51 protein-coding genes (1 of these 51 running past the window's edge) are annotated in these 56,822 nt (G+C 66.6%); 18 read left to right on the top strand and 33 right to left on the bottom strand.

What is annotated here, in order from left to right:
• On the bottom strand, nucleotides 1-271 hold the 5' portion of the coding sequence (locus RLN94_RS11805) for a PaaI family thioesterase (protein WP_350131827.1). It extends 152 nt beyond the left edge of the window; only the first 271 of its 423 coding nucleotides appear in the window; its start codon is at nucleotides 269-271; its stop codon lies off the left edge, out of view.
• Nucleotides 268-1,272: an NADPH:quinone oxidoreductase family protein gene (locus tag RLN94_RS11800; protein WP_350131830.1), complete on the bottom strand. Its 1,005-nt coding sequence runs from the start codon at nucleotides 1,270-1,272 to the stop codon at nucleotides 268-270. Before RLN94_RS11800 ends, RLN94_RS11805 begins: the two co-directional genes overlap by 4 nt.
• A gap of 192 nt (nucleotides 1,273-1,464) precedes the next feature.
• On the opposite strand from RLN94_RS11800, the gene RLN94_RS11795 reads away from it, so the two are divergent.
• Together RLN94_RS11795 and RLN94_RS11790 are read left to right on the top strand one after the other, a co-directional pair.
• A complete protein-coding gene (locus tag RLN94_RS11795) occupies nucleotides 1,465-5,076 on the top strand; it encodes a hydantoinase B/oxoprolinase family protein (protein WP_350131833.1) in 3,612 nt (1,203 codons plus the stop codon).
• Between the two features lie 97 nt (nucleotides 5,077-5,173).
• Nucleotides 5,174-6,355 (top strand): ABC transporter substrate-binding protein, encoded by a 1,182-nt coding sequence (locus tag RLN94_RS11790; RefSeq protein WP_350131836.1) that lies wholly within the window; start codon nucleotides 5,174-5,176, stop codon nucleotides 6,353-6,355.
• A 98-nt stretch (nucleotides 6,356-6,453) separates the two neighbouring features.
• Here RLN94_RS11790 and RLN94_RS11785 read toward each other — a convergent pair whose 3' ends face one another.
• The 5 genes from RLN94_RS11785 to bhcA all read right to left on the bottom strand — a co-directional run bounded on the left by RLN94_RS11785 (nucleotide 6,454) and on the right by bhcA (nucleotide 11,254).
• On the bottom strand, nucleotides 6,454-6,777 hold the full coding sequence (locus tag RLN94_RS11785; protein ID WP_350131839.1) for a hypothetical protein: 324 nt from the start codon (nucleotides 6,775-6,777) through the stop codon (nucleotides 6,454-6,456).
• 80 nt (nucleotides 6,778-6,857) lie between these two features.
• A complete protein-coding gene (bhcD, locus tag RLN94_RS11780) occupies nucleotides 6,858-7,823 on the bottom strand; it encodes an iminosuccinate reductase BhcD (RefSeq protein WP_350131842.1) in 966 nt (321 codons plus the stop codon).
• A gap of 13 nt (nucleotides 7,824-7,836) precedes the next feature.
• Entirely contained in the window at nucleotides 7,837-9,000 is a 1,164-nt protein-coding gene (bhcC, locus tag RLN94_RS11775) for a 3-hydroxy-D-aspartate aldolase BhcC (RefSeq protein ID WP_350131845.1), read from the bottom strand.
• 74 nt (nucleotides 9,001-9,074) lie between these two features.
• A complete protein-coding gene (gene bhcB, locus RLN94_RS11770) occupies nucleotides 9,075-10,064 on the bottom strand; it encodes a beta-hydroxyaspartate dehydratase BhcB (protein WP_350131848.1) in 990 nt (329 codons plus the stop codon).
• Nucleotides 10,064-11,254, bottom strand: coding sequence for an L-aspartate--glyoxylate aminotransferase BhcA (bhcA, locus tag RLN94_RS11765; RefSeq protein WP_350131851.1), 1,191 nt, complete (start codon nucleotides 11,252-11,254; stop codon nucleotides 10,064-10,066). Before bhcA ends, bhcB begins: the two co-directional genes overlap by 1 nt.
• A 151-nt stretch (nucleotides 11,255-11,405) precedes the next feature.
• On the opposite strand from bhcA, the gene bhcR reads away from it, so the two are divergent.
• Nucleotides 11,406-12,233: an HTH-type transcriptional regulator BhcR gene (bhcR, locus tag RLN94_RS11760; protein ID WP_350131853.1), complete on the top strand. Its 828-nt coding sequence runs from the start codon at nucleotides 11,406-11,408 to the stop codon at nucleotides 12,231-12,233.
• A gap of 18 nt (nucleotides 12,234-12,251) precedes the next feature.
• On the opposite strand, the gene RLN94_RS11755 is transcribed toward bhcR, so the two are convergent.
• The gene (locus RLN94_RS11755) at nucleotides 12,252-12,770 is read right to left on the bottom strand and encodes a winged helix DNA-binding protein (protein ID WP_350131856.1); all 519 of its coding nucleotides are present in this window, start codon (nucleotides 12,768-12,770) and stop codon (nucleotides 12,252-12,254) included.
• A 227-nt stretch (nucleotides 12,771-12,997) separates the two neighbouring features.
• On the opposite strand from RLN94_RS11755, the gene RLN94_RS11750 reads away from it, so the two are divergent.
• Genes RLN94_RS11750 through RLN94_RS11720 form a run of 7 tightly spaced genes read left to right on the top strand, consistent with a single transcriptional unit; the run spans nucleotide 12,998 to nucleotide 18,788 of the window.
• Nucleotides 12,998-13,966: a TRAP transporter substrate-binding protein gene (locus RLN94_RS11750; protein WP_350131859.1), complete on the top strand. Its 969-nt coding sequence runs from the start codon at nucleotides 12,998-13,000 to the stop codon at nucleotides 13,964-13,966.
• A gap of 60 nt (nucleotides 13,967-14,026) precedes the next feature.
• The gene (locus tag RLN94_RS11745) at nucleotides 14,027-14,575 is read left to right on the top strand and encodes a TRAP transporter small permease (protein ID WP_350131861.1); all 549 of its coding nucleotides are present in this window, start codon (nucleotides 14,027-14,029) and stop codon (nucleotides 14,573-14,575) included.
• Nucleotides 14,576-14,587: 12 nt separating this feature from the next.
• Nucleotides 14,588-15,883: a TRAP transporter large permease gene (locus tag RLN94_RS11740; RefSeq protein ID WP_350131864.1), complete on the top strand. Its 1,296-nt coding sequence runs from the start codon at nucleotides 14,588-14,590 to the stop codon at nucleotides 15,881-15,883.
• Nucleotides 15,880-16,635, top strand: a complete 756-nt coding sequence (locus RLN94_RS11735) for a 5-oxoprolinase subunit B family protein (protein ID WP_350131867.1) — start codon at nucleotides 15,880-15,882, stop codon at nucleotides 16,633-16,635. Before RLN94_RS11740 ends, RLN94_RS11735 begins: the two co-directional genes overlap by 4 nt.
• A complete protein-coding gene (locus tag RLN94_RS11730; protein WP_350131870.1) occupies nucleotides 16,632-17,657 on the top strand; it encodes a 5-oxoprolinase subunit C family protein in 1,026 nt (341 codons plus the stop codon). The genes RLN94_RS11735 and RLN94_RS11730 overlap by 4 nt, the downstream gene beginning before the upstream one ends.
• 2 nt (nucleotides 17,658-17,659) lie before the next feature.
• The gene (locus RLN94_RS11725) at nucleotides 17,660-18,436 is read left to right on the top strand and encodes a LamB/YcsF family protein (protein WP_350131873.1); all 777 of its coding nucleotides are present in this window, start codon (nucleotides 17,660-17,662) and stop codon (nucleotides 18,434-18,436) included.
• 58 nt (nucleotides 18,437-18,494) lie between these two features.
• Nucleotides 18,495-18,788, top strand: coding sequence for a hypothetical protein (locus RLN94_RS11720; protein WP_350131876.1), 294 nt, complete (start codon nucleotides 18,495-18,497; stop codon nucleotides 18,786-18,788).
• 11 nt (nucleotides 18,789-18,799) lie between these two features.
• Here RLN94_RS11720 and RLN94_RS11715 read toward each other — a convergent pair whose 3' ends face one another.
• The 8 genes from RLN94_RS11715 to RLN94_RS11680 form a co-directional block, all read right to left on the bottom strand.
• Entirely contained in the window at nucleotides 18,800-19,522 is a 723-nt protein-coding gene (locus RLN94_RS11715) for a ZIP family metal transporter (RefSeq protein ID WP_350131879.1), read from the bottom strand.
• A 108-nt stretch (nucleotides 19,523-19,630) separates the two neighbouring features.
• The gene (locus tag RLN94_RS11710; RefSeq protein WP_350158918.1) at nucleotides 19,631-20,233 is read right to left on the bottom strand and encodes a tetratricopeptide repeat-containing protein; all 603 of its coding nucleotides are present in this window, start codon (nucleotides 20,231-20,233) and stop codon (nucleotides 19,631-19,633) included.
• The gene (locus RLN94_RS11705) at nucleotides 20,205-20,915 is read right to left on the bottom strand and encodes an ABC transporter ATP-binding protein (RefSeq protein ID WP_350131885.1); all 711 of its coding nucleotides are present in this window, start codon (nucleotides 20,913-20,915) and stop codon (nucleotides 20,205-20,207) included. Before RLN94_RS11705 ends, RLN94_RS11710 begins: the two co-directional genes overlap by 29 nt.
• Nucleotides 20,905-21,672, bottom strand: coding sequence for an ABC transporter ATP-binding protein (locus RLN94_RS11700; RefSeq protein WP_350131888.1), 768 nt, complete (start codon nucleotides 21,670-21,672; stop codon nucleotides 20,905-20,907). Before RLN94_RS11700 ends, RLN94_RS11705 begins: the two co-directional genes overlap by 11 nt.
• The gene (locus tag RLN94_RS11695) at nucleotides 21,669-22,622 is read right to left on the bottom strand and encodes a branched-chain amino acid ABC transporter permease (protein ID WP_350131891.1); all 954 of its coding nucleotides are present in this window, start codon (nucleotides 22,620-22,622) and stop codon (nucleotides 21,669-21,671) included. The genes RLN94_RS11700 and RLN94_RS11695 overlap by 4 nt, the downstream gene beginning before the upstream one ends.
• On the bottom strand, nucleotides 22,615-23,484 hold the full coding sequence (locus tag RLN94_RS11690) for a branched-chain amino acid ABC transporter permease (RefSeq protein WP_350131895.1): 870 nt from the start codon (nucleotides 23,482-23,484) through the stop codon (nucleotides 22,615-22,617). Before RLN94_RS11690 ends, RLN94_RS11695 begins: the two co-directional genes overlap by 8 nt.
• Before the next feature lie 78 nt (nucleotides 23,485-23,562).
• Nucleotides 23,563-24,855 (bottom strand): ABC transporter substrate-binding protein, encoded by a 1,293-nt coding sequence (locus RLN94_RS11685; protein WP_350131897.1) that lies wholly within the window; start codon nucleotides 24,853-24,855, stop codon nucleotides 23,563-23,565.
• Between the two features lie 313 nt (nucleotides 24,856-25,168).
• Nucleotides 25,169-25,543 (bottom strand): cupin domain-containing protein, encoded by a 375-nt coding sequence (locus RLN94_RS11680; RefSeq protein ID WP_350131900.1) that lies wholly within the window; start codon nucleotides 25,541-25,543, stop codon nucleotides 25,169-25,171.
• Nucleotides 25,544-25,716: 173 nt separating this feature from the next.
• Between RLN94_RS11680 and RLN94_RS11675 the strand changes: the two genes are divergently transcribed.
• Together RLN94_RS11675 and betA are read left to right on the top strand one after the other, a co-directional pair.
• Entirely contained in the window at nucleotides 25,717-26,088 is a 372-nt protein-coding gene (locus RLN94_RS11675; RefSeq protein ID WP_350131903.1) for a cupin domain-containing protein, read from the top strand.
• On the top strand, nucleotides 26,085-27,788 hold the full coding sequence (gene betA, locus RLN94_RS11670) for a choline dehydrogenase (protein ID WP_350131906.1): 1,704 nt from the start codon (nucleotides 26,085-26,087) through the stop codon (nucleotides 27,786-27,788). Before RLN94_RS11675 ends, betA begins: the two co-directional genes overlap by 4 nt.
• On the opposite strand, the gene RLN94_RS11665 is transcribed toward betA, so the two are convergent.
• From RLN94_RS11665 to RLN94_RS11645, 5 genes are all read right to left on the bottom strand, one after another.
• Nucleotides 27,785-28,972 (bottom strand): iron-containing alcohol dehydrogenase, encoded by a 1,188-nt coding sequence (locus RLN94_RS11665; RefSeq protein ID WP_350079595.1) that lies wholly within the window; start codon nucleotides 28,970-28,972, stop codon nucleotides 27,785-27,787. The two genes, betA and RLN94_RS11665, sit on opposite strands and share 4 nt — an antisense overlap.
• Nucleotides 28,973-28,994: 22 nt before the next feature.
• On the bottom strand, nucleotides 28,995-30,425 hold the full coding sequence (locus RLN94_RS11660) for an amidase (RefSeq protein ID WP_350079593.1): 1,431 nt from the start codon (nucleotides 30,423-30,425) through the stop codon (nucleotides 28,995-28,997).
• 12 nt (nucleotides 30,426-30,437) lie between these two features.
• Nucleotides 30,438-32,510 (bottom strand): ABC transporter permease, encoded by a 2,073-nt coding sequence (locus RLN94_RS11655; RefSeq protein ID WP_350079591.1) that lies wholly within the window; start codon nucleotides 32,508-32,510, stop codon nucleotides 30,438-30,440.
• Complete coding sequence (locus tag RLN94_RS11650) at nucleotides 32,507-33,574, bottom strand: quaternary amine ABC transporter ATP-binding protein (RefSeq protein ID WP_350079589.1); 1,068 nt, start codon at nucleotides 33,572-33,574, stop codon at nucleotides 32,507-32,509. The genes RLN94_RS11655 and RLN94_RS11650 overlap by 4 nt, the downstream gene beginning before the upstream one ends.
• 134 nt (nucleotides 33,575-33,708) lie before the next feature.
• The gene (locus tag RLN94_RS11645) at nucleotides 33,709-34,653 is read right to left on the bottom strand and encodes an ABC transporter substrate-binding protein (protein ID WP_350079587.1); all 945 of its coding nucleotides are present in this window, start codon (nucleotides 34,651-34,653) and stop codon (nucleotides 33,709-33,711) included.
• 390 nt (nucleotides 34,654-35,043) lie between these two features.
• Between RLN94_RS11645 and RLN94_RS11640 the strand changes: the two genes are divergently transcribed.
• Together RLN94_RS11640 and RLN94_RS11635 are read left to right on the top strand one after the other, a co-directional pair.
• Nucleotides 35,044-35,838, top strand: coding sequence for an MBL fold metallo-hydrolase (locus RLN94_RS11640; protein ID WP_350079585.1), 795 nt, complete (start codon nucleotides 35,044-35,046; stop codon nucleotides 35,836-35,838).
• Nucleotides 35,831-36,607: an SDR family NAD(P)-dependent oxidoreductase gene (locus tag RLN94_RS11635; RefSeq protein WP_350079583.1), complete on the top strand. Its 777-nt coding sequence runs from the start codon at nucleotides 35,831-35,833 to the stop codon at nucleotides 36,605-36,607. Before RLN94_RS11640 ends, RLN94_RS11635 begins: the two co-directional genes overlap by 8 nt.
• 17 nt (nucleotides 36,608-36,624) lie before the next feature.
• On the opposite strand, the gene RLN94_RS11630 is transcribed toward RLN94_RS11635, so the two are convergent.
• Genes RLN94_RS11630 through RLN94_RS11615 form a run of 4 tightly spaced genes read right to left on the bottom strand, consistent with a single transcriptional unit; the run spans nucleotide 36,625 to nucleotide 40,803 of the window.
• The gene (locus tag RLN94_RS11630) at nucleotides 36,625-37,536 is read right to left on the bottom strand and encodes an alpha/beta hydrolase (protein ID WP_350079581.1); all 912 of its coding nucleotides are present in this window, start codon (nucleotides 37,534-37,536) and stop codon (nucleotides 36,625-36,627) included.
• Nucleotides 37,533-38,450: a DMT family transporter gene (locus RLN94_RS11625; RefSeq protein WP_350079579.1), complete on the bottom strand. Its 918-nt coding sequence runs from the start codon at nucleotides 38,448-38,450 to the stop codon at nucleotides 37,533-37,535. The genes RLN94_RS11630 and RLN94_RS11625 overlap by 4 nt, the downstream gene beginning before the upstream one ends.
• Before the next feature lie 13 nt (nucleotides 38,451-38,463).
• Entirely contained in the window at nucleotides 38,464-39,651 is a 1,188-nt protein-coding gene (locus tag RLN94_RS11620; RefSeq protein WP_350079577.1) for an aminomethyl transferase family protein, read from the bottom strand.
• A 3-nt stretch (nucleotides 39,652-39,654) separates the two neighbouring features.
• Nucleotides 39,655-40,803, bottom strand: a complete 1,149-nt coding sequence (locus RLN94_RS11615) for an aromatic ring-hydroxylating oxygenase subunit alpha (RefSeq protein WP_350079575.1) — start codon at nucleotides 40,801-40,803, stop codon at nucleotides 39,655-39,657.
• Nucleotides 40,804-40,898: 95 nt separating this feature from the next.
• On the opposite strand from RLN94_RS11615, the gene RLN94_RS11610 reads away from it, so the two are divergent.
• Together RLN94_RS11610 and RLN94_RS11605 are read left to right on the top strand one after the other, a co-directional pair.
• A complete protein-coding gene (locus tag RLN94_RS11610) occupies nucleotides 40,899-41,795 on the top strand; it encodes a LysR substrate-binding domain-containing protein (protein WP_350079573.1) in 897 nt (298 codons plus the stop codon).
• 76 nt (nucleotides 41,796-41,871) lie between these two features.
• A complete protein-coding gene (locus tag RLN94_RS11605) occupies nucleotides 41,872-43,077 on the top strand; it encodes an aromatic ring-hydroxylating oxygenase subunit alpha (protein WP_350079571.1) in 1,206 nt (401 codons plus the stop codon).
• A 369-nt stretch (nucleotides 43,078-43,446) separates the two neighbouring features.
• On the opposite strand, the gene RLN94_RS11600 is transcribed toward RLN94_RS11605, so the two are convergent.
• Both RLN94_RS11600 and RLN94_RS11595 read right to left on the bottom strand, forming a co-directional pair.
• The gene (locus RLN94_RS11600) at nucleotides 43,447-44,664 is read right to left on the bottom strand and encodes an aromatic ring-hydroxylating oxygenase subunit alpha (protein ID WP_350079569.1); all 1,218 of its coding nucleotides are present in this window, start codon (nucleotides 44,662-44,664) and stop codon (nucleotides 43,447-43,449) included.
• Nucleotides 44,665-44,722: 58 nt separating this feature from the next.
• Nucleotides 44,723-46,129, bottom strand: a complete 1,407-nt coding sequence (locus RLN94_RS11595) for an aminotransferase (protein ID WP_350079567.1) — start codon at nucleotides 46,127-46,129, stop codon at nucleotides 44,723-44,725.
• Nucleotides 46,130-46,292: 163 nt separating this feature from the next.
• Here RLN94_RS11595 and RLN94_RS11590 point away from each other — a divergent pair, with 163 nt between their 5' ends.
• Nucleotides 46,293-46,967 carry a TetR family transcriptional regulator C-terminal domain-containing protein gene (locus tag RLN94_RS11590; RefSeq protein ID WP_350079565.1) on the top strand — a complete coding sequence of 225 codons (675 nt, stop codon included), beginning with the start codon at nucleotides 46,293-46,295 and terminating at the stop codon, nucleotides 46,965-46,967.
• 97 nt (nucleotides 46,968-47,064) lie between these two features.
• On the opposite strand, the gene RLN94_RS11585 is transcribed toward RLN94_RS11590, so the two are convergent.
• The 6 genes from RLN94_RS11585 to RLN94_RS11560 form a co-directional block, all read right to left on the bottom strand.
• On the bottom strand, nucleotides 47,065-48,492 hold the full coding sequence (locus RLN94_RS11585; protein ID WP_350079563.1) for a C69 family dipeptidase: 1,428 nt from the start codon (nucleotides 48,490-48,492) through the stop codon (nucleotides 47,065-47,067).
• 25 nt (nucleotides 48,493-48,517) lie between these two features.
• Nucleotides 48,518-50,575 (bottom strand): dipeptide ABC transporter ATP-binding protein, encoded by a 2,058-nt coding sequence (locus RLN94_RS11580; RefSeq protein ID WP_350079561.1) that lies wholly within the window; start codon nucleotides 50,573-50,575, stop codon nucleotides 48,518-48,520.
• Nucleotides 50,576-50,577: 2 nt separating this feature from the next.
• Nucleotides 50,578-51,534, bottom strand: a complete 957-nt coding sequence (locus RLN94_RS11575; protein ID WP_350079559.1) for an ABC transporter permease — start codon at nucleotides 51,532-51,534, stop codon at nucleotides 50,578-50,580.
• The gene (locus RLN94_RS11570; RefSeq protein ID WP_350079557.1) at nucleotides 51,515-52,459 is read right to left on the bottom strand and encodes an ABC transporter permease; all 945 of its coding nucleotides are present in this window, start codon (nucleotides 52,457-52,459) and stop codon (nucleotides 51,515-51,517) included. Before RLN94_RS11570 ends, RLN94_RS11575 begins: the two co-directional genes overlap by 20 nt.
• A 60-nt stretch (nucleotides 52,460-52,519) precedes the next feature.
• Entirely contained in the window at nucleotides 52,520-54,070 is a 1,551-nt protein-coding gene (locus tag RLN94_RS11565; RefSeq protein WP_350079555.1) for an ABC transporter substrate-binding protein, read from the bottom strand.
• 115 nt (nucleotides 54,071-54,185) lie between these two features.
• The gene (locus RLN94_RS11560) at nucleotides 54,186-56,201 is read right to left on the bottom strand and encodes a CocE/NonD family hydrolase (RefSeq protein WP_350079553.1); all 2,016 of its coding nucleotides are present in this window, start codon (nucleotides 56,199-56,201) and stop codon (nucleotides 54,186-54,188) included.
• Nucleotides 56,202-56,343: 142 nt separating this feature from the next.
• Between RLN94_RS11560 and RLN94_RS11555 the strand changes: the two genes are divergently transcribed.
• Nucleotides 56,344-56,822 (top strand): helix-turn-helix domain-containing protein (locus tag RLN94_RS11555; RefSeq protein ID WP_350168997.1); only part of this gene is annotated, 479 nt, incomplete at its 3' end.

Genomic DNA, 56,822 nt, shown 5'->3' with positions numbered 1-56,822 from the left:
CCGACAGGAACTTCGTCTCCTGCGAGACCGTCACCGCCTCGCCGCCCACCTTGGCGACCTCGTACATCGCCACGTCGAACAGCGCGGCCAGCGCGCCGCCATGCAGGATGCCCAGCGGGTTCAGCGCGCCCTCTGTCAGCCGCACCTGGAAACACGCCGTGCCGTCATCATGCCGCACACCGATCTCGCCGATGAACGCCAACAGGCTGTCATCGTTGCGGAATGGCACGAAGCCATTCGCGGCAGCGTCGGAGGCGGCCGCCATGCTCATCCCGTGGTCACGTCCACGGCCAGCTTGCCCGCCACCTTGCGGTCAAGAATGTCCTGCAAACCCTGCATCAACTGGCCGAAGGGCAGCACCTCGCTGACATTCGCCTTCACCTTGCCCTCGGCCAGCAGGCCCAGCCACCATTCGGTGCCCGCCCGCATCTCCTGAAGCGCGTGGTCGAAATGAATGTCCAGCGGCGCGCCCATGACCGACAGATTGTTGTAGAGCAGGTAATTCGCCTTGGCCGACTCGATCGACCCGCTGGCAAAGCCCACGACAACCAAGCGCCCGGCAAAGCCAAGGCACCGCAGCCCGGCGATGAACATCGCCCCGCCCACGGTGTCGATCACCACGTCGGCGCCTTTGTCGTCGCCCCAATGTCTGCGCACCTTGTCCTTGAAGAGCTGCTTCAGCGGCTCTTCCTCGCGCTCCGTCACGACCAGCGCGTCGCCGCCCCCGTCACGCACCAGCTTCGCCTTCTCCTCGGAGGACACGACGCCCAGCACCTCGGCCCCCAGCGCATGGGCCAGTTGCACGGCGGCAAGGCCGACACCCCCCGCCGCGCCGGTCACGACCACCCGGTCGCCCTTTTTCACACCCGCCCGGATCGACACCGCCACGTAAGCGGTGTTGAACACCGTGATGGCGCCGGCCGCATCGATCGCCGACACCGCCTCGGGCCGGTGAAAGACGCGCGACAGCGGCGCGATCACCTGTTCCGAGAATGCGCCCGTGAATACCTGCGCCACGACCGGTTCGCCCGGCTTGAATTCGGTAACGCCCTCGCCCACCGCCTTGATCACGCCGGCGCAGTCGCGCCCCGGACCGAACGGTGGGTTAGGACGTTTCTGATACTTTCCCTGCACCATCAGAGCATCGGGGAAATTGAGTCCGATGGCGTGGTTCTCGATTAACACTTCGTTCACACCCGGGCTCGGCTCGGGCAGGTCGTGTATCCGGTGAGACGTCGGCGCACCGTACTCTTCGATAAGAAAGCCGCGCATCGCGCTCTCCTTTTTATACGTTTAGTATTTTATTAATCGTGCCATGCGCCCCGGCCTCCGTCAAGGAAAAATCCTACGGCCCTCCACCCCGCATTTTCACGGTTTACTAATTTTATACTGTATGTATATTTATATCCATCCACCGGCGCCCGCGCCGTGGGCATTCAGGAATAGAGACCGGAGAGTTCGAAGATGTGGCAGTTCTGGGTCGACCGTGGCGGCACCTTCACCGATATCGTTGCCAAACGCCCCGACGGCACGCTTGAGACGCGCAAGCTGCTGTCGGAGAACCCCGAGAACTACAAGGACGCCGCCGTTCAGGGCATCCGCGATTTCCTCGGCCTCGCCCCGGGCGAACCGATCCCCCAGGGCGTCGTCGATTCGGTCAAGATGGGCACCACCGTCGCCACCAACGCCCTTCTCGAACGCAAGGGCGACCGCACGCTGCTGCTGATCACCAAGGGCTTCGGCGACCTCCTGCGCATCGGCTACCAGAACCGCCCCCGCATCTTCGACCTCGATATCCAACTCCCCGAAATGCTCTTCGAGCGCAGCGTCGAAATCCCCGAACGGCTCGACGCCGCCGGCGAGGTGCTTGAACCCCTCGACGAGGCCGCCGTCCGCACCGCCCTCCAGCAAGCCCATGACGACGGCATCCGCGCCGTCGCCATCGCCTTCATGCACGGCTACAAGACCCCCGCGCACGAGAACCGCGCCGCCGAGATCGCGGCCGACGTGGGCTTCACCCAGATCTCCACCAGCAACGGCACCTCGCCGCTGATGAAGCTGGTCAGCCGCGGCGACACCACCGTCGTCGACGCCTATCTCAGCCCGATCCTGCGCCGCTATGTCGAACAGGTCCGCGAGGCGCTCGACGCCGGCGCCGACGGCAATGACCGCAAGCGCCTGCTCTTCATGCAATCGAGCGGCGGCCTCACCGACGCGGCGCTTTTCCAGGGGAAAGACGCCATCCTCTCCGGCCCCGCCGGCGGCGTCGTCGGCATGGTCAAGACCGCCGAACATGCAGGCCATGACAAGCTGATCGGCTTCGACATGGGCGGCACGTCGACGGATGTCTGCCACTACGCCGGCAGCTTCGAACGCAGCCTCGAAACGGAAGTCGCCGGCATCCGCATGCGCGCGCCGATGATGAACATCCACACCGTCGCGGCGGGCGGCGGCTCGATCCTCTCCTTCCGCGACGGCCGCTTTCAGGTCGGCCCCGAAAGCGCCGGCGCCAATCCCGGCCCGGCCTGCTATCGCCGCGGCGGCCCCCTCACGGTGACCGACTGCAACGTCCTCCTCGGCAAGCTCCAGCCCGGCCACTTCCCCCGCGTCTTCGGCCCCGAAGCCAACCAGCCGCTCGACACCGAAATCGTCCGCGAAAAGTTCGACGCGCTGGCCGACCAGATCGCGCAAGAGACGGGGAACCCGAAGATGCCGCTCGAAGACATCGCCGAGGGCTTCCTCCGTATCGCCGTGGAAAACATGGCCCGCGCCATCAAGAAAATCAGCGTCGAGCGCGGCTATGACGTGACCACCTACACCCTTAACTGCTTCGGCGGCGCGGGCGGGCAGCACGCCTGCCTCGTGGCCGACGCGCTGGGGATGTCCAAGGTCTTCCTGCACCCCTTTTCGGGCGTCCTCTCGGCCTATGGCATGGGCCTCGCCGAGATCCGCGCCATGCGGCAAAGCCAGTTCGACAAACCCCTCTCCGCCACCTCCTGCACCGAGGCGCAAGCCCTCGCCGACCGAATGGCAACCGAGGCCGAGGCCGAGCTCACCGAACAGGGCAGCGCGAAAGACGACATCACCCGCGTGACCCGCGCCCTCCTCCGCTACGCCGGCTCCCACCAGACGCTCGAGGTGGCCTTCGGCCCCGAGGCCGGGATGCGCGAGACCTTCGAGACCGCCCACCGCCAGCTCTACGGCTTCGCCGACCCCGAGCGCGAAGTCTATTTCGAGGCCCTCACCGTCGAAACCATCGGCGCCCAGCCCGACCTGCCCGACTGCGCCCCCCGCCCAGATCAGGGCACGCCAACCCCCATCGACACGGTCGACATGGTGGCCAACGGGCAGGCCGCGCAAACTCCGCTCTACGATCGCGAAACCCTCGACCGCGGCCAGTCCGTCGACGGCCCCGCCATCATCCGCGAACCCACCGGCACCGTCATCGTCGAGCCGGGCTGGCGCGCCCATGTGGACGCCTTCGAGAACCTCGTCCTCGACCGCGCCATCCCCCGCAAGGGCATGGAAGATATCGGGAAAGAGGCCGACCCGGTCATGCTCGAGGTCTTCAACAACCTCTTCATGTCCATCGCCGAACAGATGGGCGCGACGCTCGCCAAGACCGCCTATTCCGTCAACATCAAGGAACGGCTCGACTTCTCCTGCGCCCTCTTCGACCCCGATGGCGGGCTCGTCGCCAACGCGCCCCACGTACCGGTGCACCTGGGCTCGATGGGCGAATCCGTCCGCACCGTGATCCGCGAGAACGCCGGCAAGATGAAGGCGGGCGACGTCTTCGTCCTCAACGCCCCCTTCAACGGCGGCACCCACCTGCCCGACGTCACCGTCATCACCCCGGTCTTCGACGAGGCGGGCACCGAAATCCTCTTCTACGTCGGCTCCCGCGGCCACCACGCCGATATCGGCGGCCGCACCCCCGGCAGCGCGCCCCCCGACAGCACCCATATCGACGAGGAAGGCGTGCTGATCGACGACTTCAAGATGGTCGACCAGGGCCGCTTCCTCGAGGCCGAGACCCGCGCCCTCCTTGCCTCCGGCCCCTATCCCTGCCGCAATATCGACAACAACATCGCCGATCTCCTCGCCCAGATGGCCGCCAACGAAACCGGCGCCCGCGAAGTGCGCCGGATGCTCTCGCAATTCGGCACAGGCGTGGTGCAGGCCTACATGCGCCACGTGCAGGACAACGCCGAGGAAAGCGTGCGCCGCGTGATTGACCGCCTGCGCGACGGCCGCAACACCTACGAGATGGACAGCGGCGCCAAGATCGAGGTGCAGATCACCGTCGACCGCGACAACCGCACTGCCACGATCGACTTCACCGGCACCAGCGAGCAGGACAGCGGCAACTACAACGCCCCCCTCTCGATCTGCCGGGCGGTGGCGCTCTACGTCTTCCGCACGCTGGTGGGCAGCGACATCCCCCTCAACGAGGGCTGCCTCAAACCCCTCAACCTGATCATCCCCGAGGGCACCTTCATCAACCCGGTCTACCCCGCCGCCGTCATCGCGGGGAACACCGAGGTCAGCCAGTCCATCGCCGACGCGCTCTATGGCGCCCTTGGCGTCATCGCCGGCTCGCAGGGCACGATGAACAACTTCGTCTGGGGCAATGACGCCTACCAGAACTACGAAACCATCTGCGGCGGCACCGGCGCGGGGCCCGGTTTCGACGGGGCGGACGCGGTGCATTCCCACATGACCAACACCCGCATGACAGACCCCGAGGTGCTCGAATGGCGCTTCCCGGTCCGGATCGAGGAATTCTCGATCCGCCGCGGCTCCGGCGGCGAGGGCAAGAACCGCGGCGGTGACGGCATCCGGCGCGAGGTGCGCTTCCTCGAACCGATGACGACCACCGTGCTGACCTCGCACCGCAAGGTGCCGCCCCGCGGCGCCGAGGGCGGCGGGCCCGGCGCCTGCGGCCGCAACGCCATCCGCCGCGCCGACGGCACGGTCGAGGACCTCAAAGGCAACGACATGGCCGAAGTCGGCCCGGGCGACGTCTTCGTGATGGAGACACCGGGCGGCGGCGGCTTCGGCACGGCGGCCTGACCGGGCCGCCCGACCATGCCGCACCCGGGACCAACCCCACGCGGCAAAAGAGGACCGAAAGACCAAAGACGACCTCAACAACGGGAGTACGACCACCATGAAGACCAATCTCACGAAACTGCTGGCTGTCACGGCGCTCGCCGCCGCCAGCCTTGGCGCCCCCGCCCTTGCCGAGGAAGGCAAGGTCAAGGTGGGCCTCATCCTGTCGCTCTCCGGCCCCGGTTCGGTGCTGGGACAGGAGATGCAGAAGGGCGCCGACCTCGCCCTCGAAATGCTGGATGGCAAGCTTGGCGGCAAGGAGGCCGAGTTCATCTACGAGGACGACCAGCGCAAGCCCGATGTCGGCAAGGAAGCCGCCGAACGCCTGACCCGCTCGGAAGATGTCGACGTGGTCATCGGCTCGTCCTTCTCGAACGTGATGATGGCCATCCACCGCCCCATCACCCGCGCCGGCAAGATCGTCCTCAGCCCCAACCCGGCCCCCGCGCCGCTTGCGGGTGACAAGTGCGACCCCAACTATTTCGCCGTGCCCTTCCAGAACGACCAGTTGGCCGAGGCCGTGGGCACCCACCTCTCGGACGAGGGCGTCGGCTCCGCCTTTATCCTCGCCCCCAACTACCAGGCCGGCCGCGACCTTCTCGAAGGCTTCAAGCGCACCTATACCGGCGAGATCGTGGGCGAGATCTACACGCCGCTGGAACAAACCGACTTCTCCGCCGAGCTGACACAGGTGAAATCGGCCGATCCCGACGCCGTCTTCGTGTTCTACCCCGGCGGGCTCGGCATCCAGTGGGTCAAGCAATACGCCCAGGCCGGCCTCAAGGACGACACGCCTCTCTACAGCGCCTTCACCTATTTCAACGGCGCCGCCCTCAACGCCATCGGCGAGGCCGGGCTGGGCCTGAAAAGCGCAGCGCAATGGACGATCGACCTGCCCAACGACGCCAACCAGGAGTTCGTCGAGGCCTTCCGCGCCAAGTACGACTCGCCGCCGTCGGACTTCGCCGCCATGGCCTATGACGCCGTCCGCCTGATCGACAGCGCCGCGGCCAAGGTCGACGACCTCGACGACACCGACGCCTTCCGCGCCGCCCTGCGCGAGGCCGATTTCGCCTCCGTCCGCGGCGACTTCAAATTCAACACCAACCAGCACCCGATCCAGTCGATGTACCTCGCCACGGTCGAGACCGACGAGGACGGCAACTATATCGCCGTCTCCGAAAGCGTGATCGAGGAAGCGATGGAAGACAGCTACGCCAAGGACTGCTCGATGGTGTGATCCGTTTCGGGTCTAGCGACCTGGCCTGACACTGAAGTTACCCTCGCAGGAAACTGCGGGGGTGATTTCGTTTAGCACGGTGCAACCTTAGCCGACGCTCAAGTTCGATACAGAACGAAGCCATCCGTCCGCCTCTCCCAGCGCCCTTCCCGCTCAATCTCCATGGGCACCGAAAAGGTGGGCGCCAGACCGAGAACGATTATCCTCCGCCACTTTGGGAAATGCTCCTCGATCCCCCAAACCACGTGGCACAGCGCAGTTTCGACCGAACGATACTGTTCCAGCGAAAAAATCGCGCTGTCGGGATGAAGTTGACCCTTCGCCGCCGCAAACCACTCTCGGTTGGCCGCGCTTTCGACGATCCATGCCGCCTCGGCCGGAGGACCGGAAAAATTCTCATCGAAGATAGCATGGATATCCATGCCTCATGGATGGCAGTTTCCGGTCAGGTGTCAACGTCCGCGTCACCCGGATAGCGCCACACCTTCGGCTAGGCCGCCCCTCAAAAATCCACCACCACAGCCCGCCCCTGCGCCTGCGCCAGCTCCACCACCCGCGACGCCACCGCCAGGTCCTGCAACCCCACGCCGGTGCCATCGAATAGCGTGATCTCCTCCGCACTCTGCCGCCCCGGATGCGCCCCGTTGATGACCGCCCCGAGCTGCTGAACATCCCCCTCGCCAATCAGCCCCATCGCCACCGCATGCTGCGCCTCGCCGATCGACACCGCCTGCGCCACCTCGTCGGTAAAAACAACAGCCCGCGCAAGCAATTCCGGCGCCACCTCCTGCTTGCCCTTGGTATCCGTGCCCATGCAGGCCACATGCGTGCCGGGCGCCACCTGATCCGCCCCGAGAATGGCCTCGAAGGACGAGGTGATCGAAATGATCACATCCGCCTCCCGCATGCCCCCCAGCTCGACCGCCTCGAACGGCACCCCCGCTTCTTCCGCCACCTTCTCCAGGTTCGGCAGCATCTCCGGATGCAGATTCCACCCGATCACCTTCTCGAACCGCCGCTGCTCCAGCGCCGCGCGCAACTGGAACGCCGCCTGGTGCCCCGCGCCGATCATCCCCAGCACCCGCGCATCCTCCCGCGCCAGGTACCGGATCGACACCGCCGACGCCGCCGCCGTCCGCAGCGCCGTCAACAGGTTGCCGCCCACCATCGCATGGACCCGGCCGGTATCCGCATCGAACAGCACCACCGTCGACTGGTGATTGATCACCCCCCGCTTCGCCAGGTTATGCGGCCAGTACCCCCCGGCCTTCACCCCCAGCGTCAGCGCCGACTGGTCGAACCCGCCCTTGAAGCCGTAAAGCGCGTCCTCATGCCCGATCGCCTCACGCACCACGGGGAAGTTATAGGCCTCCCCCGCCGCCATCGCCGCGAACACCCGCTCGACCGCCTCGAACGCGGCCTCCCGCGTCATCAGCTCGGCAATCTCCCGCTCCGGTACAATGATCATCCCCGGCCCCCGATCAATACGCGAAACCGCGGGCCGACACCGGCCAGACCACCTCGACCTTGCCGCCCCGCACGCCCACGTACCAGTCATGCACGTTGCAGGTCGGGTCACAGTGCCCCGGCACCAGCTTCAGCTTGTCATTGACGGCCAGCACCCCATCCGGGTCGGCCACCACGCCATGCTCATCCGAGCACTTGACGTATTCCACGTCATCTCGCCCGAAGACCACCGGCAAGCCGCTATCCACCGACTGCGCCTTCAGCCCGGCATCGACAATCGCCTTGTCGGGCTTGGCATGGCTCATCACGCTGGTCAGCAGGAAGAGCGCGTTCTCCCACTCCCCCCGGTCGATCCGCCGGCCATTCTCATCGAGGATCCGCCCGTAATCCGCATCCATGAACGCATACGACCCGCATTGCAGCTCGTTATACACCCCCGAAGCGCTCTCGAAATAATACGAGCCCGTACCACCCCCGCCGACGATATCGCACTCCAGCCCCTCGGCCTTCAGCGCCTCCACCGCGTCCTTCACCATCGCCACGGCAATGTCGATCTTGGCCTTCCGGTCCTCGTAGGCGTCCAGATGCTGCATCGCCCCCTGGTACGCCTGAATGCCCGCAAACTTCAGCCCCGGCGCGGCATCAATCGCCTTCGCGATCTCCACCACCTCCGGCGTCGTCGTCACCCCGCAGCGCCCGGCGCCACAGTCGATCTCGACAAGGCACTCGATCTCCGTCCCGTGCCTTTCCGCCGCGGCCGACAACTCGCCCACGTTGGCCGGGTCATCCACGCAAACCAGCACTCGCGCGCCCAGCTTCGGCAGCCTTGCCAGCCGGTCGATCTTGGCCGCCTCCCGCACCTGGTTCGACACCAGCACATCGCCGATGCCCCCACGCACGAACACCTCCGCCTCGCTCACCTTCTGGCAACACACCCCACAGGCCCCGCCCAGCTCGATCTGCAGCTTCGCCACGTCCACCGACTTGTGCATCTTGCCATGCACCCGGTGCCGCATCACGTGCGCCTTGGCATAGTCGCCCATCTTGCGGATGTTCCGCTCCAGCGCGTCGAGGTCCAGCATCAGGCACGGCGTCTGGATCTCCGCCTCGTTCATCCCCGGCTTGGCCGGAATGTCGAAACCCACGTCGAATTCGTCGAGGTTGCTCACGTCTTTCATCTCTCTTCTCCATTCAGGCAGACGCCCGGGGCACAGCCCCTGGGCCAGTCATCACATGTCCCGTAGGGCGGGCTTCAGCCCGCCATCCACGGCAGCTTGTCCAGATCAACATTCCCGCCGGTGACGATCACGCCCACCCGCTTGCCCGCGAACCGCTCCCTGTTCTTCAGGATCGTCGCCAGCGGCACCGCGCTGCTGGGCTCCATCACGATCTTCATCCGCTTCCATGTCAGCTTCATCGCCTCCACGATCTCCTCCTCCGACGCGGTCAGGATGTCGCGCACATAGGTCGACACGAAATGCCATGTCAGATCCTTCAGCGGCACCTTCAGCCCGTCCGCCACCGTCTCCGGCGCGTCATCGGCGATGATGCGCCCGGCCCGGAAACTGCGATAGGCATCGTCCGCCTGCTCCGGCTCGGCGGCAATCACCTGCACATCCGGCGCCAGCTCCGACAGCGTCAGGCAGGTGCCCGAGATCATGCCGCCCCCGCCAATCGGCGCCACCACCATGTCCAGCCCGCCGGTCTGCGCCATCAGCTCCCGCGCACAGGTGCCCTGCCCGGCAATGACACGCGGGTCGTTATAGGGATGCACGAAATCGCCCCCTGTCCGCGCCTGCACCTCGGCAAACACCGCCTCGCGGCTGCTGGTCGAGGGCTCGCACTCGGTGATCGTCCCGCCATAGCCGCGCACGGCATCTTTCTTGGCCTGCGGCGCGGTGCGCGGCATCACCACGTTGCAGGGAATCCCCCGCCGCCCCGCCGCATAGCTCAGCGACAGCGCGTGATTGCCCGAGGAATGGGTGCAGACACCCTTCTCCAACATATCGTCGGGCAGCCCGAACACGGCATTCGTCGCCCCCCGCACCTTGAACGCCCCGGCCTTCTGGAAATTCTCGCATTTGAAGAACAGCTCCGCCCCGGTCAGGTCGTTGAGGTAAGAAGATGTCAACACAGGCGTCCGATGGATATACGGCCCGATCCGGTCATGCGCCGCCAGCATGTCGTCGAACCCCGGTATTAACGACTTGTTCGGGATTAACGACTTGTTAACATCCTTCATCACGCGGCCTCCCTTTGCCTTGCGCCTGCGGAGGCCCGATACACCTCCTGCGCCGCCGCCACGCCCGAGCCCAGCCGGATATCCATCCCGATATCCGCCATGCACATCTCCGCCGTCGCAATCCCGCTCAGCGCCATGACATCCGTCAGGCTGCCAAGATGCCCGATCCGGAACACCTTGCCCGCCACTTCGCCCAGCCCGGTGCCGAAGGCCGTGCCATAGACCTCGGCCGCCCGCGCCACGATATCGCTGGCATTCACCCCCGCCGACGTCCGGATGGCGCTCACCGTGTCCGACCAAAGCTCCGGCCCCGCGGCACACAGCTCCAGCCCCCAGGCGCGCACCGCCGCCCTGACCCCGTCGGCAATTCTCGCATGGCGGGCAAAGACCTGCGCCATCCCCTCCGCCAGCAGCATGTCGCAGGCCAGGTTCAGCCCGTTGATCAGCCCCACCGGCGGCGTGTACGGATACCCGCCCTGCGCATAGCCTTTCTCCATGTCGCGAATGTCGAAGAAGGTCCGCGGCAGCCGCGCCGTCTCCACCGCCGCCAGCGCCTTGCGGCTGAACGCGGTGATCGCCAGCCCGGCCGGCAGCATGAACCCCTTCTGCGACCCGGCAACCGCCACGTCGACACCCCAGTCGTCGAACCGGAACTCCATCGACGCGATCGACGACACGCCGTCAACGAACAGCATCGCCGGATGCCCGGCCTTGTCCATCGCCGCCCGCAACGCCCCGATATCCGACCGCACTCCGGTCGCCGTCTCGTTATGCGTGGCCAGCACCGCCTTGATCCGCTGCCCCCGGTCCGCCGCCAGAACCGCGCCCAACCGCTCTGCCGGAATGCCCTCGCCCCACGGCACCTCCACCACCTGCACGTCCAGCCCGTGCCGCTCGCACATGTCGATCCACCGGTGCGAGAACATGCCGTTCCTTGCCGCCAGTACCCTGTCGCCGGGCGACAGCGTGTTGGTCAGCGCCGTCTCCCACCCGCCCGTGCCGGTCGAGGGGAACAGGAACACCTCTGCGCTCTCGCTCTTCAAAATCTTCCGCACCTTGCCCCTGACCGGGTGCAGCATCTCGCCGAACACGGCCGAGCGATGGTCGATCGTCGGCATGTCGCACGCCTTGCGCAGCGCCTCGGGAATGTTCGTCGGGCCGGGAATGAAAACCGGGTTCTGCAAGCTCATCATGGGCTCCTCCATCGCCTGACCGGGACGCTAGCAACGGGCGAGCCAAATGAAAATTTTTTTGAAAACGGGTTTCAGAAAAACTGGAAACGCCGAAATTCCCGGATTATCAATCGGTTGACATTTTTCACGATGCGAAGGCGTTTTTCATATGGCGCAGGAAACCGACAGCCCCAACCGCCGCGCCCGCGGCCGCCCGCGCGGCTGGGACGACAAGACCGAACAGAACACCATCAAGTCGCTCGACCGGGCGATGCTGGTCTTCGAGCATCTCAGCCGCTTCAAGGGCCGGATGCTGACCGAACTGGCCGATGACCTGACTCAGTCGCCCGCCACGGTCTACCGCGTGCTCGTCACGCTCGAGACCCGCGGCCTCGTCGAATTCGACCCCGGCGAACAGCTCTGGCATATCGGCCCGCAGGCTTTCGTGATCGGCGCCGGCTTCCTCCGCCGCACCAGCCTCGTTGAACGCGCCCGCCCGATCCTGCGCCGCCTGATGGAACAGACCGGCGAAACCGCCAATCTCGGTCGCGAACAGGACGGGCAGGTGCTGTTCCTCAGCCAGGTCGAGACCAACGCCACCATCCGCGCCTTCTTCCCGCCCGGCACGCTGGCCGAGATGCATTCCTCGGGCATCGGCAAGGTGCTGCTGGCCCAGATGCCCCCCGACAGGGTGGCGCAGGTGCTGGCCAGCCACCCCTTGCAGGCCTTCACCGCCAACACCCTCACCGATCCGGCAAGCCTCGCCCGTGACCTCGCCACCATCCGCGAACAGGGCTTCGCCATCGACGCCGAGGAACGCAACGAAGGCATGCGCTGCATCGCCGCCCCCGTCTTCGACCACAGCCGCACCGCCGTGGCCGGCCTCTCCGTCTCCGGTCCTACAAGCCGCGTCTCCGAGGACAAGACCGAGGAGCTGAGCCGCGCCGTGATGCAGGCCGCGCAGGACCTCTCCTCCGCCCTCGGCGGGCTCCCCTGACCTAGCCGTGACCGCCTTTCAAAGCGACGCCGCCGCCCGGCTCGCCTGGTCATATTGTCCCGATAAAGACCTGAGCGTTCGCGCAAGGTCACGCATCTGAGCCCCGGTCAATTCCGAGCCGCCCGCATCCAGCAGGCACTGCCGCCGCACGTCGCGATACCCCTCGCACAGCTTTTCGCCCTTGGCCGAGGTGCGGTAGAACACTTCCTTCCCCCGCTTCTCGGAATCGATCAGTTCATGTTTCGTCAACTTCCGCAGCGAATAGTTGACGGTGTGATTGTCCTCGATATTCAGAAGGAAGGCGATATCGCTCAGCCGCTTGTCGCGCCCGCGATGGTTCACGTTATGAAGAATCAGGATGTCGAGCGGGTTCAGATCCCCCTGCCCCGCGGCCGCCATGCACCGCGTCATCCAGCGGGAAAACGCGTTGAAGGCGATGATCAGCCCGAACTCGAATTCCGACATCTCCCAGCCCTCGCCCTCGGCCAGATGCCGTGACGAAACGATCCGCCGCCCAACGTCGCCATCTCCGGACATGACCCTCCCTTTCCACTGAAAACGCTTACGTTTCGTTAATGTTTTCACATCGTATCGCCGTTTTCAACTCCGGCCACGATCTTTCCTGACACACCCGCCCGGGCATCGAGACCGATCCTCGAGACCACCCCCGGCGGGCCTGTCGATATGCGCATAAATAACAAAACGTTGACAAATTACAAGCGTTCCGTCAGCTTTGCGCCATAATCAATCAGGGAGAAAACACCATGAAACTGACCAATCTGCTCAGCGCCGCCGCCCTTGCGACGGCCGTCGCCCTTCCCGCCTCGGCCGAGACATGGGACATGCCGACCCCCTACCCGGATGCGACCTTCCACACCGTCAACATCAGCGAATTCGCCTCCGACGTGTCCGAGGCCACCGATGGCGGGCTGGAAATTACCGTCCACTCCGCCGGCTCGCTCTTCAAACACCCCGAGATCAGCAAGGCCGTCCGCAGCGGCCAGGTGCCGATCGGCGAATTCTTCCTGTCGCTGCTGGCCAACGACAACGCCGTCTTCGGCGCCGACTCGCTGCCCTTCCTCGCCACCAGCTACGAGGATGCGCAAAAGCTGTGGGACGCCCAGAAAGACGTGGTCACCAAGCTGCTCGACGAACAGGGGCTGATGCCGCTCTACGCCGTGCCGTGGCCGCCGCAGGGGCTGTACACCACCAAGGAAATCAACTCCGTCGAAGACCTCGCCGGCCTGAAGTTCCGCACCTACAACGCCACGCTGGAGGAGTTCGCCAACCTCGCCGGCGCGGCCCCCACGCAGGTCGAAGTACCCGACATCCCGCAGGCCTTCAGCACCGGCCGGGTCGAGGCGATGATCACCTCGCCCTCCACCGGCGCCAACTCGCAGGCCTGGGATTTCCTGTCGCACTACACCGACATCCAGGCGTGGATCCCGAAGAACATCGTCGTCGTCAACAAGCGCGCCTTCCAGCGGCTTGACGAGGAAACCCAGCAGGCCGTGCTCGACGCCGCGGCCGCCGCCGAAACCCGCGGCTGGGAGATGAGCCAGAAGGAAACCGACGAACAGACCGCCGTGCTCGAGGAAAACGGCATCACCATCGTCGAACCTTCCGAAGAACTGATGACCGGCCTGCGCGAGATCGGCGAGCAGATGCTTGCAAACTGGAAGGAAGAGGCGGGCGAAGACGGCGCCGCCCTGCTCGACGCCTACCAGCAGTAACGGCCACCGGCCTGCCGGGCGCCTTTCCGCGCCCGGCCACCCCCTGACAGGAGAATGCCCATGCGGAGCATCCTGAACACCCTGTACCGCGCGGCGGGCGGGCTGGCGGCCCTGTTCATCCTCGCCATCACGCTTCTGGTCTTTGCGCAGGTCGGCCTCAACCTCGCCGACAAGATTGCCGCCGCCATCACCGGCCGCGGCGTCGGGCTGACCATCCCCTCCTACGCCGATTTCACCGGCTTCTTCCTTGCCGCCTCCACCTTCCTTGGCCTCGCCTATACCCTGCGCGAAGGCGGGCATATCCGCGTGACGCTGATCACCACCCACCTGCCCGACCGCGCCCGCCGCGGCACCGAGATCGCCATGACGGCCATCGCCCTCGCCATGACGAGCTTCGCCACCTGGTACATGATCCAGCTTGTCCTGGAATCGCACGAGTTCGGCGACAAGAGCGCCGGCATGGTCTCCGTCCCCCTCTGGATTCCGCAGATCCCCGTGGCCCTCGGCCTCGCCATCCTGTCCATCGCGCTCCTCGACGAACTGGTCGAGCTGCTGCGCGGCCGCCCGCCCTCGTGGGAGGGCAAGGGCGAAAACCTTCTCAACGAATAGGATCGCCCGGCCATGACCGTCACCCTGCTCTCTGTCATCCTGCTGATCCTGCTCTTTGCCTTCCTCGGGGCGGGCCTCTGGGTGGCGCTGGCGCTTCTCGGCGTCGGCATCGCCGGCATGGCGCTTTTCTCCAACGCGCCCCTCGGCCTTGTCATGGCCACCACCATGTGGGGTCACGGAAACAACTGGGCCCTCGCCGCCCTGCCGCTCTTCATCTGGATGGGCGAGATCCTCTTCCGCTCGCGCCTTTCCGAAGACATGTTCGCCGGCCTCGCCCCGTGGATGAACCGCCTGCCCGGCCAGCTTCTGCACGTCAACGTCTTCGCCTGCGGGATCTTCGCGGCGGTCTCCGGCTCCTCAGCCGCGACGGCGGCCACCATCGGCAAGCTCTCCATCCCCGAACTCAAGGAACGCGGCTACCCCGAGAAGATGGTGATCGGCACGCTGGCGGGCTCTGCCACGCTGGGCCTGCTGATCCCGCCCTCGATCATCCTCATCGTCTATGGCGTCGCGACCGAGCAATCCATCGCCCGGCTCTTCGTGGCGGGCGTCCTGCCGGGGCTGATGCTGGTGGCGCTCTTCGTGGGCTTCCTCGCCGTCTGGTCGATGCTCAACCGCCACCGCCTGCCGGATGAAGCCGAGAACGTGCCCTTCCGCGAACGCCTCCGCCGCTCGCGCCGGCTGATCCCGGTGCTGCTTTTGATCCTCGGCGTGATCGGCTCGATCTATGCCGGCCTCGCCTCGCCCACCGACGCGGCGGCGGTCGGCGTGGTGCTGGCCCTGATCCTGTCATGGAGCTCCGGCTCGCTGACCTTCCAGACCTTCAAGGACGGGCTGATGGGCGCCATGGCCACCTCCTGCATGATCGCCTTCATCCTTGCCGGCGCCTCCTTCCTGACCGTGGCCATGGGCTTCACCGGCATCCCCCGCACGCTGGCCGAATGGATCGGCGCGATGGAGCTGTCGACCTTCACCCTCCTCGCGGCGCTCACCATCTTCTTCGTCATCCTCGGCTGCTTCCTCGACGGCATCTCCGTCGTCGTCCTCACCGCCTCGGTCATCATGCCGATGGTGCTCGAGGCCGGGATCGACCCGCTCTGGTTCGGCATCTTCCTCGTCATCGTCGTCGAGATGTCGCAGATCACCCCGCCCGTGGGCTTCAACCTCTTCGTGCTGCAATCCCTGACCGGCCGCGACATCCTCAGCGTCGCGGTGGCGGCCCTGCCGTTCTTCTGCCTGATGATCGTGGCCATCGTGCTGATCATCGTCTTCCCGGAAATCGTCACCTACCTGCCGGGGCGGATGTGACCGGGGGCGGCGCAGATACCACTAAGCAAACCGCCCCCCGCATCCGCACCGCGGGGGTCGACGGGATGCTGGTCAGCTTCGGCGACAGCCTGAGCGAACCGGCCAACCGTGCCGCGCTGGCCTTCCGCGCCGAAATCGAGCGGCAGGGCTGGGACGGGGTCGAGGAAAGTACCACCTCGCTGGTCTCCGCCTACCTGCGCTTCGACCCGCTGCACCTTGGCCATGGCGAACTGAAGGACAAGCTCGACACTCTGCTCTCCGACCGCGACTGGTACGACGCGCCGCTGCCCTCCGGCCGCCGCCTCTGGCGCATCCCGGCGGTGTTCGGCACCGACCTCGGCCCACAGCTTGAGCAAGCGGCAGAGGCGGCGGGCGTCACCCCCGAACAGGCCATCAAGGACTTCACCCAGACCCGCGTGCGCGTCCAGACCATCGGCTTCGCCCCCGGCCAGCCCTACCTTGGCGAATTGCCGCAAGCCTGGGACATCCCCCGCCAAAGCACCCTCACCAGCCGCATCCCGGAAGGCGCGCTCGCCGTCGCCATCCGGCAACTGGTGCTCTTCTCCGTCGCCACCCCCACGGGCTGGCAGCATATCGGCCAGACTGCCATGCGCCTCTTCCAGCCCGAGGCGGAGGAGCCATTCCTGCTGCGCCCCGGCGACGAGGTGGAGTTCACCGAGACCGACGCCGAAACCCTGTCGAACATGCGCGACGACCCACACGGCGGCGCGGAGCGGTCGGAGCTGTCATGACCGACACGCTGACCATCCACCGCGCCGGGCCGGGCCTGACCCTGCAGGATACGGGCCGCCCCGGCTACCTCGCCCTCGGCCTCTCGCGCGGCGGCGCGGCCGACCGGCTGGCGCTGGCCGAGGGCGCGGCGCTGCTCGGGCAATCGGCGAACCTCACCGCCATCGAGATGGCCGGCATGGGCGGCGAGTTCGAGGCCAGCCGCGACACAAGCATCGCGCTGACCGGCGCGCCGATGGCCGTCAGCATCGACGGCACCCGCATCGCCTGGAACGCCAGCCACACCTTGCCTGCCCATGCGCGGCTGACCATCGGCACGGCGAGCGAAGGCGCCTACGGCTACCTCCATGTCGGCGGCGGCGTCCGCCCGCCCGAACGGCTCGGCGCCCACTCGGCCCACCTGGCAGCCGGGATCGGCGGGCCGCTCGAGGCCGGCGACAAGATCGACCTCGGCCCCGACGACCGCACCACCACCGGCCTGACGCTCCCCAAAGACCCCCGCTTCGCCGGCGGCACCATCCGCATCCTGCCCTCGATCCACACCGACGCCTTCCCGCAAGACCTCTGCACCCGGTTCGAAGACACCGCCTTCACCCGCGACACCCGCGGCAACCGCATGGGCGTGCAACTGAAATGGGAGGGCGACGGCTTCCTCCCCGAGATCGGCCGCAAGATCGTCTCGGAAGTCATCATGCCCGGCGACATCCAGATCATCGGCGACGGCACGCCCTACGTACTGCTCAGCGAATGCCAGACGACCGGCGGCTACCCCCGGATCGCCACCGTCCTGCCCTGCGACCTGCCTCGCATCGCACAGGCCCCGGCAGGTGCGCCGCTCCGGTTCCGCTTCGTCACCCTCGAAGACGCCGTCGAGGCCGAACGCAAGGCCGCCCAGGCCATCGCCGACCTGCCGAAACGCCGCCAACCCCTGATCCGCGACCCGGCCACCATCCCGAACCTGCTGGCCTACCAGCTCATCTCGGGCATGACGGCAGGCCGCGAGCTTGACCCTGAAGGAGCCTGACAATGTCACGAACCGTCGACCTGAACGCCGATATGGGCGAAAGCTTTGGCCCTTGGGTCATGGGCCGCGATGCCGACCTGCTGGATGTCATCACCTCCGCCAACATCGCCTGCGGCCTGCACGCGGGCGACTGGGACACCATGGCGGAAACCATGAAGCGGGCGGTCGCCAACGGCGTGGGCCTCGGGGCCCATCCCGGCTTCCCCGACCTTCAGGGCTTCGGCCGCCGCCGGATGCACATACCCGCCGCCTCGCTTGCCAACCTCGTCCGCTACCAGGTCGGCGCGGCGCAAGGGATGGCGCGGGCGGCGGGCGGCAGGATCAGGCACCTCAAGCTGCACGGGGCGATGGCCAACATGGCCTCGGAAAACGAGGCCATGGCCCGCACCTGTTACGAGGCCGCCCTGTCCGTCGCGCCTGACCTGATCGTCATGGTCCTGGCCGGCACCGCGCAGGAAAAGGCAGCGCGTTCAATCGGTTGCCCCATCGCGCACGAGATTTTCGCCGACCGCGCCTATAACGACGACGCCACCCTCGTCGACCGCAGCCAGCCCGGCGCGGTGATCCACGACGCGGCGCTTGCCGGGCAGCGCATGGTCGAGATGGTCCGCGAGGGCGCCATCATCACCGAAAGCGGCAAGCGGATCGACACCCGCATCGACACGATCTGCCTGCATGGTGACACCGCCGAGGCGGTCGATATCGCCAAGACGGTCCGGCAGGCGCTCAAGGACGCGGGGATCGGCCTGCGCCGGTTCCACGACGAGGCCGCATCTTGAGCGGTTGCGGCGCTGTGGTATCATGGGGGTGCATACAAGGTCTTTACGGAGGCATGAGATGCATTCAGACCTGCAAACCCGCCGCCGCGTGCTGCTCGTCACCTATCGCCGGTATCTCGAGGCCGAACGCGCCCTGACGCTGGCCCGGCAGGAGATGAAGGCGTGGTTCCCCGCCGCCGCCCGGCCGGGGGAGACGGCCATCGGCCAGCCCGGCTCGCGCATCCGGCGCGTCTATGACCGGCGCGAGCGGGCGATCCTGCAACTTGCTGCGGCGAAAGAGAAATTACGGATCGCGCGCGTCCGGCTGGCGGCCCGGCGGCCGGCGCCCTTGCAACTGATCTGGGTCCGGTAAGGGGGCCCTTGTCAGCCGCCGATATGGGTGACGAGGGCGTGGCCGACCATGCCGAGCGAGAAGCCCAGCAGCGCGGCGAGGGAGGGCGCCTGGCGGTGCTCCAGATGGGCCTTCACGGCGATGTCCTGGAAGGTCAGAAACAGGATGCCGCCCGCCGCCGTCATCATGATCATGCCGGTCAGAAGCGGTTGATCCGCAAGGAAAAAATACCCCAGCAGCACCGCCGCCGGACCCAGCAGAGACAGGGTCAGGAAGATGCACATGATGCGGCGGCCGCGGTGGTCGCCGGCTTGCAGTTCGCGCCAGGAGTTGAAGGCCTCGGGGAGGTTCTGGGCGCCGATGAGGAAGGCGAGCAGGGCCGCCTCGGCGGTGCGGGCGGCCATCATGGCGCCGAGGGCCGCGGCTTCGGGGACGAAATCGGTCAGCATGGCGATGAACTGGGCGTTCTTCGAGGCGTTCTGATTCTGCAGGTGTTCCAGCAGGGCAAAGATCGCGCCGCCCGCGAAGAAGGACAGGACAGCCACCCAAATTGGAAGCATTTCAAGGGCTTGCGGGACCAGAACGAAGGCCACGGCCGAGACGAGGATGCCGCCGCCGAAGGCGATGACGCTGTGGCGGACCTCTTCTTCCAGCCAGTTGGGCTGGATGCGTTCGATGCTGGCCAAGTACCCCCCGGCGGGGATCATCAAGCCGGCGAAAAGGCCGTAGACTATGGCGAGAAGCACGTCGGGCATGGCACGAGAGTAGGGGTTTCGGGGCGGGGATCAAGGCCGCCGGAAATCCCGAAATCCAACGTCGGTATTTTGTCGGTATTACGTCGGTGCGCCGGACCGACGCCCGCATCAGCCCCCGGGCGGATCGGGGATCAGCAGGCAGGCCGACAGAACCCGGCGCGTGTCGTCGAAGATCGAAGGCCGCTCGCCCCGCCAGCGGCCGAAATGGCGGTGCGCGGGCAGCGGCCCGTCACCGGCGAGGCCCGCCATGGTCTCGCGCGTCTCCTCGGCGAAGTTGCGGTAGCGGGTGCGCAGGTTGTCGTGGAACGTGTCGCGGTGGCGCACCTCCATCCGCAGATGGAAGAGCGAGCTGCGCGCCCGGGGGCGGATTTCCACCGCCTCGATGAAGGCGCCGACCCCGGCCCATTCGGTCAGCGCGCGGCGGGCCCGTGCCCGTGCCTTGCGCACCCGGCCCTGCCGGGCGAAAACCCGGGCCAGGGCCGCCGGCGCCGTGGCGCGGCGCGGGTCGCCCTTGCCAAAGCCCATCATCGCGATCCGGTCGGCCAGACCGAACAGCCAGCGCGCGCGGCCCACGCGCCCCTCGTCCCACGCCCGGTTGCCGGCTTCCATCGCCCGTTCCCAGACCAGTTCGGACCGGCGCCAGCCCGCCTCGCGCGCAAGGCGCATCTCGATATCGCCGCGCTCAAATCCCCAGATATGCCGCGCGGACATGTTCGTTCTCATGTAGCTCACTTGCCGGTCCATTCAGGTTGCAGTTTCCGGTTTCCAGAACATAGGCGTGATCGGCCAGTTCGAGCGCCAGTTCGGCGTTCTGCTCGACCAGCACGACGGCCAGCCCCTGCTGCTGGTTGATCTCGCGGATGATCTCGGCAATCTCATCGACGATGACGGGCGCCAGCCCCATCGACGGCTCGTCCATCAGCAAAAGGCGCGGCTTCGACATCAGCGCCCGACCGATGGCCAGCATCTGCTGCTCGCCGCCCGACAGGGTCTGGGCCCGCTGCCCGCGCCGTTCCTGCAGGCGGGGGAATTTCCGGTAGACGGTCGCGAGATCGGTGGCGATCCCGTCCATGTCCTTGCGCAGGAAGGCCCCGGTGCGCAGGTTCTCCTCGACCGTCATGTCTGGGAAAATGCGCCGGCCTTCCGGAACATGCGCGATGCCGTGCGCGACGACCTTGCTGGCCGGCAGCCCGTCGATGCGCTTGCCCTCGAACGTGATCTCGCCCGCCGTCACCGGCAGCATGCCCGACATGGCGCGCAAGGTGGTGGTCTTGCCCGCGCCGTTGCCGCCGATGATGGTGACGATCTGGCCCGTGTCCACGGTCATCGAGATGTCGCGGATGGCAGTGATCTTGCCATAGGCGGCCGACACGCCCTTCAGCTCAAGCAACATGGCGCGACCCTCCGAGATAGGCCTCGATCACGTCGGGGTGGTTGCGGATCTCGTCCGGCCCGCCCTCGGCCAGGAACTTGCCGAAGCTCATGCAGGTGATGGTGTCGCACAGCCCCATGATCGCCTGCATGTCATGTTCGACGATCAGGATGGTGATCCCCTCGTCGCTGAGCTTTTTCATCAGGGTCATCATGCGCCGGGTCTCTTCCGGGTTCATGCCGGTGAAGGGCTCGTCGAGCAGCATCACGTCGGGGTGGCTGGCATAGGCCACGGCCAGCCCCAGCGCCCGCTGGTGGCCATGCGACAGGTCGCCGGCGCGTTCACCCTTGAGGTGGTCGATGCCGAAGAATTCCAGCGCCTCGGTCGCGCGGGCCCGTGCCTTTTGCCGGTCCTCCTTGTCCCAGCCGAAGATCGCGGCGATGACATTGGGGCGGAAGGGCATGTGCGTGCCGATCAGCGCGTTCTCCATCACCGTCAGCTCGGCGAAAAGCGTCGAGTGCTGGAAGGTGCGCACCACGCCCCGGCGGGCGACCTCGTGCATCTTGAGGCCCGAAATTTCCTCTCCCCGCAGCAGGACCTGCCCGCCGCTGGGCGTGTAGAAGCCCGAGATCATGTTGAACGTGGTGGTCTTGCCCGCGCCGTTCGGCCCGATCAGCCCGTGAATTTCCCCCTGCTTCACCTTGAAGCCGAGGTGGTCGACGGCGGTCAGCCCGCCGAAACGCATGGTCAGGTCCCTGACCTCCAGCAGGTCGGTCATGACTTGGCCTCCTTCCGGGTGAACCGTTGCACGATGCTTTCCAGCCCGTTGGGCAGGAACAGGATCGAGGCGATGAGGATGGCGCCGTAGATCAGCGGGCGCAGCTGTTCGAACCCCATCTCGCGCAGCACGATCTCGTTCAGCACGGTCAGCAGCACGCAGCCGAGGATCGGCCCGTAGAAGGTGGCGGTGCCGCCGACGATAGCCCATGTGAGGACGAAAACCATAACCTCGACATCGAAGCTGTTGGGGTTGATGGTGCCCACGTAATGCGCCATCAGCGCGCCGCCGATCCCGGCAAAGCCGGAGGCGATGGCGAAGGCCAGCGTGCGGTAGGCGCGCAGGTTCACGCCCGACGCCTCGGCCAGCTTGTCCTGCCAGTGGACGGCGTGGAAGGTCAGGCCCACGGGGCTTTTCTCGATCCGCCAGAGGATCCAGAGGCAGAGGATCACGATGGTGCCGGCGAAGTAGTAATAGCTGATCGGTTCGAAGAAATCGAAATCGTAGATGCCGATCGAGAAGTCGGGCATCGGGTCGATCCCCTTGATGCCCTTGGGCCCGCCGAATGGTTCGCGGAAGCGTTTCCACAGAAGGCGGATGATCTCGCCCGCCGCGAAGCTGCCGATGAGGAAGTAGAACCCCTTCATCCGGAAGAGCGGGAAGCTGAGCAGGATGGCGATGAGGGCCGCCGTGATGCCGCCCAGCAGCATCGAGACCGGCACGAAGACCCCGAATTCCTTGGTGTAGAGCGCGCTGGCATAGGCGCCGACGCCCATGATCACCACGTGGCCCAGCGACCATTCGCCGGTCAGCGTGAGCAGGCGGTAGGTGCTGACCAGAAGCACGTTGATGGTCAGGAAGACGAGGATTTCCTGCTGCGAGAAGCTGAGCCCGTGGGGGAGCAGGACGAGGGCGACAAGGGCGATGGGCCAGAGGAGGTATTTAAGCACGGTCCGCACTCCCGAAAAGCCCGGTCGGCTTGACGATCAGCACCAGCAGCATGAGCGAGAGGCCGACGATATCGGCGATCACCCCGTCATAGAAGGTGGTGACGAAGGTGTGCACGACCGCGTAGACGACCGAGGCCACGACCGCGCCCTCGAGGCTGCCGACACCGCCGACGATGATGACGATGAAGGCGGTGACGATGACCGAGTGGCCCATATGCGGGTTGACCGAGACGAGGGGTGCCGTAAGGGCGCCTGCGATGCCGGCGAGGCCCGCGCCGATGAACATGGCGATGCGGGCGGTCTGGTTGATCGAGATGCCTTGCAGTTCGGCCGCTTCGGGGTCCTGTGCCGAGGCGCGGAGGGCCCAGCCGAATTTGGTGCGCTTGAGGAAGTACCAGAGGGCGCCGAGAAGGACGATGGCGGCGATGATGACGAAGAGGCGGGAGAGGGGGAGGCGGACCTTGTCGGAGAAGACGATCACCTCCTGCGTCACCGGGGGGATGTGCTCCATCCGGACGCCGTAGCCCATGACGGCGAGCGCCTGCAGGATCATCAGGAAGCCGATCGAGGCGACGAGGCCGCCCAGGGGGTTGTCTCGCAACGGTCGGAAGAGCGCGCGTTCCATCAACAGGCCGAGCACGCCCACGAAGACGAGGCCAAGGGCGACGGCCACGAGGAAGGGCAGGTGCAGGTCGGCGTAGAAGGTGACCACCGCGTAGGCGCCGGCCATGAACAGCTCGCCATGGGCGAAGTTGATCACGCCCATGACACCGAAGATCAGGACCAGCCCCACCGCGACGAGCGAGATGTAGCTCGCGGCATAGACGGCGTTCAGGCAGGTCTGCGCCAGTAATTCAATCATCAGGGTATGTCTTTCCGTGCAGGTAGAGAGCGGCCCGGCTTTTGTGCCGGACCGCTACCGTGTGCCACGTGAGAAGGATCAGCCGCGCTGGTCCCACATCTGGTCATAGGCCTTCATGTGCTTGACCAGCAGGTCGCCGTGCTTGTCGTACCATGCGGGGATGTTCTTGAAGTCCTTGATGGTGGCCTTGCCATCCTCGATGACCACCACGGGCCAGTCGCCGACGAGCGCGTTGTCGATGCCGAAAAGCTCGGTGCCCCACCAGTTGGCGTCGCCGAAGGCGTGCTTGCCGGTGCCGCCTTCCTTCATGGCGGAGATCACCGCCTCGGGGTCGGCCGAGCCCGTCTTTTCGGCGGCGGCTTTCCAGAGGTCCATGATCGAGGCGTATTCCCAGCTGACCGCGCCCCACTGGCCGGGGAAGCGTTCGGCGTATTCGGCGTAGAAGCCGTTGGGGTCCTCGAAGTTGACCTGGTCGGAGTTCAGCGCCGGGTCGTCGAAGTCGGGGAACTGGAAGATGAAGCCTTCCATGAATTCCTTGGACGTCTTCGAGATCATCTGGTCGTAGAAATCCGCCGTGCAGCTGATGATCTGGCCTTCGTACCCTTGCTGGAAGAGCTGTTCGCAGATCGGGTGGACGTAATCGGCATAGCAGGTGTCGAGACAGACGATATCGGGGCTGTCGGCGATCAGCCGGGTCACCACGGGGGCGAAATCGGTCGTCGCCGGGTCGAAGAGGAGCGGTTCGCTCTGCATCTCGATGCCGGCGGCCTCGAACGCGGCGAGGTAGGTGGCGACTGAGGGCAGGCCAAGCGCATCGTCCTGCGCGCACATCACGGCGGTCTTCAGGTCCGGCTTGTTCTCGGCCAGCCATTCGACGCCGGTGACGTTGTAGATCGGGTGCACCTCGGCCGGTGCGATCAGCGTCGTCGTATCAGGGCTGAGGTCCGAGGGCAGCAGGGTCGAGAACAGCATCCCGGTCTTGTCGGCCACGGGCTGCACGCCCGGCCATGTGTCGCCGCCCAGCATCATGATGAAGCTGACGCCATCCTCGCGAATGAGCTTGGTCGCGCCGGTGCGGGCCTTGGCGGGGTCATACTCGTTGTCGTAGCTCACGAACTCGACCGGGTGGGCGCCGTCGGACAGCGTGATGCCGCCCGCCTCGTTGACCCGCTCGGCCCAGATCTCGCAGCCGTCGAGGCCCGGTTTGCCCCATGCCGCCACGGCGCCGGTCAGCGGCGCGAGAAAGCCGATCTTGATCGGGTCTCCCTGCGCCAGCGCCGCGCCGGGCAAACCCGCGCTGACCGCCGTGGCCGCCGTGGATTTCAGGAACGTACGGCGCGTAAGCCCGGACGAGAAGATTCTGGAAAACATCTTGACACTCCCATGTTGGCACCGCTGCTTTTTCGCGGCTTATTGCGAAGCCGAATCCAACTGGGCAGAGGAAATCAGACGATTTCTGGACCATAACTGAACCAATTACCCAAAATGGTTCGATTTCGGATCAACCATAGCAGGCCAATATCGATTCCGGCAAAGGATTCTTTCCATTTTCTCCCCGGCCGGCCCGGCGCAGCCCGTCACAAAGCCGCCCGCCAAGCGGGCCTTGGCGGCCGGAAACGCTGATTTTTTGTGCAATCGCAAGGCGCTGGCGGAGAGCGCCGAGCCGGGAAAACCGGGCCGGAGCCTAACCTGCCATGCCCGGAGATTCCTCCGACGCCTCGGCGTAAACGGCGATCAAACAGCCGGTTTCGGTATGCGAGGTATGCTCGGTTCCCGCCTCGAGCCAGACCACGTCGCCGGTTCGGTAGACCGTCCCGTCATTGTCGATCAGCTCGCCCTCTACGATCAGGAATTCCTCGGCCCCGCCATGGCGGTGCGGGGTCGACCGCGCGCCCGGCTCCATGCGGTAGATGTAGAACCCGGTGTCGCGCTCGGTATGCGGGTTGAGCTTGATGTAGGAGGTGCCCGCCTCCGGCCCGCCGGTGGTGGTGTAGGGGGTATAGGCCGCGTCGTCGCGGATATTCGCGGTCTTCCGTTCGCTGGGCTGGATCGGTTTCATCGGGCGTTCCTTTCCGGGGCTGAGAGGGGGTATCTGCGCCCGCAGTGTAGCCAGAATTTGAGTGAGCGCTCAATCTAATTTTTCATGTGTGAACCATCGCCAGACCATGACAGCCAGTTTCGGTTCCCCTAAGCTTTCCGTCACAGGACCAATCGAGAGGAAGCGGCCCGCCGATGATACGCGCAATCGACCTGACCGACGCCGAAACCCACGCGCTGGCCGCCCCGCCCCGGCAGATGGAGATGAGCGGCCCCGACGTGGCCGCGCCGACCGAGTGGGAGAACCTCGTGGTCGACCGCCCCTCGCCCCATGTCCGCGCGGGCACGTGGAAATGCGAGCCCTACACGGACGAGATCACCGATTACGAATTCGACGAGTTCATGTACCTGATCGCGGGGCATATCGAGCTGATCTACCCGGACGGCACGCGCGACAGGTTCGGGCTGGGGCAGGCCTTCCTGCTGCCCAAGGGGTTCACCGGCACGTGGCACCAGCCCGGGACGGTGATCAAGTATTTCGTCATGATCGGCCGGCAGGACAGATGAGCGATTACGATTACATCATCGTCGGGGCCGGCTCGGCCGGCTGCGTTCTGGCCAACCGGCTGGGCGAGGATCCGTCGGTACGCATCCTCGTGCTGGAGGCCGGGGGCGACGACCGCTCGCTGATCGTGCGGATGCCCGCTGCGCTGTCGATGCCGATGAACACCAAGCGGTTCAACTGGGGCTTCCGGACAGAGCCCGAGCCGCATCTCGACGGGCGGCGGATGAACCTGCCGCGGGGCAAGGGGCTTGGCGGCTCATCCTCGATCAACGGGATGTGCTGGGTCCGGGGCAACCCGATGGATTACGAGCTCTGGGCGGCGCGGGGCGCAACGGGCTGGGGCTGGACCAGCGTGCTGCCCTATTTCCAGCGGCTGGAGAATGCCGGCGACGCGGGCGAGTTGCGCGGGCGGGGCGGGCCGATCGACGTGACGCGCGGGGCCGAGGCGAACCCGCTTTACGCGGCCTTCATCGAGGCCGGGGTGCAGGCGGGATATGCCCGCAGCGCCAACATGAACGACCGCCAGCACGAGGGCTTTGGCCCGATGGAGATGAACGTGGGCGGCGGCGTGCGCTGTTCGGCGGCAAGGGCCTACCTGCGCCCGGCGATGGCGCGCGGCAACGTGCGGGTGAAGACCTATGCGCAGGCGACGCGCGTGATATTCGAGGGCGGGCGGGCGACCGGGGTGGAATACCGCCATAACGGCGAGGTCCGGACCGCCATGGCGGGGCGCGAGGTGATCGTCTCGTCGGGCTCGATCATGTCGCCTGTCCTGCTCAAGCGCTCCGGCATCGGGCCGGGGGAGGAGTTGCAGGCGGCGGGCGTGGAGGTTCGGCACGATTTGCCCGGCGTGGGCGAGAACCTGATGGACCACCTCGAGGTTTACGTGCAGCAGGCCTGTACCCAACCTATCACGCTCTATTCCGCGCAAGGGACGCTGGCCAAGGCGCGGATCGGGCTGGAATGGCTGCTGACGCGCAAGGGGCTGGGCGCGTCGAACCATTTCGAGGCGGGCGCGCATATCCGGAGCCGGGCGGGGGTGAGCTATCCCGACCTGCAGATGCATTTCCTGCCGATCGCGATTTCCTATGACGGGACGACCCTGGCCGAGGGGCACGGGTTCCAGGTGCATGTGGGCCCGAAACGGTCGAAGAGCCGGGGCTGGGTGCGGCTGGATGCCGAGCGGCCGGACGGGCCGCCGAAGGTGCGGTTCAATTACATGAGCCATCCCGAGGATTGGCAGGAGATGCGCGCCGGGATCAGGCTGACGCGGGAGGTGTTCGCGCAGGCGGCGTTCGATCCGTACCGCGGCGAGGAGCTGGCACCGGGGCCGGAGGCGCAGTCGGACGAGGCGCTGGACGCGTTCATCAAGGCGAAGGTGGAGAGCGCCTATCACCCCTGCGGCACCTGCCGAATGGGCACGGATGCGCTGGCGGTGGTCGATCCGGAGTGCCGGTTGCGCGGCGTCGAGGGGCTGCGCGTGGTCGACAGCTCGATCATGCCGCAGGCGACGGCAGGGGATCTCAATGCGCCGACGCTGATGCTGGCCGAGCGGGCGGCGGATCTGATCCGGGGGCGGGCGCCTTTGGTGGCGGAGGAGGCGCCGATCGTGGTGGATGCCGGCTGGCGCGAGCGCCAGCGGTCGGCGGAGGTGTCGCAGGTTCTGGCGGGCGCGGACGCGGCGTATTTCGACCTGGGTTAGCGGGCCTTTACGAGGGCCGCGTCGATGAGGGCGGCGATCTCCGCCTCGGTCGCCTGGCGGGGGTTGGTGGTGGCGGCGACGTCCTGGATGGACTTGGCGGCGATGCGGGGGGCGCAATCCTCGGCCACGCCGATTTCCGTGAGCGTTCGGGGGATGTTCAGGCCGTCGAGAATCGCATCGACATGGGCGGCGAAATCCTCGGGAGAGAGCGCCCCCTGCCCCATCGCCTCGGCCATGCGGGTGGGCTTGTCGCCCAGCACCGGCAGGTTGAAGCGCAGGACGAGGGGCAGGATGACGGCGTTGGTCAGGCCGTGCTGGGTGTCGTACTCGGCGCCGACCATGTGCGAGATGGCGTGGACCAGCCCAAGCCCCTTGAGGAAGGCGATCCCAGCGAGGCAGGAGCCCGCCAGCATGCCGCCACGGGCGACGAGGTTGTCGGGTTCGGCCACGGCGGTGGGGAGGTGTTTGCCGATGAGGGTGAGGGCCTGGAGGGCGAGCCCGTCGCAGAGCGGGTTGAAGCCGGGGACGGAATAGGCCTCGATCGCGTGGGTCAGGGCGTCGGCGCCCGTCCACGCGGTGAGGGTCTGTGGCAGGCCGACGGTGAGCTCGGGGTCGAGCAGGGCGAGGCTCGGTTTCAGGGCGGGGTGCCAGACGCAGAGCTTCATGCCGCGCTCGACATGGGTGACCATGCCGGTGCTTTCCGTCTCGGCCCCGGTACCGGCGGTGGTGGGGATGGTGAGGAGCGGCGGGAAGGCGGGCTGGCCGGTCATGTCGGGCGGGGTCTTGTCGAAGTCGAAATCCCACAGGTCGATGGCGTTGGTGGCGGTCAGGCAGACGGCCTTGCCGCCATCCATGGCGCTGCCGCCGCCGATGGCGATCACCGCGTCATGCCCACCGTCGCGGAACATAGCCCGGCCCGCGCCGATCTCGTCGTCGCGCGGGTTGGGGGAGATGCCGGAGAAGACGTCGGAGGCGAGGCCGCCCTCGGCCAGCACCTGTTGCAGCCCGCCGATGAAGGGCAGGTCGCGGCTGCCCCGGTCGGTGACGATCAGCGGGTTCCTGAGCCCCATCGCGGCACAGCGCGTGCCCATTTCCGACAGGCGGCCCGGGCCATAGGCAATGGGCACCGGAAAGGTCCAGTCCTGCGGAGCGAGCAGGTCGTCTTCGATGGGCGACAGGGTCATTCGGGGCGTCCTTGGTTGATGGTCAGTCAGGCGCGGGCGGGCGGCGGTCGAACCACGGCGCCGCCTCTTCCAACTGCCGGGCAAGGCGGAGCATCAGGGCGTCGGCGCCCACATGCCCCACCATCTGCACCGCCAGCGGCAGGCCGTCGTGCTGGTAGAGCGGCACCGACATGGCGGGCTGGCCGGTGACGTTGAAAATCTCGGTATAGGGCGCGAAGCGGAAGGAGCGTTCGGCCCAGGCATCGATATCGTCGTTGACCAGATCGGTCAGCAGCCCGGTTTCCAGCGGCGGCTCGGTCAGGACCGGCAGGAGCAGCAGGTCGAGCCCGGCCATGGCCCCGGCGATCTTGCGGCGGATGGCGGTCATGCGCATCCGCGCCTGCACCATGTCGACCGAGGTCAGCCGCCGGGCCTGATCGACCGACCATTGCACCAGCGGGCCGAGGTCGCCCTTGCCCGGCGGCTTTCCCAACGCGGCGGCGCGGGCCTCGACCACGGCGGCAATCTCGCTGGCCCAGAAGGGCAGCGCGCAATCGTAGGGGTCGACATCCTCGGGCCAGGCAAACTCTTCCGTCCGGTGGCCGAGGCTTTCGAGCAGTTTACGGGCGTTCTCAACGGCCTCGCGCGTCGGCTGGTCCGGGTCGTGCCCGGCGGGAGAAGTCAGGATAACGCCCACGCGCAGCCCCTCGGGCGCCTGCGAAAGCGCAGTCACCAGATCGTCAGGCAGGCCCCGCCACGGCATCGGCTGACCCGCTTCCGGCGCGGCGGTGGCGGCGAGCATCCCGGCGGAATCGCGTACCGTGCGGGAGACCACGTGATCCACGTTGATCCCGCCCACCAGCGGGCCCATGGCAGAACCGCTGGCGATCACCCCTCCCGAGGGCTTGAAACCGAAGAGCCCGCAACAGGCCGCCGGCACCCGGATCGAGCCGCCGGAATCGCTGGCATGGGCCATGGGCACCATGCCGGCAGCCACGGCGGCGGCAGCCCCGCCGCTCGATCCGCCGGGGGTGCGCGTGCGGTCCCACGGGTTGGCGGTGGGCCCGAACAGTTCCGGCTCGCAGCCGTAATCGGTGGCGAATTCCGGCGTGTTGGTGCGGCCCGGAATGACCAGCCCGGCGGCACGCCAGCGGCGAACCAGCGCGCTGTCCTCCACCGCTTCAGGCGCATCGGCGAAGAAGCGGCAGGCATGGGTGGTCCGGAACCCGGCCACGTCGACATTGATGTCCTTGGCCAGGAAGGGCACCCCGGCGAAGGGAGCGTCATGGCCCACCGCCTCGGCCGCCTCCCGCGCGGCCCCCTCGTTCAGGGCCACCACGGCGTTCAGCCCGTTCAGCCGGTCGATCTCGGCCAGCGCCACGTCGAGCAGTTCGGCCGCGCTGACCTCGCCCTTGCGCACCAGCGCGGCAAGGCCGGTCGCGTCCTGCCTGCGATACTCCTCAGAGTTCAGCATGGGATCACCTTCTCATTCCGAGGACAGCCCCAGCTCCTGCTGGCGCTTCCGGCTCCAGGCCTGGGTCATCCGGTCGGCGATCATCGCGATGATCGCCATGCCCAGCCCGGCCACGATGCCGACGCCGAAATCGCCGTCGCCCAGCCCGATATAAACCCGCTGGCCCAGCCCGTTGGTGCCCACCAGCGCGGCGATGACCAGCATGGCGATGCCGAACATGATGGTCTGGTTGAGCCCCAGCATCATCACCGGCAGTGCGAGCGGCAGCTTGACCCGCCACAGCAGTTGCCGCCGGGTGCAGCCGATCGCCGTCGCCGCCTCGATCACGTGGGCGGGGATGTTGCGCAGCCCGTGCTCGGCATAGCGGATGGCGGGCACGATGGCATAGGCCATGATCGCCAGCAACGCCGTGAACTCGCCGATCTTGAAGATCATCAGGAAGGGGATCAGCAGCACGAAGAGCGGCATGGTCTGCAGCGTGTCGTTGACCGGGCGGAGGATTGCGGAGAGCCCGTCGAATTCCGAGGCGAGGATGCCGAGGCTGGCGCCGATGGCGAAGGAGAGAAGCACCGCCAGCCCGCAGAGGTAGATCGACAGAAGCGCCTGTGGCCAGACGCCCGAGATGATGATGAACCCCAGCCCCAGGAAGGTGCCGAGCGCCAGTTTCGGGCCTGAGAGCTGCCAGCTCAGCAGGGTCGCCATCGCCAGCAGGGTGGGCCATGGCAGGCGGGTCAGGCCGAAGAACAGCAGCGTCGCGCAGAAGGCCACGAAGAGCGCCGCCATCATGCCCCGGCGCCACGCGGTCAGCCCGATCAGCGCGATGGCCGCCGCGGCATAGGCCAGCTTGAGCGCGGTGGTGAACTCGAACCCCCATGTGAAGGGCGAGATGGTTTCCTGCAGCCCGATCTTGACCGGCAGCATGACGAAGAAGAAGGCCGCCGTCTTGATCATCGAGATCAGTTCGGCGAACTCGACCACGATATAGGTCACCGCGTCGTTGAGGTAGCGGGCCGGGAAGATCTCCCATGACCAGGGGTATTCATTGAGGAACGGCAGCACCTGTGCCAGCAGGGCCACGGCCACGCCCAGCCCGGCCGCGATCAGCCACATCCGGTGGCGCGAGGCGAAGCTCTCGTCGAGCACCGGCTCCTTCGGCTCGGCCGTGGCGGCGGCGGCGGTGATCCGGTCCATCACCATGGCCATCAGGGCGATGACGATGCCCGCCAGAAGGCTTTCGCCGAACTGCGCCTTGCGCATGGTCGACAGCACCTCCCAGCCAATATCGGCAGTGCCGCCGATGATCGAGGCGATGATGACCATGGAGAAGGCGGCCATCGTGGTCTGGTTCACGCCCAGCAGGATCTGGCGCATGGCGCTTGGCACGCGGACGCGCCAGAAAAGCTGGGGCGCGGTGGCGCCGGACATGAGGCCCGCCTCGATCACCTCTTGGGGCACGCGGCGCAGGCCGAGCATGGTGTTGCGCACGGTGGGCGGGAAGGCATAGAGCACGCTGGCAATCAGGCCCACCACCGGGCCGAAGCCGAAGAGCAGCAGGATCGGCAGGAGATAGGCGAAGGCCGGAACCGTCTGGAGGAGGTCCATCGTCGGCTTGATGGCGCGTTCGGCGCGGTCGGAATAGAAGGCCAGCGTGCCCAGCGCAAAGCCCACCAGCACCGCCAGCGGCACCGAGATGGCAACAAGCGCGAGCGAGTTCATCGACTCGTGCCAGTAGCCGATGACGACCATGTAAAGCACCGAGAAGAAAGAGAATATCGCCAGTTGCCAGCCCGAGACGGCGAAGGCGGCGAAGGTGACGAGCGTCAGCGTGACCGACCAGGGCAGCCAGTTGAGGAACTCGCGCACCGCCGTCATCGGCACGTCGAGCGCGGCCGAGATGGCGCGGAAGACCGGGCCGAAGACGTCGACGCACCAGTCCATGAAGCTGTTGAGCAGGGGCGTGACCGGGACGATCCAGCTGTCGGGGTAGGTGACCAGCCAGCCGGCCCAGCGCTGCAACGCGAGGAAGGCCAGCGTCAGCGCGATGAGCAGGCACCAGGCGAGGGTGACGGGGCGGAGGTGGTTCACGCCGGAACCTCCGCGCCGCGATGGGTGTCCTGATGCGCCAGCGCCGAGATGACGCTGCCGGCGGTGACCACGCCCATGACCGCGCCGTCACGCATGATGCGGATGCCGTCCTTGTGCGAGGCGAGCAGCGGCAGGAGCTGTTCGACGCTGCATTCGCTGTCCTGCTCGGGCATGGTGTCCTGTGGGGTAGCCTCGCGGTCGATGACGTTGCGGGCCTTGAGCACGCGGACCATCGGCACCTCCTCGGTGAACTCGGCCACGTAGTCGTCTGCGGGGTTCACGATCAACTCGGCCGGGGTGCCCATCTGCACCACCATGCCGTCGCGCATGATCATCATCCGGTCGGCGATGCGCAGCGCCTCGAGAAAGTCGTGGGTGATGAAGACGATGGATTTCTGAAGCGAGCGCTGGATGCGCAGGAACTCGTCCTGCATCTGGCGGCGGATCAGCGGGTCGAGCGCCGAGAAGGGCTCGTCGAGGAACCAGATTTCCGGCTCGATGGCGAGCGACCGGGCGATGCCCACGCGCTGTTGCTGACCGCCCGAAAGCTGGCGGGGATAGGCGGTCTCGCGGCCCTCGAGGCCCACCAGCTCGATCACCCGGCGGGCCTTCTCGATCTGCTCGGACCGGGGCAGGCCCTGCAGCGACAGGGGAAAGGCGATGTTGTCGAAGACGCTCAGATGCGGCATCAGGCCGAAATTCTGGAACACCATCCCCATCTTGTGGCGGCGGATGTTGATCAGCTCCTTGTCGGATTTCTTCAGCAGGTCCTCGCCATCCAGCAGCACCTCGCCATGGGTGGCCTCGATCAGGCGGGACAGGCAGCGCACCACGGTGGACTTGCCCGAGCCCGAGAGGCCCATGATGACGAAGATCTCGCCCACGTGGACGTCGAAATTCACGTCGGCGGCGGCCGGGATGGCACCGTCGTCGCGCATCCGTGTCGACAGCTCCTTCACGCCGGTCTTGCCCACCTCGGATTTGAAATAGGGCGAGGCGGAAGACCGGTAGACCTTCCACAGGTGCCTGCAGGACAGTTTCACGTCGCCTTTTTCGTCGCCCATCGCCCGTTCTCTCCCCGTGCGGTTCTTTCCCGCGCGGCCTTTTCCGGCCGGCTTATCATGCACATGGCCCGGCCCAAGGGCCGGGCCATGCTGTCAGGCCCCGCCGGTGGCAGGGCCGGTTGTCACTTACGCGCTCAGCTCTTGGCCGCTTCCGCCGCCTCGACCCATGCCGACCACGTCTCTTCGTTGGCATCGACCCATTCGGCAACCACTTCCTCGAGGTCACGGCCCTTCTGGTCGATCTCGTTCATCAGGCTGTTCTGGGTGTCGTTGTCGATCGAGAACGCCTCGTACAGCGCCGCGGCGCCCGGGTAGGTTTCGGCGAAATCCTTGTTGGCGATCTTGCTGATGCTGGCCTGTTCGAACCCGCAGGCATTGCCGCGGCTCTGGCCCGATTCCTCCTGGCATTCGCCGTCGGCGGCATCCCACTCGACCCAGTTGAACTCGTTCTCGGCGAACAGCCAGTGCGGCTGCCAGAACATCATCAGCATCGGCTTCTCGGCCGCCACGGCCGACTTGATCTCGGCGATCATGGCGCCCTCGCTGCCGCCGGCGACCGGCTCGAACGGAATCTCGATCTGCGCGACCACGTCCTTCGAGCGCGTGCCCCAGTCAGCCGGGTAGGTGATCAGCCGGCCCTTGGGGAAGGTATCGGGCGAGGCGAAGGCCTGCGCACAGTCGTAAAGCGCCTCGTAGCTGGGCAGGCCCGGGCACTGCTCTTCCATGTAGGGCGGGTAGATCCACCCCTCCTGCGGGGTCAGCCCGAGGTCGCCCACCACGACGATATCGCCCGACTCGACGGCCTTGGGATAGATATCGCCCACGTTGTTCGTCCAGGTTTCCGGCTGCAGGTGCAGGTCGCCCTGCGCGATGGCCGCGAATTGCGGCACGGCGCCGGCGGTGACGTATTCCACCGAATAGCCCGCCTTCTCGAACAGCGTCCCGAGGATATGGGCCGAGATATGCTGGCCCGTCCACTCGTTGATCGGGATGCGGATCGGATCGCTGGAATCGCCCAGCGCGCTGCCGGCCCCGGCCAGCGCAAGGCCGGCGGCTAGGAACAGTGATGTCATCTTCATGTCTTGATCTCCCTATCAGTCTGAAGCGCTTTGTTTTTGTTCTTGGCTATGCTCAATCCTTATGGAACCACACATCCCCGAAGTATTCATCCTTAAAATCGTTGAACGTCAGGGGGGCGGCCGTGCCGCCGGGGAAAGCGCCCGCGGATTGGGCCGAAGACGGCAATCGCCCTGCAATACTTGCCCGGGGCGCGGGGAAAATCCCGGGCGGGCCCTGCGGCTCTGCACCTTAAGGTATTGCGCACGGGCGATTTTCCCGCCTACCGCGAAGCCCCGCCCGGGCCGGTTCGGCCCCTGCCCCGGATGATTCGCCCCCGGCCGCCTAAGTGGTGGCAGAGCCGCCCGGCCCGCGCTAGGCTTTGCCCGACGACCCCTCCGCCGGAAAGGATCATGGCCATGGCGCCCGAGGTTGCGAAAGACTGGTACGCGGTCGAAACGCTGGGCGACGGCGTCTCGCGCATTCACGAAATCCACGTGGCAAGCTGGCTGCGCTGCAACATCTGGCACGTGAAGGGCCGCGACCGCGACCTGATCATCGACACCGGCATGGGCCTGCGGCCCCTGGTGGAAGAGGTCGCCCGGCTGGGCGAGCGCCCGATCACCGCGATCATGACCCACAGCCATTTCGACCATTCCGCCGGGCTGCACCAGTTCCACGACCGCTGCGGCCACCCGGTCGAGGCCGATATCATCGCCCGCCCCGACGCCGCCAACACCGTAGCCGATACCGGCTACGTGCGGGCCGAGACCTTTACCGCCCTGCCATACGCGGGGTTCAGCCACGAGCATTTCGAGGTGAAACCCGCTCCCCTGACCCGCCTGCTGGACGAGGGCGACGTGGTCGACCTTGGCGACCGGGTGTTCCGGGTGTTCCACCTGCCCGGCCATTCGCCGGGCTCCATCGCGCTTTACGAAGAGGCGACCGGCCTCCTGTTCAGCGGCGACGTGGTCTATGACGGGGCCCTGATAGATGACCTGTATCATTCGCAGGCCGAGGTTCTGAAGGCGTCGCATGCGCGGCTGAGGGAATTGCCGGTGACGGCCGTCCATGCCGGGCATTTCGAGTCCTTCGGGCGGGAGAAGATGATCGAGATCATCGACGACTACCTCGCCGGCGGGCGGCGCGTGGGCGACCCGGATGCGTGGATCGCGGGCGAGATGGACAAGGAGGCAAGCGATGGCTGAGGCGAAACAGAGGGTGGCCGTGGTCACCGGCGGGCTGGCCGGGATCGGGCTGTCGATCGCGCGGAAACTGGCCGAGGACGGGCTGAAGGTGGCGATCGGCGCGCGGCGCGGCGACGATCCGGCGATGCGGGAGATGGCGGTCAGGGAAGTCAGTGAGGGAACCTTCGTGGCCGGGCTCGACGTTTGCGACGAAGGCTCGGTCGAGGGGTTCTGCCGCTCGGTGGAAGACGCGCTCGGCCCCATCGACATTCTCGTCAACGCCGCAGGGATCACCATTCACCACACCGTCAGCGGCCATGGCCTGAAGGACTGGGAGCAGGTGATCGACACCAACCTGACCGGCCCGTTCCTGACCACCCGCGCCACCCTGCCCGGCATGATCGAACGCGGCTGGGGCCGGATCGTCAACATCGCCTCGACCGCCGCGAAATCGGCCGTGGCCGATCACCCGGCCTATTGCGCCTCGAAGGCCGGTTTGCTGGGGCTGACCCGTGCCGTGGCGCTGGAAGGCGCGCCGCACGGGGTAAGCTGCGTCTCGGTCAGCCCGACATGGGTCGAGACGGAGATGCTGCGCAGCAGTGCCGTGATCATGGCGAAGGAACATGGGCACAGCGTCGAGGACGAGATCGCCGCGCTGGCGAAGGCCAACCCGCAGAACCGGCTGGTGCAGCCCGAAGAGATCGCGGCGCTGGTGGCGTTCCTGTGTTCCGATGCCGCGCCCGCGCTGACGATGGAGGATATCTCGGTCAATGCCGGGGCGCATTGGTGAGATGGCGGGCATCGGCCTCAGCCCCCCATGTGCCGTGACAGGTGGGCGCCGCAGCGGCTGAGCGAGGCCGCCGCCTCGGGCAGTTCGTCGTAGAATTCGAAGACGTGCCAGAGGCCGTCATGCACATCCAGATCGACGTCAATTCCGGCGGCGCGCATCCGGCGGGTGAGTTCGATCGACGGGCTCATCAGCAGGTCGCGCGTGCCGGTGGTCACGAGGGTCTGCGGGAAGTCGGGCGTGAAGTGGCCGAAAAGGGGCGAGATGGCGGGCGTGTCGCGGGGCGTGTCGGCGGCGTACATTTCCGCCGCCGCCTCGACGAAGGCGAGGTCGATCGTGGGGTCGCGGCCGTCATTGGCCTGCAGGCTGTCGCCGCCATGGGTCAGGTCGCACCAGGGCGAGAGGAGGACGGCGGCGACGGGCATCGGCAGGCCGTTCGCCCGGGCGCGCTGCATGAGGTGGAGCGCCATGTTGCCCCCGGCGGATTCGCCGGCGATGGCGAAGGGGGCGGTTTCCTTGCAGAGCGTATCGTAGACCGCCGCGCCATCCTCGACGGCCGCCGGATAGGGGTGCTCCGGCGCGAGGCGGTAATCCACGGCAACGATCCGAGCGCCGGAATGATGGCAGAGCCCGGCGCTGACGATCAGGTCCTCCCGCGCGCTGCCGGTGACATAGCCGCCGCCGTAGCAGTAAAGGACGGTGCCGACGGGCTCTCCCTTGGGCAGGATCTCGAGGCAGGGCACGCCGGCGATTTGCGTTTCGCTGACCGTCACGCCATGGGCCTTCACCGCCCGCGCGGCCCGCGGCAGGAAATCGTCCTTCGCCATCTTGCGATAGGCGTCGACCGTCTGCGGTGACAGCGGCCCGAGGTCTTCCGCCGCCGGCTGGTCAAGGAAGGCCCGCGCCGCCTGGCTCATGTAATCGCCGCTCATGCCGTTCTCTCCACCCTTGCGCGGCGGTCGCGCCATGTCATCACCGCCGGTTCGATCAGCCCCGCCGACAGGATCAGCGGCAGACCGATAACCTCGCGCAGGCCGAAGCGCTCGCCCGACCAGATCGCCGCCGTCACCGCCGCCACGGCGATCTCGGTCATGAACAGCAGCCCCACCACCCCGGGGTTCAGCCGCGTCGGGGCGTAGACCGTGGCGAACCCGGCGGGCAGGATCAGCACCAGCGCCACCGGCAGGAACCAGATCGCGGCCTGTTTCAGCGCCGCGCTGTCGGGCACCTGCACGTGGCCGGCCGAGGTCGACCACAGTGCCACCGCCACGGTCAGGAGCGCGCCGACGAGAAAGAAGCTCACCGCGTGGGTGGCGGTGCGCACGCGGGATTCGTTCAGGATCAGCATGCAGCCCACCGCCCAGAACATCCCCGAGGCCAGCCCCAGCCAGTCGCCCAGGTTGCGCGGCAGGGGCAGGCCGGTATCGTCGGCGAAGATCACCACCATTCCGACCACCCCCAGCCCGATCGCCAGCCAGCGCGAGCGGGTTATCCGGTCGCCCAAGATCATCCAGCCCAGCGCGAAGCCCCAGATCGGCATCAGGTAGAACAGCAGCACCGCGCGCACCACGTCGGTATACAGCAGCGAGGCCGCGTACATCGCATAGGCCGCCCCCGCCAGCACCCCGCCGATCAACGCGCGGCCGCCCCGCAGGTAATCGCGCCGCAAATGCCACGCGACGGGCAGGCACATCACCGCCGGGATCGTCATGAACAGCGCCAGCGCCCACGGAGCCTCGAGCCCCGACTGTTCCAGCATCCGCAGCGGCAGCCAGAAGATGCCGAAGCAGAGCCCCGCAAAGAGCCCCGCGAAAACGGCCAGACGGTCGGGGTGCATCATCCGCATGTGGTTCCTTCCTTCACCCGGGGCGGTCCGGAATGTCGACCAGCTTGCCGCGCGGGATCTCTGCCTGACGGTCGTAGAACGGCATCTCGACCAGTTCGGCGGGATGATAGCTGCCGTCTCGGGTTTCCACCAGCACATGGCTCCCCGGCCCCGGCCCGGCCTTGTCCAGCAGGACCATCCCGATCCCATGGCCGAGGAAGGGCGAGCGGGAGCCGCAGGTGACACGGCCCGCCGGGGTGTCACCGACCTTCACCGTGCCGCCCACCTTCGGCTCTCCCCCGTCGCACCGCAGCCCGTGCAGCCGCGCCTCGCGCGGGGCGGCCTGCAACGCCGCCCTGCCGATGAAATCCGGCCCGTCGAGGTCGACGAACCGCCCCAGCCCCACGTCAAAGGGCGTGGTCGTGCCGTCGAAATCCGACCCGGCGTTGAGGATCCCCGCCTCGATCCGCCGGATGTTCATGGAATCCAGCCCGAAGATGCAAAGGCCATGCCCCTGCCCCGCCTTTTCCAGGTGCCGCCACAGCGCCTCGGCGTCGTGATGCGGCTCGGTGTAGAATTCCCAGCCCAGCTCGTTGGTATAGCCCGTGCGGGTGATCACCACCTCCTGCCCGCCGAACCGCACCCTTGCGATGCCGAAATAGCCGAACGGCTCTGGCATCCCGTCATCGGCGGCGGCGGAAAGGATATCCATCGCCGCCGGCCCCTGCACCTGGCTGACGAAGACCTCCGGATCGTAAATCCGAACATCCATCCCCCTGGCATGCGCCCGCGCCCAGTTGACGAAATCGCCATCCGCCTGCGCGTACCAGAAAAGCGTCTCGCTCAGCCGCAGGAGCACGCCATCGGTGATCATCCCCCCATCGTCGAAACAGGCCAGCCCGTAGCCACAGCGCCCCGGCTTCACCTTGCTGATATCCTTGGTGAAAAGCCGGTTCAGCAGCGCCTCGGCCTCCGGCCCCTCGAAGGCGATGGGCCATTCCCCGGTATTGAGCAGCGCCGCCTCGCGCCGCAGCTTCCAATACCCCTCGTCCGTATCCAGCGCATCCAGCCGCACCGCCATCAGGCGGCGGTTGTAGACGCAGTAATGCGGGCCCAACGGGCGCTCGATCTCGTGATAGGGGTGGCGGGTGAGACCGAAATCCCACCCCGCCCCGGGTTGCGTCGTCACGAGATCGCGGGTCGCCCCGTCGCTCGACCCCATGGCCTAGGCGTCCGGGTCGAGCCGGGCCCCCAGCGCGTCGGCCACAAGCTTCTGGAAGTGGTGCACGGCGTGCTCGCTGAGTTCCGTCTTGCCCGCGTCCACCACGAAGCGGCCCTGGTTGTAGCCCGAGGATTTCAGCCCATTCTGCACGCTCTCGCACAGCCCGATATCCTCGGGTTGCAGCACGTCGATCTGGTAGTTGATCGCATCGCGCAGCTGCTGGGTCACCTCGCCGTCCTTCACGAACCAGTCCTGGTATTCGACGCATTGGTCGGGGCCGGTGGGGTTCATCTGCAGGACCGACAGGTTCGCCTCGCCCGGATAGGCCCAGATGGTGAAGTTGGGCCAGACATACCAGCCGGCATAGCCGAAATCGACATCGCCCGGCGTGAAGCTGAAGGCGCGGGAATTGACCGAGCGGGGCTTGCCCGCGCATTGGCTGGAATAGAGGCCGCAGGTCACGGTGCGGTAGCTGTCCATGTCCACCAGGTCGACGAAATCCTTGTGCGCCGGGTGGCAGTGGTAGCATTCGAGGAAATTGTCGACGAGCACCTTCCAGTTGGCCTTGACGTCGTAGCTGTCGCGCTGGGCGAATTGCAGCTCGTCGACCGAGGGCACGAAATGGCGGATCTCCTTTTCGAGGTCGCCCATCTGCTCGGCAAACGGCGTGGCCTCGGGATCGAGATTGACCAGCACGAGGCCGCAGAACACCTCGACCTGCACCGGGCGGAGCGAGAATTCCTCGCGCCTGAAGCCCTTCACCTCCTCGGTATTGCGCGCCGATTTGAGCGTGCCGTCGAAGTCGAACGCCCAGGCGTGATACGGGCAGGCGATGATGTTCTTCTTGCCGGTTCCCGACAAAAGCTCGTGCCCCCGGTGCGGGCAGACATTGTAGAAGGCGCGCAGCTCGCCCGTTCTGGTGCGGGCGACGAAGATGTTCTGCTCGTGGATGCGCACGGTCAGGAACTGGCCCGGCTCGGCCACCTGGCTGACATGGCCGGCATAGTTCCAAGTGCGGTAGAAGATCGCCTGCTTCTCATGCGCCCAGATCTCGGGGTCATGGTAGAAACGCGCGGGCAGCGTGTAGGATTCCGCCGGGTCGGCGCGGAACGGGGCATCGCCCGGCATCAGGTTCAGAAGGGGTAAGTTCATCGGTGGCTCCTGCTTCCTTGTCTGTTGGCATTAGACAGAATAAGCATGGATGCTGACAAACGCTGATTTCTACCGCTTTTGGGCAAGTCCTGCTAATGCTGCGCCGCAACCTTCCCCCGCTCGACCTTCTGCTGCCGTTCGAGGCGTCGGCGCGGCTGGGCAGTTTTACCCGCGCGGCCGAGGAGTTGTCGGTCACCCAGTCGGCGGTCAGCCAGCGGGTGCGGAAGCTGGAAGAGCTGTTGGAAATCAGCCTGTTCGAGCGGCGGCACCGGGCGATCGAGCTGACGCCGGAGGGGCGAGAACTGCTCAACGGCGTCAAGGTGGCGCTGCAGCATCTCGCCTCGGCCACCCACAGCCTGCGCCAGCGCGAGGCGCGGCGGTTCCTGAAGCTGGCCTGCGACACCTCGATCGGGCAGCATTGGCTGCTGCCGAGGATCGGGGCGTTCCTGGCGCCCGATTCGCCCGTTGCCATAGACCTGACGGTCAGCGACAACGAGGCGGAGGTGCTGGGCGCCGACGTGGCGGTGCTGCATGGCGACGGGCAATGGACGGGTTTCGTGGCGCGGCGGCTGTTCGGTGACGTGGTCTTCCCGGTCTGCGCGCCCGGCTACCTGCAACAGCACCCGATCACCACGCCACGGGACCTGCTGTCGGCCGAACTGATCGACCTCGATTACATCCACTGGAACTGGATGAACTGGGGCATCTGGCTGACCGAGACCGGGGTCGATCCGGCGCCGGCGCGGATCCTGATGCGGACGAATTCCTATACCGCGCTGCTGGATGCGGCGAAGGCGGGGATGGGGGTGGCGCTGGGTTGGGGAAACCTTGTGGACGGGGCGCTCGAGCGGGGCGAACTGGTGCGGCCGGTGGCCGAGACGGTGGACACGGCGAACGGCTATTACGTGCTGCTGCGGCAGTGCGCGGGAGAGGATGCGCACCGGCTGGCGCAGCACCTCTACCGCGGCACGCGCAGGGCGCGGCCGGAATGACACACTCGCCCGTTCGAGGGGCCCATCGGCAAGAATCGGCTTGCAAATTAGTTTGAGCGCTCATTATAATTTTCCCATGCAGAACACCGTACAAGATCAATCCCCCCCGAAGAACTGGGACCGTTCGGGCCTTCCCGGCTGGGCCTATTTCTCGGACGAGCTGCTTGAACTGGAAAAGGAAGAGCTTTTCCGCAAGCACTGGCAGCTGGCCTGTCACGTCTCGGACGTGCCCGAGCCCGGCAACTACATGACATTCGATGTGGGCGAGGAACGCGCCCTCATCATCCGCGGCCGCGACAACGTGGTGCGCGCCTTCCACAACCTCTGCCGCCACCGCGGCAGCCGGGTGGTGGCCGACGAGCAGGGCAAATGCAAATCCGCCCTGATCTGCCCCTATCACGGCTGGGCCTACAACCTCGACGGCACCCTGCGCGGCGCGGCACAGCCGAAAAGCTTCCCGCCGCTCGACCCGGTGGAGTTCGGGCTGAAGCCGCTCGACATGGAAATTTGGCAGGGCTTCATCTTCGTCCGCTTCAAGGAAAGCGATCAGCCCTCCGTGGCCGAGATCATGGGCCGGTTCGATGCCGAGCTGGAACCTTACGAGCTGGCCGACATGGTGCCTGCAGACACGCTGGTCTGGGCGGATGAAACCGCCGTCAACTGGAAGGCCATCCGCGACGTCGACAACGAGGGCTATCACGTGGCCATGGCCCACCCGGCCCTGCAGGACCTCTATGGCAAGGGCTATGTCGACGAGCCGTTCGAGGGCGGCGCCGCGCGCTCCTACGCGCCGTTCAACAACGGGCCGGGCTCGCTCTGGTCGGTGAGGGCCTACAAGTCCACCCTGCCTGAGGCCGAGTGGCTGCCGGAAAGCCACCGCAACGCGTGGCTCTATTACGGGATGTTCCCCAACACGGTGATCGGCGTCTACCCGGACTCGATGATCTTCTACCAGGAGTTTCCCGACGGCACCGGCAAGAGCCGGCTGCGCGGGGCCTCCTACAAGTACCGCAACGAAAGCCGCGAGCTGCGGCTGGCGCGCTACCTGTCGGGGCGGATCGACCGGATCACCGCCGAGGAAGACCAGATGCTGACCATCTGGTCCTGCGAGGCGGCGCTGTCATCGGCCTTTGACGGGATCATCCTGTCGGACCTGGAATACGGCGTGAAGAGCTACCACGACCAGCTCCGCGATCTGTTCCCGGTACTGACGCTGGAAGAACCGCCCGCGCCGGGCACCCTGGCCGAGGTCAATGCCGAGATGCTGGCGGAGCGGGGGTAAATCCGCGCTTGCTATGCAACCCCGCCCCGGGCTTGACCCGGGGCCTCTCGTGGCAAGAGGTCCCGGCTCAGGGGCCGGGACGGGTGTTACTTGATTGTGAGCGGTGGGTTCGCACCCACCCTACGATTTACCACACGCCCGGAGTCAAGCCGCGCTTTAGCGCGGCGCCGGGCGAGCGGTCGTTCATTGAGGCGCCATTGGTTCGAGCCCAAGGGACGACGCCGTCCCCACGGGCAGGCGCCCGCCCGGCGGGGCTAACCGAAACCTGGCATGTGCAATCTCCCCGCCCCGGGCCTGACCCGGGGCCTCCCGCAGCACGAGGTCCCGGCTCGGGGGCCGGGACGGGTCTCTACTTCGACGGCTCGACCATCACTCCGCCACCGGCATCCGCCGGCTGGCCCGGCTCGCCGCCCCTTCGCTCTTCGGCGCCTCGCCAAGCTGTTCGCGCACCCATTGCTGGAACAGGAACACCTCGTATTCCTCCTGCATCAGCACGCCGTTGCGAAACGCGCTCGCCCGCATGCCTGCATGGTTCAGCTCGCACGCCCCGCCATCCTGCTCCATTACCAGGATGCCGAACCGGGTGATCTTGTCGGCGTCGAAATCCGGCCGTGCCAGCGTGTCGGGATGGAACAGCCATTCCGCCGTCAGCTCCATCGTCTCGGGCCCCGTCGGCGTGATCTTCACGATCCGCACGTAATCGGCGTGATGGGCGATAAAGACCGAGGGCGTCACGGTGACATAACGCTGCCCGGCCGCCACATCCTCGTCACTCAGCCCCGGCAGGCGGCCTTGTGCGGCCCCATCCATCGACCACGTCTCCGCTCCCACGCGCAGCCCGCCCGAGCGGTGCGGCGCCTGGTCCTCGGCATGCTCGGCCCAGTCCGGATCGTCCCGCCGCGCCATGATCGCCCGGCCATAGATCGGCACCAGCTCGCACAGCTCGGGGTGGATGTTGGGGCAGTGCAGGCACTCGTTGTAATTCTCCCAGAACGCCTTCCAGTTGCAGTTCAGCGTCTTGGAATAGACATGCCCCACCTTCAGCTCCTCGAGCGGCCAGTTGGCGACATAGACCGTCTCGGCCCCGTAGAGCTCCTCGAATGACGGCGCATCGGGGTCGAGGTTGACGAAGACGAACCCGCCCCATTCGGTCACCCGAACCCGGTGCAGGGGGTAATCGTCGCGGTCGAACCCCTCCACCCGCCGCATCGGCCCGGTCGCCCGCAGCCGACCGGTCAGGTCATAGACCCACTGGTGATAGGGGCAGGTGATCATCGCCTTCTTCAGCGTACCCTCGGCCTGCGGACAGAGCAGCGAGCCGCGATGCCGACAGGTGTTGAAGAACCCCTGCAGCACCCCCTCCTGATCGCGGACCAGCAGCACCGGCTGCCCCGCCACGTCGAAGCTGCGAAAGGCGCGCGGGCCGTCCAGCGTGTCGGCCCGGCACAGGTAGACCCAGCTTCGCCCCCAGATCTCGCGCAGTTCGCGGGCGTAATGCGCCGGGTCGAAATACCACGACGCCGGAAGCGCCTCCTGCATCCGGGTGAGACCGTTGAAGCCCTCTTCCAGAACGGCATTGTCCTCCATCGGGCGACCTCCTTTACAGGCTATGCGGGGTGAGTTTGCGCCGCGTCCGCGGCACGGTCTATAGCATTTCCGACTGGACCTGCTGCACCGCGGTCTCGAGGATGTCGAACATCCGGTCGACCTCGTCCGTGGTGATGATCAGCGGCGGCGAGAAGACGCACTGGTTGATCAGCGGTCGCACGATCAGGCCCATCTCCTCGCACTTGGCATCGACCCGTTCACCGAATTCGAGGTCGATGGCCAGCCGCTTCGCCTCGGACATGTCCGGCGCCGCCACCCCCTCGACACAGCCGATCAGCCCCACGCCGCGCGTGTCGCCGATGATCTCGTGCCGGCCCAGCGCGTTCAGACGCTCCTGGAAATGCGGGGTGATCTCGCGCACGTGCTCGAGGATGCCCTCGCGCTCGAAGATCTCGATATTCTTCAGCGCGGCGGCACAACAGACCGGGTGGCCCGAATAGGTATAGCCGTTCGAGAACATGATATGCTCCCGCTCGTCCGAGGCGATGTCGTTCCACAGCCGGTCCGACAGCATCATCGCCCCCAGCGGCAAATAGCCCGAGGTCAGGCCCTTGGCGCAGGTGATGATGTCGGGGGTGATGCCGAACACCTCCTCGCTGGCGAACCAGTGGCCCAGCCGGCCGAAGCCGGTGACGACCTCGTCGGAGATATAGAGCACGTCGTATTTCCGGCAGACCTCCAGCGTGCGCTTGTGATAGCCCGGCGGCGGCACGATGACCCCGCCCGAGGCCAGCACCGGCTCGGCGATGAAGGCGGCCACGTTCTCGGGGCCGGCGTCGAGGATGGCCTGTTCCAGCTCGTCGACCTTGGCGTCGCACCATTGCTCGACGCTCATCCCCTCGGGGCGGACGTAAGGATTCACGTTGCCGATGAGGCGCACCAGCCGCTCCTCGAAATCCAGGCGCGACTTGGTGCGCTCCTTGCCGGTGACCGAGGCGGCCAGATAGGTCGAGCCGTGATAGCCCTTCTCCCGCCCGATGATCAGCTTCTTCTGCGGGCGGCCCTTGATGTTGTTGTAGAACTGCACGAAGCGGATCGCGCTGTCGACGGCCGAGGAGCCGCCGGTGGTGAAGAACACGCTGTTCAAATCGCCCGGCGTCATCTCGGCGATTCGCCTGGCCAGCAGGGCCGAGGGCTCGGCCGCGAAGGCCCAGGGCGAGGTATAGGGCAGGCGCATGGTCTGCTCGGCGATGGCGTCGGCCATTTCGCGCCGGCCATAGCCGATCTGGACGCACCACATGCCGCCCGGCCCGTCGATGAACTTCTTGCCGTCGGGGTCGTACATGTAGATCCCCTCGGCCCGTGCGGCGATGGCGCGGTTGGCATCGCTGGTGCCGATGGTTTCCCACGGGTGCAGGAAATGGTCGTTATCCCATTCCTGTACGGCCTCTGCGGGGATGGCGGCGTTGTGGCCGGGATCTGCGGTGATGCTCTGGTCGGTCATGGATGTCCATTTCTCGCGGCCCTGCGCCGCGTCTTCTGCTTTCCGCCATTCTACCCGAGTTATTTTGAGCGCTCAATCAAATTTTTTGCCCGATCCGCCCGCGCCGGGTTGCTGTCGCGCCCCGTCCGCGCGATACTGGCCCCACCCGCAACGGAGAGATGCCATGGCCGCTCAGGAGGGTGCGACGCGCCCGCGCAAGGAACGCAAGGAAAACGCCGACAAGCGGCGCGGCCAGATCCTCGACGCCACCTATCGCTCGATCGTCAAGAACGGGTTGTCCGGCACCACCCTGGCCAGCGTGTCGAACGAGGCGGGCCTGTCGCAGGGGGTGGCGGTGTTCTATTTCCAGAACAAGCAATCCCTGCTCGGCGCGGCGCTGCGGCACCAGTACGAGATCTACCAGGAGGGCTGGCAAAAGGCGGTCTCCGCCGCCGGCCCCGACCCGGCCGACCAGATCACCGCGCTGGTGAAATCCGACTTCACGCCCGACTCGTGCAACGAGGAGACGCTGATCATCTGGCACGCCTTCTGGGGCGAATCGAAGGCCCGGCCGCTCTATGGCGAGATTTCCAAGACCTTCGAACAGGAGCGCGCCCATGCCATGTGCAACGCCTGTGCCGCTCTCCTGCAGGCCGAGGGGCGCCCGGTGACCGGCGCCAGCGACATCGCCGCCGGGATCGACGCGATGACCGACGGGCTGTGGCTGGGCATGTACCTGTCGGGCGATCCCGTGGACCTGAAACAGCCGATGCGGCTCGCGGCCATGTACCTCTCCGCCGCATTTCCGGCCCATGCGGACCAGTTCCGCAAGGGGTTTGGTGTAAAGCCGAAGGGGTGAGGGGCGCGGCCTCGCGATGATCGACAGACCGGGCGGGATTGGCGGATGGCACAGGGTTCATGGACACCCGCCCCGGGCCTGACCCGGGGCCTCTACCCTACCAGAGCTGCGCCGGCCCCAGTGGCTTCGGCGTCAGATTCAGCCGCCCCGCCACCCGAAGCCGGGCCTGCGCCGCCTCGGCCAGCGCCGTGCAATCGTCGAGCGCCACGCGAAGGCAGCGATGGCTGAACTCGGTCATCACCCGTTCGGCCAGCCCCGCCTCGCCCGCCTCGATCAGCAGCTCCGCCGCCCGCAGCACCTCCGGCACCTCGGCGTTGACGCTCGCCTCCATCGCCCGCCAATGTGCCCAGACCTCGGGCAGCAGCGTATCCTCCGCCTGGAACGCCAAGTGCATCAGCCGCTTGTACTGGTAGACCGCCGACCCCGCCGTCTCGACCCCCTGCGGCACGTGCGAGACGGTATCCGGGTCCTTCTCCTCCTTCCGGCGGTCGAGGAAGCGGGCGCTTTCCCCGGTCGTCAGGTAGCGGTGCTGCCGATACGCCTCGGGCACCGTCCCCTGCCCAAGGAACACCGGCAGAAGCGGCGCCGTCACCGGCCCGATGGGCGCGTGCCACATCATCCGCAGCGCGGCATCGGACGGGTGCACCAGTGGCACCACCTGCCCGTAGCCTGCGGTATCCCCCGTCAGCCGCTCGGTCTGGATCGACCAGAACACATCCTCCAGCGTCACCTTCCCGGGCCGGGCCGCCCGTTCCTTCATCTCGTCCTCGACCCAGGCCACGCCCTTCCAGCGCATCCGCCCGTCGCCGTAGATGTCGTTCACGTTGAACGGCCCCTCGCCGCGCCTGTACCAGCCCAGCTCCACCGCCGTGTCGATGAAATGCTCCGGGAACAGGAAATCCTCGTTCGGCTCCTCCGGGATCTCCCCGATATAGCCCGGCCTTGACGCCCGGATGCAATCCGGCCCCAGCCGCTCGGCACACCACAGCCCCTTGCCCCCGGCGAACTCGATCACCACCCAGGCCTCGTCGGGGTCGGCGATCATGTGGGAATTGCCGCCATAGGTGGAATAGCCATGCTTGCCGATCAGCTCCCCGATCAGCTCGACCCCCTCCCGTGCCGTGCGCGCCCGGTCGATCACGATCCGGGCCAGGTCGGAATAGTTCGGCCCTTTCTGATCCTTCGGCGTCATCGCGATCAGGTCCTTGCGCGTGGGCGACCAGATATCGCGCACCGCCACCCCGCATTCGTTCAGCCCGCCATTGGTCAGCGGCGCCGGCACGCCAAGGTAATAGCTGTAGCTCACCCGCATGTTGCGCAGCGTCTCACCCGTCTGCGGTATCTCGGTCAGCACCCCCGGCATGTCGGCCTGCGGCGTCACCCCCACGGTGATGGTGCTGCCCGCCTCATGCGTCCGGCGCGGGTTGATCTCGAGCCAGTGGCTCGACGGCTCGTCGCCATATCCGGCCAGGTAGGCCACCCCGTCAGCGGTCAGATTGCGCCCGATATAGATGCCGTAGCTCATGACAGTATTCCTGCGGTATTTTGGTCTAGTGAAGGGGGAAGAAACAGGCGTGGCTGCGCCCGTCCGGGCGGGTCTCGTGCGCCGGCTTCTCGGCCCGGCACCTGTCCTGCACATAAGGACAGCGGGTCGCGAAATCGCAGCCCTTGGGCCGGTTGAGAAGGCTCGGCACCTCGCCCCTGACGGCGACATGGGTCAGCCGCTTGTCGGGGTCGGGCTGCGGCACGCCCTCGACCAGCGCCTGGGTGTAGGGGTGCAGCGGTTTCGAGAAGATATCGGCCGCCCGCCCCTCCTCGACGATCCGGCCAAGGTACATGATGGCGATCCGGTCGGAGATATGCCGTACGACGGGCAGGTTGTGGGTGATGATCAGGTAGCCCAGCCCGTGCTCGGCCTGCAGATCGGCCATCAGGTTGAGCACCTCGCCCTGCACCGAGACATCAAGCCCGGCGGTCGGCTCGTCCGCGATGATCAGCTTCGGGTTCAGCGCCAGCGCGCGGGCCACGCCCACCCGCCGTGCCTGCCCGCCCGACAGCTCGTGCGGATAGCGCGTCAGGAACGGCTTCGGCAGGCGCACCATGTCGGCCAGCCGCTCGGCCTCTTCATCGAGGTTAACACCGGTGATGCCATGCACCTGCAACGGCTCGGTGATCAGCGCCCGCACCGACTTGCGCGGGCTTAACGAGCCGATCGGATCCTGGAACATCATCGCCATGTCCCGGCGCAGCGGCTTGAACCGCGCCTCGGGCATGTTCCTGATCTCCTGCCCCTCGAACCGCACGCTGCCGCTATCGGCGTGCTGCAGGTTCAGGATCGTCCGGCCCAGCGTCGTCTTGCCCGAGCCGCTTTCGCCCACCAGCCCCACCGTCTCGCCCGGGCGCACCCGGATGCTCACGTCGAGTACGGCATCGACGAACGGGTCCGCGACCCCGCGCAGCCGCGCCTTGACCGGGCCGAGCGTGCGGAAGCGGACGTTGAGCTTCTCCACCTCCAGCAGCGGCTTGCCCTCCGGCGCCTTTTTCTCGGCCACCGAACTCTCCCCGCTCCGCACCGTCAGCACATCCAGCGGCGGCGGCCAGTCGGGATCTTCCAGCGGGCCGGTCAGCAGATGGCAATTGGCATAGCCGCCTGAGGGGCGCATCGCCGTGGGCGGCTCGATGGTCCGGCATTCGGGCATCCGCCGCTGGCACCGGCTGGCGAAGATGCAGCCCTCCTGCGGCTTGGTCAGGTCGGGAATGTCGCCCGGAATGACCGGCAGCCTGCGCGACACGTCCGATATCCGCGCCGGGTCGCATTCCAGCAAAGCCCGCGTATAGGGGTGCTGCGCGTTGTGGAAGATCTCGTGCACCGTGCCGACCTCGACCACCTCGCCGGCATACATCACCACCACGTCGTCACACAGCTCGGCAATAAGGCCGAGATTGTGCGAGACCAGCACGATGGTCGCCTCAAGATCGCTTTGCAATTCGCGCAGCAGGTTGATGATCTGCGCCTCCATCGTCACGTCCAGCGCCGTGGTCGGCTCGTCCGCCAGCAGAAGCTTCGGCCCGGTCAGGAGCGCCATGGCGATCCCCGCCCGCTGCCGCATCCCGCCCGAGAAATGGTGCGGGTACTGGTCGATCCGGCTGTCCGGGTCGGGGATGCCCACCTTGCGCATCATCTCGACCGCCGCCTTGCGCTTCTCGGCCTTCGACATGTTGCGACGCCGATAGAGGATGTCGAACATCTGGCGGGCATAGTTCAGCACCGGGATCTGGCTGGTCATCGGGTCCTGGAACACGACCGAGATATCCTCGCCCCGCGTCGCCCGCATCGCCGTCTGCCCCTTGCGCAGCATGTCGTCGTCCTGGAACAGGATCTCGCCGCCCATCACCTCGGCATTGCCGGCCAGCAGGCCGAGGATCGACCACAGAACCGTGCTTTTCCCCGAGCCGCTTTCGCCGACGATCCCCATGATCCGGCCCTTGCTGACCGGGAAGGTGATGTCGCGCAGCGCCTTGACCCGGCCGCGCGCGGTGCGGAAATCGACCGACAGGTTGCGGATGTCCAGAAGCGTTTCGGGGGCGGTGCCCATGTCCTTGGCCATGATCAGCGTCCTTTGCCCATGCGCGGGTCGAAGACGTCGCGCAGCGCCTCGCCCAGGAAGGTGAAGCCCAGCGTCGTCAGGATCAGCGGGATGCCCCCGGCCACCACCATCCACGGCGTGTCACGGATCACCAGGTAGCCTTCGTTCAGGATCGTGCCCCAGCTTGCGGTGGGCGGCAGCACGCCCAGCCCGATGAAGCTGAGGCCGGCTTCGACCGTCACCACCACCGGCACGTCCATCGCGGCGAGGATCAACAGCGGCCCCACCACATTCGGCATGATGTGATGCATCAGGATGCGGCCCGTCGAGGCGCCCAGCGACCGCTCCGCCATGATGAAATCGGTGTTGCGCAGGGTCATCGTCGCGGTCCGCGCCACGCGGGCATATTGCGGGATCGAGGTGACGATCACGATGGTCAGCACGATGGCCAGGCTCGGGCCCGTCAGCGCCACCGTGGCCAGCGCCAGCACGATCGTCGGAAACGCCCGCACCGTGTCGAACATCAGCAGCAGGAAGTTGTCCAGCCAGCGCGGCCCGTAGCCCGCGATCATGCCAAGGATCAGCCCCACCACCAACGAGATCGACACGCCTATGGCCGCCACCTTCAGCGCCACGCGACCGCCATACAGGATGCGCGAATAGGTATCGCGGCCCAGCTGGTCGGTCCCGGCGAAATGGTCCAGCGTCGGGTAGGACAGCCGCGCCGGGATATCCAGCGCGTTGGGGTCATGCGTGGCGAAGACCGGCGCGAAAATCGCGCTGGCGAAGAACATGATCACCAGGATCAGGCCGATCACCCCCTGCCAGTTGGTCAGGAACATCTTCAGCTTCTCGCGCCGCTCGCGCGAGGCGGATTCCCGCATTTCCGCGGCCGAGGCATGCTCGGGCAGGCCCGAGCTGTCGAGCGTCGGCTCGCCGACATCCTTGTCGGAAGGGGGTTCAGAGGGATTCACGGACACGGGGATCAAACCAGGCAATGAGAAGGTCGGACATCAGGACGATGGCGATATACATGGCCGTGGCCACCAGCACCGCGCCCTGCACGACGGGAAAGTTGCGCGCCATGACGGCGTCGTAGATCAGCTTGCCGATGCCGGGCCGGGCAAAGATGATCTCGGCAAAGACGGCCGCCGAAATCAGCCCGCCGAACCCCATGCCAATCAGCGTGATCGTCGGCAGGATCGCCACCCGCAGCGCGTAGCCATAGACGATCTTGCGCGGCCGCAGGCCGAACGCGCGGGCCGAGCGGATATACGGCTCCGCCATCACTTCCAGCATCGAGGCGCGCACCATCCGGGCGAGATACCCCACCCAGCTCAGCCCCACGGCAAAGGCCGGCAGAACCAGGTGGCTCAGCTGGTCCATCGTGTCGCCCGGCTCGCCCGCGCCGATGGCCGGCAGCCAGCGCAGCTCCACCGCGAAGATCAGGAGCGCCCAGATCGACACCAGGAAGGACGGCACCGCAATCGTGCCCACCGACAGCACCCCGGTGACCCGGTCCAGCCAGCTGTTGGGCCGCACCGCCGCCAGACAGCCCAGCGGCAGCCCCAGCAGTACCGCCCAGCCCATCGCGGCACAGATCAGCGCCAGCGTGAACCCGATCCGGTCGGCCACCACGGCGGTCACGTTCCGGTCGGAAAAGACATCGACCCCGAGGTCGCCGGTCACGGCGTTGCCCACGTAGATCAGGAACTGCCGCCACACCGGCTCGTCCAGATGCATCTTGGCAGCATAGCGCGCGATGGCCTCGGGCGTGGCGCGCGGGCCCAGCGCGATGGTCGCCGGGTCGCCCGGTATGAGGTGCAGCAGCGAGAACAGCACCAGCACCACCAGGGCGATCACCAGCGCGGACAGGCCGAGCCGTTTGACGAGATAGAAAAGCACGGGAATTCCCCCAGCCGGTAAAGGCCCCGCGCCGCACCGGGCGGCGCAGGACCGTGGCCGTTACGCCGGTTTGAACCGGCGGTAGTTCAGCTCGCCCGACGGCGCGGTGTTGATCTCGATATCCGCGCGATGAAGATAGGCCTCGGGCTCGTGGTTGATCCAGACATAGGCGCCCGTCTCGTCCATGATCTCCTGCATCCGCAGGTAGATTTCCTCGCGCTTGGCCGTATCGGTCTCGGCGATGCCTTCCTCGTAGAGCCGGTCGAACTCCTCGTCCGTCCAGCGCTCCCAGTTCCAGATGCCGACCTGCTCGGACACGAACCACTGGGTCGATTCGTAGGGGTCGGGCGTGGTCGCGAAGCGCATCAGCCACAGCTCCAGCTCCTGCCAGGTGTCGCCCTTGCTTTCCATACCCATTTCCCAGAACGGGCCGCTGTCGACCGGTAGCACCTTCACGGTGATGCCCACGGCGGCCAGGTTGGCCTGGATGATCTGCGCGGTCAGCATCCGCTCCTGCTGGTTCAGCGTCCGGAGCGTCAGCTCCAGCCCCGATACGCCCGCCTCGTCCAAAAGGGCCTTGGCCTTGGCCGGGTCATAGCTGTAATTGGTCTGCTGGCGCTGCCCCAGAAGGCCGGGGCAGACGATGCCGTGCGACTTGGCGGTGATGCCCGAATACGCCCCTTGCAGGATCGAATCGACATCGACCGCGTGCTGGATCGCCTTGCGCACCTTGACGTCCTGCAGCTTGGGATGCTCGGTGTTCATCCCCATCCACATGTATTGCAGCTCGCCCGCCGTGGTGATCTCGGCATCCTCGGGCATGTTCTCGGCATAGCGCGCCAGCGTGTCCGGGCTCAGCTCGGTACAGTCCATCTCGCCCGCGTCGAAGGCCAGCTCCGACGCCTTGACCTCGGTGACCACATGCGCCTCGACCCGCTCGTAACCCGGCGCCGGGCCGGTCCATTCCGGGTTCAGCTCGAACACCACCCGCTGACCGGGCGTGGCGTTGTAGGTGTAGGGCCCGCAGACCGCCGGGAAGTCGATGGTGAACTTGCCGCCCGCCTCCTCGACCGCCTTTTCGCACACGATCGCCCCCGGCCCGTGGCAGAGCGTGACCATGAAGAACGGCGCGAAGGGCTTGTTCAGCACGATCGTCCCGGTCAGCTCGCCGGTCACCTCGACATGGTCCATCGCATCGAAGTAGCCGGCCCAGTCGCTGTCCTTCATCCGCTCGTAGGAGTATTTCACGTCCGACGCCTTGAGCGTGCCATAGCCGTTCGACCATTGCAGCCCCTCGACCAGTTCGAAATCGATCCGCGTGGGCTCGGTCTGTTCCAGCTTGGTGACGTAATGGGTGGGCTGCCAGGTGAAGGTGTCGCCGTCCCGCACGTATTCGGCCAGGAAGGGAAGGCACTGTTTCTGCGCCTCGATCTCGCTCCCGCCGACCATGAAGCCCGGGTCGAGCACGTTGTTGTCGCCGTCGATGCGCACGCGCAGCACCTTGCCCATCTCCGCCCGGCCCGTGGTGGGCCAGCCGCTGGCCATCGTCGCCGCGCCCACGGCGGCCGTCGAGGCAAGGAAGCCCCGGCGCGAAAGTGTCGGTTTGGTCATGTCATACTCCCTGGTGAGTTCTTGTTTGTTTCCGCAAGTCTAGTCACAGCGCGGTTTCGCGATCCATTTCGCGTGACTTCGCGAAATGACGCTATTATTGCGCCAAGTGGCGAAGTCACTGGAAATCCCGCGCCATCGTCTCTTCCCATGTCAGGTCTTCGACCAACTGGTCCCCCTCCCAGGCGCGCATCCGGGCCGAGATGTGGAAATCGCTGGCATCCACGGTCAGCTTGGTCTTGGTCTCGGTGCGCACCGACCAGCCGTCGCGCGACACCTCGAAATACCACTCGGTCTCGCCCGTGGTGCTGTCCGGGTCGTCGCCGGTGACCGAATACCGCTCGTAGCCCTGCTCATAAAGCGTCAGGTCGTTGTCGAGGTAGCGCAGCCGCCCGCTGCCATCCGCAATCTGCATCTCGATCTTGCCGGTCGCGGCATCCTCGAGGATGCGCTGCGATTCCTCCACCGGCTCCAGCACCTCGACCGGCAGCGGCGGGGGAAGCTGCGCGGGCGCGAACTCGGCAAGCTGGTCGTCCTGAGCCGAGGGCGTGCGCAGCGGCATCTCGAGATAGCTGCCCTCGGTATGCAGGGTCATGGTCACCTTTTCCGGTGCCGTCCAGATCATCGGGAAATAGCTGGTCGACAGGCCCAGCCGCAGGCGGTGGCCAACGGGGAAATTCTGCGCCACGTGCTTCATCGGGATGGTGATCTCGTAGACCTTGCCGGGCTCCAGCGCCTCGGGCGTCTCGTGGCTGTCGCGGTGGGTCAGGTTGAACACGCCAAAGCTGGCCCGCGTCGAGGCGCCATCGGGCGCCACGTCGCAGATCCGCGCGGCCAGCATCGCCACCGGCCGGTCGACCGACACGCGCAGCACCACGTTGGCATCCCCCGCCATCTCCAGCGGTTCGGTCAGCGGCGCGGTCTCGAAACACAGGCTGCCGGCATCCTCGCGCCGCTGGTCGATCGGCGCATCGCCGGGCGAGGCATAGGCGCACCACTTGCCCGACCCCATGCCGACCCAGAGCGGCGAATGATGCGCGAACTCGCCCTTTGCCCCCGGTTTCTCCGGCGACAGCGACCCGTCCGCCCCAAGGTGAAACGGCGTCCGCGTCACGTTGGGCGACGGCCATGACGGCTCCGCCACCCAGCGGCCGGGGCGGCTTTCATACCACCCGGCGGGCGGCACGCTGTCCTGCATGTAAAGCCGCAATTGCGGCTCCTCCATGATCCCCGTCGCCTCGCCCTTCAGCCAGTGATCCCACCAGCGCAGCTCCTCGCTCAGGAAATCCATGTTCGGCCCCGGCTCGCCGATATGCGGGTACCGGTGCGCCCACGGCCCCACCAGCCCCTTGACCGGGCCGGGCAGGTTCTCGACCAGCCGGAACACCGTGCGGCAATACCCATCGGCCCAGCCCGACACGGCATAGACCGGGATATCGACCTTGGAATAGTCCTCGCAGATCGACCCGTGTTTCCAGAAATCGTCCCGCCGCTGATGCGCCAGCCAGTTCTTCAGCCACAGCCCGCTGCCCCGCAGCCGCTCGCGCCACATCTCGCGCCACGCCTCGCCCACGTTCTCGGGATCCGGCGGCAGCGTGTTGCGCGCGAACATGACCGAGGCCCAGCCCAACTGCTCGGTCAGCATGCAGCCGCCCATGTAATGGATATCGTCGGCATAGCGGTCATCGGTCGAGCACAGCGTGATGATCGTCTTCAGCGCCGGCGGCTGCATCGCGGCGATCTGCAACCCGTTGAATCCGCCCCAGGAAATGCCGATCATGCCGACATTGCCGTCGCACCACGGCTGCTCGGCCAGCCAGGCGATGGCGTCGTACCCGTCCTGCAATTCCCGCTGCGTGTACTCGTCCACCATCAGCCCTTCGGAATCCCCCGCGCCCCGCAGGTCGAGCCGCACCACCGCATAGCCATGCGCCGCAAGATGCGGCTGCATCGTCGCATCGCGCTGCGCCGTCAGGTCGTTTTTCCGATAAGGCAGGTATTCGAGGATCACCGGCACCGGCTGATCCACCGCCGTCACCGGCCGCCAGATCCGCGCCGCCAGCCTTGTCCCGTCCGGCATCGGCACGGTGGTATGGGGGATCACGTCGATGTCCTGCGGATACTCGTTCTTCATCTCTGGGCACTCCCTGTCGCGCGCAAGATCCGGGCAAAGCCGGCCCTGTTCCGGCCCGAGCCTCGCCGAGATCGGGATATATTCCAAGTTCGCGGGGTTTCGTGACTTGACACTCTTGCCACTTCAGTATGCGATAGCCCGCATGGCTACCGAGTTCAGCGCCAACCTCAATCTGCTCTGCAGCTACCAGCGCTCCATCGCCGAGGTCTGCCGCAAGCTCAAGCTCAACCGGCAACAGTTCAACCGCTACCTCAACGGCCAGTCGCGCCCGTCACGCCACAACATGCGCCGCATCTGCGATTATTTCGGCGTCACCGAATCCGAAATCCTGATGGAACACGCCCAGTTCGAGCAGATGATCACCCTGCGCCGCCGCCCCGTCGAGCGGACCGAGCTGGAACGCCCCCTCACCCACCTGCAAACCCTCTATGGCCACTCGCAGGACCTGCAGAAATACACCGGCTTCTACTTCCGCTACTTCTATTCCTTCGGCAACAAGGGCATGGTCTTCCGCTCGCTCGCCACCATCTACCGCGACGAGGGGCGCTATTACTGGAAGAACATCGAGATCCTGCGCGACCAGTCCACCGGCCGCACCACCGGGCTGAACAAGTACGAGGG

The sequence above is a fragment of the Roseovarius sp. genome (genome assembly GCF_040223625.1).
Taxonomy (GTDB): Bacteria; Pseudomonadota; Alphaproteobacteria; order Rhodobacterales; family Rhodobacteraceae; genus Roseovarius.
This window is presented reverse-complemented; position numbering and strand designations above follow the sequence as displayed.

Coding starts and splice junctions, on each gene's coding strand:
- RLN94_RS11800 (WP_350131830.1), bottom strand. CDS start 1,272: ATGCGCGGCTTTCTTATCGAAGAGTACGGTGCGCCGACGTCTCACCGG.
- RLN94_RS11795 (WP_350131833.1), top strand. CDS start 1,465: ATGTGGCAGTTCTGGGTCGACCGTGGCGGCACCTTCACCGATATCGTT.
- RLN94_RS11790 (WP_350131836.1), top strand. CDS start 5,174: ATGAAGACCAATCTCACGAAACTGCTGGCTGTCACGGCGCTCGCCGCC.
- RLN94_RS11785 (WP_350131839.1), bottom strand. CDS start 6,777: ATGGATATCCATGCTATCTTCGATGAGAATTTTTCCGGTCCTCCGGCC.
- bhcD (WP_350131842.1), bottom strand. CDS start 7,823: ATGATCATTGTACCGGAGCGGGAGATTGCCGAGCTGATGACGCGGGAG.
- bhcC (WP_350131845.1), bottom strand. CDS start 9,000: ATGAAAGACGTGAGCAACCTCGACGAATTCGACGTGGGTTTCGACATT.
- bhcB (WP_350131848.1), bottom strand. CDS start 10,064: ATGAAGGATGTTAACAAGTCGTTAATCCCGAACAAGTCGTTAATACCG.
- bhcA (WP_350131851.1), bottom strand. CDS start 11,254: ATGAGCTTGCAGAACCCGGTTTTCATTCCCGGCCCGACGAACATTCCC.
- bhcR (WP_350131853.1), top strand. CDS start 11,406: ATGGCGCAGGAAACCGACAGCCCCAACCGCCGCGCCCGCGGCCGCCCG.
- RLN94_RS11755 (WP_350131856.1), bottom strand. CDS start 12,770: ATGTCCGGAGATGGCGACGTTGGGCGGCGGATCGTTTCGTCACGGCAT.
- RLN94_RS11750 (WP_350131859.1), top strand. CDS start 12,998: ATGAAACTGACCAATCTGCTCAGCGCCGCCGCCCTTGCGACGGCCGTC.
- RLN94_RS11745 (WP_350131861.1), top strand. CDS start 14,027: ATGCGGAGCATCCTGAACACCCTGTACCGCGCGGCGGGCGGGCTGGCG.
- RLN94_RS11740 (WP_350131864.1), top strand. CDS start 14,588: ATGACCGTCACCCTGCTCTCTGTCATCCTGCTGATCCTGCTCTTTGCC.
- RLN94_RS11730 (WP_350131870.1), top strand. CDS start 16,632: ATGACCGACACGCTGACCATCCACCGCGCCGGGCCGGGCCTGACCCTG.
- RLN94_RS11725 (WP_350131873.1), top strand. CDS start 17,660: ATGTCACGAACCGTCGACCTGAACGCCGATATGGGCGAAAGCTTTGGC.
- RLN94_RS11720 (WP_350131876.1), top strand. CDS start 18,495: ATGCATTCAGACCTGCAAACCCGCCGCCGCGTGCTGCTCGTCACCTAT.
- RLN94_RS11715 (WP_350131879.1), bottom strand. CDS start 19,522: ATGCCCGACGTGCTTCTCGCCATAGTCTACGGCCTTTTCGCCGGCTTG.
- RLN94_RS11710 (WP_350158918.1), bottom strand. CDS start 20,233: ATGTCCGCGCGGCATATCTGGGGATTTGAGCGCGGCGATATCGAGATG.
- RLN94_RS11705 (WP_350131885.1), bottom strand. CDS start 20,915: ATGTTGCTTGAGCTGAAGGGCGTGTCGGCCGCCTATGGCAAGATCACT.
- RLN94_RS11700 (WP_350131888.1), bottom strand. CDS start 21,672: ATGACCGACCTGCTGGAGGTCAGGGACCTGACCATGCGTTTCGGCGGG.
- RLN94_RS11690 (WP_350131895.1), bottom strand. CDS start 23,484: ATGATTGAATTACTGGCGCAGACCTGCCTGAACGCCGTCTATGCCGCG.
- RLN94_RS11685 (WP_350131897.1), bottom strand. CDS start 24,855: ATGTTTTCCAGAATCTTCTCGTCCGGGCTTACGCGCCGTACGTTCCTG.
- RLN94_RS11680 (WP_350131900.1), bottom strand. CDS start 25,543: ATGAAACCGATCCAGCCCAGCGAACGGAAGACCGCGAATATCCGCGAC.
- RLN94_RS11675 (WP_350131903.1), top strand. CDS start 25,717: ATGATACGCGCAATCGACCTGACCGACGCCGAAACCCACGCGCTGGCC.
- betA (WP_350131906.1), top strand. CDS start 26,085: ATGAGCGATTACGATTACATCATCGTCGGGGCCGGCTCGGCCGGCTGC.
- RLN94_RS11665 (WP_350079595.1), bottom strand. CDS start 28,972: ATGACCCTGTCGCCCATCGAAGACGACCTGCTCGCTCCGCAGGACTGG.
- RLN94_RS11660 (WP_350079593.1), bottom strand. CDS start 30,425: ATGCTGAACTCTGAGGAGTATCGCAGGCAGGACGCGACCGGCCTTGCC.
- RLN94_RS11650 (WP_350079589.1), bottom strand. CDS start 33,574: ATGGGCGACGAAAAAGGCGACGTGAAACTGTCCTGCAGGCACCTGTGG.
- RLN94_RS11645 (WP_350079587.1), bottom strand. CDS start 34,653: ATGAAGATGACATCACTGTTCCTAGCCGCCGGCCTTGCGCTGGCCGGG.
- RLN94_RS11640 (WP_350079585.1), top strand. CDS start 35,044: ATGGCCATGGCGCCCGAGGTTGCGAAAGACTGGTACGCGGTCGAAACG.
- RLN94_RS11635 (WP_350079583.1), top strand. CDS start 35,831: ATGGCTGAGGCGAAACAGAGGGTGGCCGTGGTCACCGGCGGGCTGGCC.
- RLN94_RS11630 (WP_350079581.1), bottom strand. CDS start 37,536: ATGAGCGGCGATTACATGAGCCAGGCGGCGCGGGCCTTCCTTGACCAG.
- RLN94_RS11625 (WP_350079579.1), bottom strand. CDS start 38,450: ATGCGGATGATGCACCCCGACCGTCTGGCCGTTTTCGCGGGGCTCTTT.
- RLN94_RS11620 (WP_350079577.1), bottom strand. CDS start 39,651: ATGGGGTCGAGCGACGGGGCGACCCGCGATCTCGTGACGACGCAACCC.
- RLN94_RS11615 (WP_350079575.1), bottom strand. CDS start 40,803: ATGAACTTACCCCTTCTGAACCTGATGCCGGGCGATGCCCCGTTCCGC.
- RLN94_RS11610 (WP_350079573.1), top strand. CDS start 40,899: ATGCTGCGCCGCAACCTTCCCCCGCTCGACCTTCTGCTGCCGTTCGAG.
- RLN94_RS11605 (WP_350079571.1), top strand. CDS start 41,872: ATGCAGAACACCGTACAAGATCAATCCCCCCCGAAGAACTGGGACCGT.
- RLN94_RS11600 (WP_350079569.1), bottom strand. CDS start 44,664: ATGGAGGACAATGCCGTTCTGGAAGAGGGCTTCAACGGTCTCACCCGG.
- RLN94_RS11595 (WP_350079567.1), bottom strand. CDS start 46,129: ATGACCGACCAGAGCATCACCGCAGATCCCGGCCACAACGCCGCCATC.
- RLN94_RS11590 (WP_350079565.1), top strand. CDS start 46,293: ATGGCCGCTCAGGAGGGTGCGACGCGCCCGCGCAAGGAACGCAAGGAA.
- RLN94_RS11585 (WP_350079563.1), bottom strand. CDS start 48,492: ATGAGCTACGGCATCTATATCGGGCGCAATCTGACCGCTGACGGGGTG.
- RLN94_RS11580 (WP_350079561.1), bottom strand. CDS start 50,575: ATGGCCAAGGACATGGGCACCGCCCCCGAAACGCTTCTGGACATCCGC.
- RLN94_RS11565 (WP_350079555.1), bottom strand. CDS start 54,070: ATGACCAAACCGACACTTTCGCGCCGGGGCTTCCTTGCCTCGACGGCC.
- RLN94_RS11560 (WP_350079553.1), bottom strand. CDS start 56,201: ATGAAGAACGAGTATCCGCAGGACATCGACGTGATCCCCCATACCACC.